Origin of the sequence: Sporocytophaga sp. (assembly GCF_017745095.1) — a bacterium.
Taxonomy (GTDB): domain Bacteria; phylum Bacteroidota; class Bacteroidia; order Cytophagales; family Cytophagaceae; genus Sporocytophaga.
This window is the reverse complement of record NZ_JAGHZZ010000006.1, coordinates 1-57,260: the sequence shown is the minus strand read 5'-3', so window position 1 is coordinate 57,260 and position 57,260 is coordinate 1. Positions and strand designations below refer to the sequence as shown.

Here is a 57,260-nt window from a genome sequence, read left to right as displayed (position 1 = left end):
TTATCGTTGAATCTAGCGAAGACGCTTCTGGAGATAATAACTACAAACATCAGGCGGGAAAGGATAAAGCCAAAGGTCGATCTTTCTCCACTGTAATTCCTGGTAGTGACAGTAAAATAAAATCCAAAAAATAAAAAAAATGCAAAAAGCAATTTTTTGTTGGAGTGGAGGTAAAGACTCTGCTTTTGCTTTGTATAGAGCAATATCATCAGGGGAATTTGAGATATTGGCTTTGCTTACGACTATCAATTCTGCCTTCTCAAGAGTTTCTATGCATGGGGTGAGAGAAGATCTGATGGACGTTCAGGCAAAGCATATCGGGATTCCATTGTATAAGGTTTATATACCTGAAGTGTGTTCCAATGAAGAATATGAAAAGCAAATGGAAGAAGCAATGTTATTCTGGAAAGAAAGGGGGGGGTCTCATATCATTTTTGGAGATATATTTTTAGAAGATCTAAAAAGGTACAGGGAAGAAAAGCTGGAAAAAGTGGGAATGAAAGCCGTATTTCCTTTATGGAAAGAGGACACCACTGAACTACTCTCTGGCTTTTTGAAATTAGGTTTCAAAACAATGATATGTGCAGGAAGCTGCAAAAATATAAGTGAAGAAATAGTGGGTGAAACTTTATCTGAGGAAATATTACGATACATGGCACCAGGCACTGATCCTTGCGGTGAAAATGGGGAGTTTCATACATTTGTCTATGCTGGACCAATATTCAGGAATGAGCTAAATATAGCCTGTACAGAAAAAGTAGTAAAATATTACAAAGTAAAAAAAGAAACAGAAGGCAAGATAGAGGAAGAAGAACTAGGATACTGGTTCGCCGACATAAATTTGAAGGAATAAAAAGTGATAAACCTTTTTATTCCTTCAGTATATCTTAATGCTGGAAATTATAGTAATATCCTGATTTTTTCTTCTTAGATTTTTTTGCGCTTTTATGTTTTCCCGGTTTTTTAGGAGTAAAAGCAAATGACTCAGCCATGTTAGCTGTAACAAGAACTAAGGCCAGGATAAATATAACGTGAAGTTTTTTCATGATTAATAGATTTATTATTTCCCAAATAATTGACAATTTAATGAAAAAAATAGACTTATTGCAATTTTTAATAGAAAAAAACTTAGAGAATCATGCCACTAAAGACTTAATAGTCAAATAATATCGGTAAAATACAATTAGTAATATAATTTAAAATGGGCTTGAATTGTTTTTGGAAAAAATACACTCTTGATTTTAAGTTTGAGGCAGGGACTTCTCGGGGAGTGCTTACCACACATAAAGTACGGTATCTGATAATATCTTCGGAAAAGGATTTTTCTACATTTGGGATAGGAGAATGCGCGCCATTAAAAGGACTTAGTATCGATGATAGGCTTGACCTGGATGAAAAACTGGATGAAATTTGCAGACTTATTTCAAAGAAAAATTCTGTAGATAATTGTGAGGAAATTTACCAATACCTGCAAGAGTGGCCTTCCATTCGTTTTGCATTAGAAACTGCTTTACTGGATTTGCAGCATGGAGGAAAGAGAAAACTGTTCGAAAGTGACTTTACTTCCGGATCTAAGGGCATTCCTATCAATGGTCTGATCTGGATGGGCGACTTTAACTTTATGGAAAAACAGTTGTGGGAAAAGCTGGAACAAGGATTTAACTGTATCAAGATTAAGGTTGGTGCAATAGATTTTAATAAGGAATGCAGCCTGCTTGAAAAAATAAGAACCAAATTTTCCCCCGAACAGATTGAGATCCGCCTTGATGCAAATGGAGCCTTTACGGATAAGGATGCTGAAAACAAGTTAAAAGAACTCTCAGCATTTACAATTCATTCTATTGAACAACCTATAAAGGCTGGTCAGATCGAATTGATGAAGCATCTTTGCACTTTAAATATCATACCTGTCGCACTAGATGAAGAGTTGATTGGTGTACACGCAGAAGATACAAAAAATGAATTACTGCAAAAGATTAAACCTCAATACATAATACTTAAGCCTACACTTCTTGGAGGATTTCAGCAGTGCAGAGAATGGATTAAAGCAGCAGATGAAGCCAAGACTGGCTGGTGGCTTACCTCTGCTCTGGAGTCTAATGTCGGCCTTAACGCTGTAGCTCAGTTTGCATTTACCCTGAACTCACCAATGCCGCAAGGATTGGGAACTGGAAAGCTTTATCATAACAATATTGATTCTCCTCTTGTTATTCAATCAGGATCTCTATACTACGATCCTTCACAAAATTGGAATTTTAATCCCTTGTTTTAATGGCAATAGTAGGATGATATGAGGTATACATTAATTACCGGAGCAAGCAGAGGTATTGGCCTGGCAATGGCAGAATACTGTGCGGCTAAAAACTTAAATATGGTTCTTGTTTCAAGATCTGAAAATAAACTTTGGGAAATAGCTGCAAGACTAAAAGCTACAAAAAAAATTGATGTAAAAGTTTATCCTGCAGACCTTACAGAAAGTGGTGTTTGTGAGAAACTTTATGACTGGTGTGTAAAGGAAGGAATCAACGTGAATATGCTTATCAATAATGCTGGAGCAGGTTTGTATGGAAAGTTTTCTTCATTATCACTGGAAGATCAGTTAAATCTGATAAGGCTAAATCAATGTGCTTCAGTGTCGCTGATTTATAACTTTATTCCGATGTTAAAAAAAGCAGAGGGTGGCTATATTATGAATGTAGCAAGCACTGCATGTTATCAGCCAATACCATTTATGAGTGTGTATGCAGCTACTCAATCTTTTCTGCATTCATACACTCTGGCTTTACGTGAAGAATTAAAGCCTTTTAACATATCTGTCAGTTGTCTTTGTCCTGGCCCTACTGCAACTGATTTTTTTGAAGAGGCAGGATTAAAAAATCTTCCTGTAGATTCCAGTGAAGTAAAAATGTCTCCTGAAGAAGTAGCTGAGATAGCGGTGGAGGGCATGCTGGAACATGATTCTGAAATTATTCCGGGAACAAGCAATATGTTTGGAGCCTATTTTAGTAAGATTTTTCCAAACAAGTTTATAGTAAGAACTTTAAACAGGCTTTTTGCTCCCAAAAATTAAATATTAGTGGTTGGTTTGTTTTAAAAATTCATTTTCAATTTATGGAAATGAATTTTTTTTTATATTGAAATTATGGAAGACAAGCTACACTCAGGCGGGAACATTTTATTTTTTAACAAAGATTATATTTCCGAATTTGTTTACGGAGGTATTGATGGTGCAATTACCACATTTGCTGTAGTTGCGGGGGCTACAGGTGCAAACTTACCGATATCGGTAGTGATTATACTTGGTTTTGCCAATCTCATCGCTGACGGCTTCTCAATGTCTGTGGGAAACTTCTTTTCAACTAAAGCGGAGCAGGACACTTATGAAAAAAATAAAGCTGTTGAATACTGGGAAATTGAAAATATGAGGGAGAAAGAAATTGAGGAGGTAAGGGAAATTTATGAGAAGAAGGGATTCAAGGGAGAGCTATTAGAACAGGTTGTTGAAGTCATTATTTCTAATAAGGATGTATGGGTAGATACGATGATGAAGGAAGAGCTAGAAATGTCAAAAGACGAAAGAACTCCTTTTAAAACCGCCGGTATGACATTTTTATCATTTGTCACCATTGGACTGATTCCTTTACTAGCTTATGTTTTTGCTATTCTGAATATACTGGAGCCGAATAATCTATTTCTGGTAAGCTGTATTCTCACTGGTATAGCTCTTGCAATTGTCGGTAGTTTAAAGAGTGTAGTTACTGAAAAGAATAAAATAGTAGGGATATTAGAAACACTTTTCCTTGGAGGTATTGCGGCTTTCCTTTCATATTATGTTGGTGCTGTCCTTGAAACTATCTTTAAATAAAAGATCATAAAGTATAAATTCACCTGCATGTTTGGCAAGCGCTTAAATACTATTTTTTTAGGTTTAAAGATGTTTCCTTCAGAATATTTAATCCTTAATTAAAATAAGATTTATTTCAGCCTTTAAAGTTGATTTCAATAGAGACGCTATGCATCGCGTCTCTAACAGGTTACTTTTCATGATGCAAACTATAAATAAAACTAACGCCTTTCTGCACTCCAGATTTTACTGATCTTTCCGTCTGAATGGGAAACTTCTTCATATAACCCATTGATTTTGCCTCCTGAAATTGCCCCGTTCCATCGAATGGTGCTTCCGTCAGAGGGATTGAAGGAGGAAAAGGTAATACCTCTACTGTTGGTAGATCCTTTTATTTTGCCTCTGAAAGGTTTTTTCCCTTTGCTCAAAATTCTTCCTTCAACTTTACCAGAGTGGTCGATATTTATAAATAATTCAAATCTCCCATTTAAATTATTGGAGGCGAAAGATCCATAATAATGGCCAGCAGGGTTTAGGGATTCTTTATTCTGAAAAAATTCCCTGAGTGCCCAAAAAGTGACAAAAATACTTATAATTGCTGCTGCTGCTTCAACCTTCCTTAAAAATCCGTCATTACTGCTCATAGCATCTTCTTAATAAAATAAAAAGCCAACTGCTTTAAATTTTGTTTAGACATCAACTAAAAAATATGAGTCTTTACTGTGGAATAATGGCAGTAATTTCTATTTCTACCAGAAGATCAGGAGATATGAGGCGGCTTACTTCTACCATTGTAGCTACTGGATTTATACCAATAAAAAATTGACCATGTGCTTTGCCTATTTCTTCCCATTGCCTAATATCGGTAACATACATGCGTGTTCTCACCACATCTTTCATGCTACATCCAAAATGTTCAAGGCATTTTTCAATTTTTGAAAAAATAAAATGAGCTTGCTCGTAAGCATTTCCTAAGCCGATGACTTTATCTCCATCCATTGCAGTGGTACCTGCTACTTCTATTAGATTACCTATTTTTACAGCCCTGGAGTATCCTACAATGTCTTCCCATGGTGTCCCTGATTTTAGAATTTCTCTCTTCATTAATTAAATCTTTATGAAAAAATACATTAATTATCAAAAATAGCTACAACTCTTGCTGGTGCAGCTGAAGCGCCCTTTATCTTTAAGGGAAAGACAGCAACTTTAAATCCTGATGGAGGAAGTGCCTCAAGATTTATTAACTGTTCCATATGCAGATACTCATATTTTTGTCCTACAAGGTGGGCTTGCCAGAAGAGCTCTGGATCAGAGGTTTCTTTAGCTTTAGCAGCCATATATCTTAAAGGAAGATCAAAGCCCCATTGATCTATACCCATCACTTTTATTCCTCTTTCAATAAGCCATTCGGTTGCTTCTTTACTCATACCTGTTCCTTTATTTACATAGTCATCCCCCTGTATTTTTGAACGACCGGTTTTGATTAGGACAATTTTACCAGGAGATATTTCTGCTCCAGACTTTTTAAGGTCTGCTTGAATGTCATCTACTGTTATGATATCAAAGTCTGCTTTGTGGCTCATATCTATAACAATTCCTTCGCCATAAAGCCATTCCAGAGGAACCTCATCTATGGTCTTTGCTTTTTTTCCATTAACAGTTTCCGAATAGTGCCATGGAGCATCAATATGAGTGGTAGAATGTACGCCCATTCCAATGATTTTATCATCTGCCCATCCTGTAAACTTTGAAGGAAATAAACGGGCTGGAAGTCCCACAAAATAACGGATAAGAAAGGCACTATTTTTATGAGCTTTGTTTTTAATTTTTATCCTCATAAACCAAGGGTCCTTTTTATTGTATTCAATGGTTTTAGAGAGGTCGATAATACGTGACATTCTTTGTTTAAAATTTGGATGTATGCTTATTTTGGTAAAACATTCCATGCAAACCTATGGGCAGATGCACTGGAGCGTATGCTCTTGCAATTTCAGTAAAATCACTTGCGTTTAATAGCAAAAGGAAAGAAGATTGCTTTTGAATATCAAGTACCACCGATAAAATAATACCATCATCTTCAGAAGCACTTCCGGGCGTTCCTACAAAAAGGGGCTCGGAAGGATACATGCCTTTGTGATACCAAACCTTAATATCTTCTGAGCGGACATCTATTTTTACCAGCTGGTTGTTCACTTCAATATCTTCCGTTTCCTTTAAGCCAAGTCCATAGACATAATTATAAGATTTACATGCTCTTGTCATATTAAAAGAAGGCAGATCCAGAGGAATATCAGAAAGTTGAATAAGATCAACAGTTCCAATTTCTAAATTTATTTTAGCCCTATATAGCAGACTCATGCTTTCCTTCTTTAATCCGTTTTGTTTGAGCTTATCTAAATAAAGATCTTTGATTACAGAAGGATCATTGTACAAACACAAATCAATTATTACTTCATTAGCTTCTTCAAAAGCATTTACAGTATGGAAGAAAAAGAAGGGAGTAGATTTGAAGGTTTTAACTTCTCCATTCAAACGATTGACAAGATGGAATTTAGTGCCGTTTTCTGGCTTCCAGTGAAGGCAAGCTTCATAGGGCCTGTTAAGGAATCTGCTGAACATCAATTGCCAGATGTTGAGTTCAAGCGGTTGCTCAATGAATATAAAATAATTCTTAGTTAAGGCATAGCTATGAAAATATGTATGTTTAGGCGCAGATAAGGATCCGAAAGGTTTTCTTTCAAATGTAGATTCTGAAATTTTGACAAATGAGAAATTCCCTTTGGGACCAGGCTTTCCTAAGCAGTTAAAAATTTCTTTAGTATCAGGATCGTAGCAACTATGTGCCGCACTAAACATATAATCGTTTCCGAACTGGTCCGAAAATTTAACATCTCCTTTAGTTTCAAGTGTATTAATATCAAATTCCACCATTGAGGAGAAGTCTGATACAGCTGCAATTCTATTGCCATTTTTTAAAATGCTTACACTTGCATTAGATGCTTCGGGTTTCGTGAACGCACTGAAAAATTTATTGAATATGGATGCACAAGGATCTGCCACAGTGCCCCAGCTTCTGTTTTTTATATAATTTGCTGAAGTACTTTTTATATAATCGTTGGATTGAAGAAACTTACTTTTATAGTATACTTTTCCATCCTGAATTGAAAATTTATGAATCATAGAATAACCGTCAAACCAATGGTTCAGCTTATAGTCTCCAACTTCAAATTTAGCGGGTCCATTTCTGATAAGGTCACCTGAAAGCCATTCAGGTATTTGTCCTTCTACTGTCAATTTGCTATTAGGAGTTTCCTTTTCAATACTTTTATAAATGAGAGAATCCATAGTTGCTCGTGTTTAAAAATATGATTTACAGTCAACTTTTATTAATTAAAATCGGGTATTCTATATGCCTGTTTTTTATAAACATTTTTTTACAATTAAGCTTTATTGGTTTGAAGGAATATTCTTTATTCTTAAAAATAAACCAACATGAGTTTCAGGCTAAATATAGGGAAAGTTGCGCCAGAAGCAATACAGGCGCTTAACGTTCTGGATGAATATCTTAAATGTTCCGATTTAGCTAATAACCATAAAAATCTTATCAAAGTAAGAGTTTCACAGATCAATGGATGTGCCTATAGCATTCATAAGTATTCTGGAGAAGCTCGCCGCTCAGGGGAAGCTGAAGAAAGGATTTATGGACTTACTGCTTGGAAAACTTCAAACTTATATACTGAAGATGAAAGATCCGTATTGTTTTTAGTTGAAGAAGTAACGCTAATCAAGGAAAACCATGTCTCGGATGAGGTATATGCCAAAGCAATGAATTTTTTTGATGAGCATTATTTCTCTCAAATCATAATGGCCATCATCACGATTAATGCCTGGAACAGGCTTACTATTGTTGCTAAAATGCTTCCGGAAAAGCATGGCGAGATGAGATCTTAAGTCATCAGTATTTCTAGAACCTTTTCTACACCTGTACTTGCCTTTTCTTCTATCAGATGAAGATTAGGACGTTTTCTTACTGCAGGCATATTGGGATCTATTACATACACGGGAATATCTTCTCTTACATAATCTAGCAAACCTGCGGCAGGGTATACTTGAAGGGAGGTTCCAACTACAATAAAAATATCAGCTTTCATTGCCAGCTTCATGGCCTTGTCCATCATGGGTACCATTTCTCCAAACCATACTATATGCGGTCTTAATTGAGAGCCATGTGGGCATTTTTCACCTAATTTCAATTCCCAGCCTTTCATATCATAGACCAGGTTCTCATATAATGAACTACGGCATTTAAAGAGCTCTCCGTGCAGGTGTATTATCTTTGATGAACCTGCTTTTTCGTGCAGATTATCTACATTCTGTGTTACAATAGTGACATCGTATTTTTCTTCCAATGCCACGAGACCAAAGTGACCAGCATTAGGCTGAGCTTCCAGGGCAGCTTTTCGTCTGAGGTTATAGAACTCCAGTACAAGAGCCGGATTCTTTCGCCATCCTTCAGGAGAAGCTACTTCCATAATATCATGGCCTTCCCATAACCCTCCAGCATCTCTGAAAGTAGATATACCACTTTCTGCTGAAACTCCTGCTCCTGTTAGCACTACAATTTTTTTCATTTGTAATACAAGTCTTCGTGTAAATAATAAAAATAGCTTAGTAACCGAAAATAAAAAAGGTCCATGTTTTAGCATGGACCTTTTTGTTATTTTTTCTTTGCTGCTTTTTTGGCTGCAGTCTTCTTAGCTGCAGTCTTTTTTGCCGCTGTTTTCTTTGCAGCAGCCTTCTTCGCTGTGGCTTTTTTCGCGGCTGTCTTCTTCGCTGCAGGTTCAGCTGCAGTTTTTCTTGCAAATCTACTTTTCTTTTCCGGAACGCTTTCTGCCCATTCAAGTGCTTCAGCGAGGGTTATGCTCTGAGGTTCGCGGTCTTTCGGTATCTTTACATTTTTCTTACCGACAGCGATGTATGGCCCCCAACGACCATTTAGTACTTTCACCTCTTCGTTTTCTGGAAACTCTTTGATTAGCTTTTCAGCATCTGCTTTACGTTTATTAAGGATTAATTCAATACAACGTTCTTCAGATATTTCCAAAGGATCATCCTCTTTTCCCAGAGAATAAAACTTATTATCGTGCTTAATATATGGTCCAAACCTTCCTATCGCTACAGTCATTGTCTTATCCTCAAAGGAACCAGTATCTCTAGGAAGCTTGAACAATTCAAGTGCATCTTCAAGATTTAAAGTTTCAATAAGCTGACCTTTTCTTAAGCTTGCATATTGAGGTTTTTTTCCCGTCGTCTCATCGGCTTCTCCGATCTGAACAATAGGTCCGAAACGGCCAAGTCTTGCTATTACTTTTTCACCTGTTACGGGATGCACTCCAAGCTCTTTGGATGTCTGAACTACAGATCTGTCAATAGCTTCAGTAGATTCTACTTTTTGATGGAATGAACCATAAAAAGTCTCCAGCATTTTTTCCCACTTCTTTAAACCTGATGCTATTTCATCAAACTCTTTTTCAACTGTAGCTGTGAAAGAGTAGTCTGTAATATTCGGGAAATACTGTACAAGGAAATCAGTTACAATCATTCCCATATCTGTTGGGAATAGTTTTGCTTTCTCTTGTCCGGTGATCTCGGTTCTTTCCTTTTTATTTATAGTATTATTTTTCAGAGACAGTTCTTTGTATTTTCTTTCCTTTCCGTCTCTGTTTTCCTTAATTACATATCCTCTCTTCTGAATAGTAGAGATTGTTGGAGCATACGTCGAAGGACGGCCGATGCCCATTTCTTCAAGTTTTTTAACCAGGCTAGCCTCAGTGTATCTTGAAGGAGGTCTTGAGAATCTTTCCACAGCTTTCATCTCATCAAGATTAAGCTTTTGCCCAACAGTGAGGGGAGGAAGCATGCTGCTGTTTTCTTCTTCAGATTCTTCATCGTCAGAAGACTCAATATAAACTTTAAGGAAACCTTCAAATTTAATTACCTCACCTGTTGCTGTCAATGTTTGAGGAACTGTTGAAATGGCTATTGTAGCAACAGTTTTCTCAATCTGAGCCTCAGCCATTTGAGAAGCTATAGCTCTTTTCCAGATCAGTTCGTACAATCGTTGCTCATTTCTTTCTTCTCCTGCCTGACTTTTGGAAAAATCAGTCGGTCTTATTGCTTCGTGAGCTTCCTGTGCGCTTTCTGATTTGGTCTGGTATTGTCTTATATTAACAAATTCGGGTCCGTAACTTTTGGTAATTTCTTTTTCTGCAGCATTCAAAGCATCCTGTGAAAGACTTACAGAGTCAGTTCTCATATAAGAGATCTTTCCTGATTCATAAAGTCTTTGAGCCAAAGTCATTGTCTGAGCGACAGAAAACCCTAGTTTTCTACTGGCTTCCTGTTGAAGAGTGGATGTTGTAAAAGGAGGAGCAGGGGATTTTTTAGCAGGTTTTTTCTCAAGGTTTTTAATACTGAATTCAGCACCAATCACTTTGGTTAAAAAAGCCATTGCTTCGTCTTCGGAATTGAAGCGCTCTCCAAGTTCAGCTTTAAGGACTTTACCTTTATCTACAATAAACTCAGCAGAAACCTTAAAGGCAGCTTTAGTATTGAATTTTTCAACTTCACGTTCCCTTTCTACTACTAATCTTACAGCGACAGACTGCACTCTACCTGCTGAAAGACCGGTTTTTATTTTTTTCCATAGAATAGGAGAAATTTCAAAACCAACCAGTCTATCGAGAATACGACGCGCCTGTTGAGCATTTACCAAATCAAGATCTATACCCCTTGGGGTTTGAATTGCGTTCAGAATCGCATTTTTAGTGATTTCCCTGAATACAATTCTTCGGGTATTTTTTTCATTTAAATTTAAGGCCTCCTTTAAGTGCCAGGAAATAGCTTCACCCTCGCGGTCATCGTCGGTCGCTAACCAAACCGTTTCGGCCTCCTTCGCAAGTTTTTTTAGTTGTGAAACAACATCCCTTTTGTCATCAGAGATTTCATATGTCGGCTTAAAGCCATTTTTTATATCGATCGCCTTATCTCCTTTGGGAAGGTCCCTCACATGGCCGTAACTTGACGTTACAAGAAAATCCTTTCCTAGGTACCCCTCTATGGTTTTAGCCTTCGCAGGCGACTCAACAATAACTAAATTTTTTGACATTGAACTAATTATGACTTTAAATCAAAAGCAAATTTGGGCCAAAGATGATTAAAAATTTTTAAAAAAACACTTTGCAAAAATTTTTAGTGCCATATTCAGATAAATTTGTACTTTCGGTGTTATATATTTTTAAAGGGTTATATTTTAATTTATCCATTGATTATGAGTAAGATACTATACCTCGCCAGGCATGCGAAGTCGGATTGGTCGATACCGGGACAAAAAGATTTTGAGAGAGAGCTCAATACTAGAGGTTTGACTGATGCGCCTAAAATGGGAAGGAAACTGCATGAAATGCAGGTACTTCCAGACCTAATTCTTTCCAGTCCGGCTGTAAGAGCTAAAAATACTGCCGAATTAATGGCGGAACAACTTCAATATGAATTGGATAAAATTGTTTTTGATGAAGAACTTTATGAGGCCTCTGTCAGAAATTTAATGGCTGTAATTAGCAGGGTTAGTTCTGAAAATAGTAAAATTATGATTTTTGGTCATAACCCTTCATTAACCTATTTTGCTGAATATCTGACTAAAGAAGTAATTGGTAATATCCCTACTTCAGGGGTTTTGGAAATTTCCTTAAATATTGATAGTTGGGAAGAGGTAAGTGGAGAATTGGGTAAATTAAACTGGTTTATTTATCCGAAACTGGTTTTTGGAACAGAAGAGGAAGATTAATATTAGCTTAAAGTAAAAATGGCCGTCTTTATTAGTCGGCCATCTTTATTTAATGAGTTTTAACATATCTTTTCTTTTTATTAGAAGTTCTTCCCTTTGCTTTATTCAATCGTTTTCTGGCTATTTTGTCAGCTCTTTTTCTGGTCTTTTCCTGCTCTTTTTTCTTCTTGTTCTGCGCTTTTTTCTGTTCTTTCAGATAGGACTTTTGCTCCTTGGTCATCCTGTCTTTTTCCACATCTGAATTAGCAGCATCAAGATCTTTCTGAGTATTCCCTTTTTTCCTCTTGGAGCCATTATTGTCGTCCTGCCCCTGTGCCGTGCTGTTTAAAAACAGAATCCCTGCAAAAATAAAAGTAGTTATAATGAAAATCTTTTTTAGGCTCATATTAAGAAGTAAAAACGAAAATGGCAGAATTTAGATTTCTGCCATTTATTATTCACCCAAATTTAAACTTTTTTTACAATAACCAACACTTTAATTAATACCAACCTGATCTTCGCCTCTTATTATCCCCAGAAGATGCGGACGAGTTCCTTTTGACTTTGGATCTGCTGAATTTGGTTTTCTTGGTACTAAAGTATTTTTTACTACCTCCGTTGCCAAAATTCTTTTTGTTGTGTTTGATTTTCAGCATTCGTTTGTTGTATTGTGTTCTGATCCTTTCGTCTCTATTCCTGGCAGATATTTTATCAGCTCGACTTATTTTATCTTCGGAATCAGCTCTTGTGGATTTACTTACAGCTTTAGAATGCTTAATCTGTGTTTTATTTTGGGCATTTGCCGGTTGACTGAGCCAAGCCAGCATTATTACTAATAGAAAAAACAAATTTTTCATACGCCTTCTTGATTTCTTCCCACTAAAAAAACAACTTCTTTTTCTAAGATTTTGTTAAAAAGTCTCTTTAAAGATTGAAAAAAAGAAATCGGGTATGTGAGTAAATTCTTTTTTGCAATTAGTACATTTGTCAACTTATCAGGTAATATGTCCAATAAAATCAGAGCCACATTATTTCTTTTATTGATCTGTCTTTCAGGTATTCTGAAAGCTCAGTCATCATTATTGTGGGAAGTGAAAAGTCCTGATAATAAAAATGTTTCCTATATCTATGGCACCATGCATGTGGAGGACGAAAGGGTATTTGATTTCGGAGACTCTTTAATGATTTGCTTCAACAATTGTAAAGCCTTTGCGGGCGAAATTGTATTGGATAAAGTGAATAAAAGTGAGCTAGCTTCACAGATTTTTATGCCGGGCGATACTACTCTTAAAATGCTCATCGGCAAAAAAAAGTATAAACTGGTAAAACGAAAAGCGAGAAAAAGTTTAGGCGTTTTTGCTGGTCTTATCAATAGGGTAAAACCTGTATTTACTGCTTCTCTGATTTCTGAAAGTTCATTTAAAAAAGGTAAGGGAAAAATTCTGGATGAATATTTTCAGGACCTTGCCAAGGAAAAGCAAATGGTTTTGTTAGGCATTGAAAGTCCTTCAGAACAGATTGCAGCTCTTGATGAAATTCCACTGGCAGAACAAGCCGAGATGCTTATTGAATCTCTTGAAGCTCCGACGGAGCAGGAAGGAGCAGATGAACTGGTTAATATATATAATACAGGAGATCTAGATAGTCTGTATAATTATTTTCTGAAATTTGACTTGAGTGACAATTTTACCAGGTCTTTATTAACCAAGAGAAACTACGTAATGAGTGAAAGGATTCAGGATATTATAAATGAATATCCTGTCTTTGTGGGCATAGGAGCTGCACACCTACCTGGAAAGGAAGGAGTTTTGAATCTCATGATAAAGCAGGGGTATATTGTTAGACCTGTACAGATAAAAACAAATAAAAATAAAAAGTAAGTATTAAAATAGTTTGATTGAATGCAAGTAACACATGTTTTAAAAATTGCTGGGGAGTTGAACATTGCTCCCAAATCCGTTGAAGCTACGCTGGAGTTATTGGCAGAAGGAGGTACCGTTCCATTTATATCCAGGTACCGAAAAGAAGCTACAGGCAGTCTTGACGAGGTGGCCATTACTAAAATCAGGGACAGAAGCATCCAACTGGACGAGCTTGATAAGAGAAGGGAAAGCATCATCAAGTCTATCAAAGAACAGGGTAAACTTACAGCTGAACTTGAAGCTAAGATCAGTGATGCAGAGACAATGACTGTGCTGGAAGATCTATATCTTCCTTATAAGCCCAAGAGAAGAACAAAAGCTACGATTGCAAAAGAAAAAGGATTGGAGCCGCTTGCCGAGCTTATATTCAAACAAGAGCTAGCTGATCCTGATAAAGAAGCAGAGTTGTTCGTAAATCTGGAGAAAGACGTAAAAGACTTCAATGAAGCACTTGCTGGTGCAAGAGATATTATAGCGGAGTGGGTAAGTGAAAATCAGGAAGCGAGAGGAAAATTAAGAGAAGTATTTTATAAGCAAGGAACTATCAGAAGCCGTGTAGTTCCAGGGAAAGAGGAGGAAGGACAGAAATATAAAGATTATTTTGAGTTTGAAGAAGCAATTTCTAAAGTACCCTCTCACAGACTGCTTGCTATGAGAAGAGGAGAGAAAGAAATGTTTTTAATGTTGGATATCGAACCGGCTGAAGAATCATCTCTTGAAGTACTTGAAGGAATATTTGTAAAAGGAAGAAGCTCTGCTTCCGGCCATGTAAAAACAGCAGTTAAAGATTCATATAAAAGACTTTTAAGACCAAGCATTGAAACAGAGGTTAGACTTGGTTCCAAGAAGAAAGCAGATGATGATGCTATTCAGATTTTTGCAGAAAATCTTCGTCAGCTTCTACTTGCTGCACCGTTAGGTCAAAAGGCAGTTCTTTCAATAGATCCGGGTTTCAGAACAGGCTGCAAGGTTGTTTGCCTTGATAGGCAAGGAAAGTTGCTAGCTAATGAAAATATCTATCCTCACGAACCTCAAAGAAAAGTAACAGAAGCAATTTCAATTATAAAAAGACTTTGTGAAACTCACCAGGTCGAAGCAATAGCAGTCGGTAATGGTACTGCGGGAAGAGAAACTGAAACATTTGTACGCACAATAGATTTCGGAAGATCTATACCCGTCATCATGGTTAACGAAAGTGGAGCTTCAATATATTCTGCCTCTGATGTGGCAAGAGAAGAGTTCCCTGATTATGATGTAACAGTAAGAGGTTCGGTTTCCATTGGAAGAAGATTGATGGATCCTCTTGCAGAACTAGTAAAGCTTGATCCTAAATCAATCGGTGTAGGGCAGTATCAGCATGATGTAGATCAAAATGCATTGAAGTCAAGTCTGGACGATGTAGTTATAAGCTGCGTAAACAATGTGGGGGTAGAGGTAAATACAGCAAGCAAACAGATATTAACTTATGTGTCTGGCTTGGGACCTCAGCTGGCTCAGAATATAATTGATTATAGAAATCAGAATGGAGCTTTCAAGTCTAGAAATGAGCTTAAGAAAGTGCCAAGGATGGGAGAGAAGGCTTTTGAGCAAGCTGCTGGATTTTTGAGGATCAACAATGGAGACAATCCATTGGATGCTTCAGCTGTTCACCCTGAAAGCTATCATATCATAGATAAAATGGCCAAAGATCTTAAAGCTTCAGTAGCTGATCTGATGAAGAAATCGGATTTAAGAAAGCTTATTGATCTTAAATCATATGTGACAGCTACGATTGGTCTGCCAACACTTCAGGATATATTAAAAGAGATTGAGAAACCGGGCCGTGACCCAAGGGAGAAGTTTGAAGTATTTGAGTTTGCTTCCGGAATTGAAAAGCCTGAAGATCTGAGAATCGGTATGAAGCTTCCGGGTATTGTAACTAACATTACCAAATTCGGAGTTTTTGTAGATGTAGGTGTGCATCAGGATGGACTTATACATATTAGTCATCTCGCAGATAAATATGTATCAGACCCTTCTGAAGTAGTGAAGGTTCATCAGAAAGTTGAAGTAACAGTTATTGAAGTAGACCTTGCGAGAAAAAGGATTGCGCTTTCAATGAAAGGCAATATCTCTCCTGAAGGCCCTAAAAAAGCAAAAGATAAAAAAGAACCAGAAAAAGAAGTTTCATTTGAAGATAAACTGGCAATGCTGAAAGGCAAGTTTAAAAATTAAGAAGCGCATAAAAATAAAAAGGGCTACTTCATTTGAGGTAGCCTTTCTTATTACACTTTAACTTTTTCAGTTTTGATTTCCTTTTGATCTTTTTTCAGATACGTAGGGCAAGTTCTGTGTCCATAACAGGATGCCATTGAAAAAACTACAGTGAAAACAATTAGTAAGTTTCTGATTATCATATGCAATTAATTTTTGGAAACACTTACTTTTACGACACCAGCTTTTTGCGGGTTATTGGATAGTTTTGTGAAAAAATAGGAAAATTGTTTAACAGCTTAATTAAGCCGTTGTAATTTAGATGGTTTAATACCATATTATTTTTTTCTTAACTTTAATTTTTTGCTTAAGTTCTTCATTTATAGCACAATCATTTATTTGTCGGCTTTGAATTCTATGAGAACTTTCATATATGTATTCCTTTTATTTATAATTTCTTATGTAGCGAATGCGGGTGTTTATAATACAGTCAGGGATGGTATGCTAAATTCCAGAATCTGGGAAGGTGGATTTATTCCGAATTTAAAACCTGAAGATACTGTATTTATAAGCCATTCAATCAGTTATGATGCGCCTGTTAGAATGGTGTCAGTTGTTGTGATCAATGAAAATGGAAATCTTAATCTTGGGGCTAACCCTTTAATAATTTTGGAAACAGGCAAAATTATTGTCAATGGCAGACTAAGAGTAAGCTCAGTGATCAATAAAGGTACTCTGGTCAATAATGGTAAAGTGGAAGTTCCAGGAGTTCTGGCAGATTTAACATCAATGTGTTTAAAAGGAGGATTTAGTTTTGAGTTGGTACGCGAACTAAAACATGTTCATGAAAATGTGCATTGTGCAGGCTGTTTTATAGAAGGAAAGAGAAGCCAGACGGAACCTGAGAGATTTGATCTCTGCTATTTAGGTCTTCAAGGGAGATTGAATTTTAAAGCTAACTATGAAAATGAAGTTGTAAAGCTATATTGGGAGGCAATTCAGACTGACCAGTTATGTCATTTTGAAATAGAAAAAAGTTATAATGCTAAAGATTTTAAGAAAGAAGGCATTATAACTCCAGAACAGACTGAAGGTGGAAAGTTTTTATGGGAAGATCATATAAAAGAATCACTGGTTACTTATTATAGATTAAAGCTGGTTGACAATAATGGCCAATACTTATATTCTCAACCTGTAAGTGTTGTGTTGAAAAAAGATTGAAGGGAAAAGGGGGGCATATATTAAAAAAAATGGAGTTTAATATTGGTAGATTCGAATTGTGTATCAAAAAGTTAAAAAAAAGCGTTTCATTAAAAATAAAAAGAGCATCTTTGCATTATTTAATGAACAGATATTTTCTTTTTGATCTATATTTTCACCTTTTAAAATGAAAGAGTTAGGGTTTATTGGTTTTGGAAGTTTTGGGAAATTCATCATTCCATATCTGAAGCCATATTTTGATATTACAGTCTTCGATGTTAAAGATTTTTCAATTGAAGCAAAAAAGCTAGGTGTAAAATGGGGAGCACTTGAGGAGGTTTCAGGAAAGGAATTTTTAGCTCTGGCAGTTCCCGTACAGTACCTTGAAGATTTGCTGATTCAGATAAAGGATTTTGTAAAACCTAAGTCTCTCGTTTTTGACTTGTCATCTGTTAAGGTAAAGCCTGTAGAGTTGATGATAAAGTATTTGCCGGAGAATGTTGATATAATAGGAACTCATCCTTTATTTGGCCCACAAAGCGGTAAAAATGGTATTGCTAATCTTAATATTGTGGTATGTCCGGTGAGAACCAAGAAGAATGGTAATCTCATTCGCTTTTTTAGTCAGGAGCTTAAGCTAAACGTTTTGGAAAGAACTCCTTTGGTACATGACCAGCAAATGGCTTATGTACAGGCATTGACACATTTTATAGGTCGTGCAGTAAATCAGATGGATATACCTGATGTGGAGCAAAAGACACCTGCATATCAATTCTTACTTAACATTAAAGGAAATCTTGGTCAGGATTCTATGGATTTATTTTATACTATTGAAAGAGAAAATCCATTTGCCAAAGCAGTGAGAGATCAGTTTATTGAAGAGCTGTATAAGCTGAAGGATAAGATAGAGTGTTAATAATTGTGGGGCCGAAGAGCAGCTGACAATAATCATATAAAAAAATCCCGGCCTTATGACCGGGATTTTTTATTTATTTTCTTTTTTCGATTGGAACAAAGTCTCTTGTATTAGAACCTATGTAAACCTGTCTAGGTCTTCCGATTGGCTCATTGTCCTCTCTCATTTCTTTCCATTGAGCAATCCATCCTGGAAGACGACCCAAGGCGAACATTACAGTGAAGAGGTCAGTTCTAAGTCCTAATGCTCTGTAAATGATACCTGAGTAGAAATCGACGTTAGGGTATAATTTTCTTTCCTTGAAGTAATCATCATTTAATGCAGCCTCTTCAAGACCTTTAGCGATTTCAAGAATAGGATCATTTACACCAAGTTTAGCTAGCACAGAATCGCAGGCTTTCTTAATGATTTTAGCTCTCGGGTCAAAGTTTTTGTAAACTCTGTGACCAAAGCCCATTAGTCTGAAAGTATCGTTTTTATCTTTTGCTTTAGCAATGTATTTTTTCGCATCACCGCCATCATTTTTGATAGCCTCAAGCATTTCAATTACAGCCTGGTTAGCACCACCGTGAAGTGGTCCCCAAAGGGCATTGATACCTCCAGCAACCGAAGAATATAAACTTGCATGAGCAGAACCTACAATTCTAACAGTTGATGTAGAACAGTTTTGTTCGTGGTCAGCGTGAAGTATCAGAAGAACGTTTAAAGCTTCAACAACAACCGGATCAATTACATAATCCTGGTTTGGCATTCCAAACATCATGTAAAGGAAGTTAGAAACATAATCCAGATTGTTCTTTGGATACATTAATGGCTGTCCTTTAGAGTTTTTGTATGACCAAGCTGCGATAGTTGGTAGCTTTGCCATAAGTCTTACGATTGTAAGGTCAAGAGCTTCTGCATTAGCATCCGGATCAATAGCACCAGGATAGAATGCTGTTAATGAGCTTACCAGAGATGATAGCACGCCCATTGGGTGTGCATTGGAAGGAAAGCCGTCAAATATTTTTTTGAAATCTTCATGCAGATTGGTATGCTTGGTAATTCTGCTTGAGAAGTTAGATAACTGATCTGCAGTTGGTAATTCTCCGTAAATCAGAAGGTAAGCTACTTCAAGGAAAGATGCTTTCTCAGCAAGTTGTTCAATTGGATAACCTCTGTAACTTAATACTCCAAGTTCTCCATCCAAAAAAGTTATAGAGCTTTTTGTGGCTCCGGTGTTTTTATAACCTGTATCAAGAGTGATGAACCCTGTTGCGCTTCTGAGGTTGGAAATGTCAATAGCCTTCTCATTTTCTGTTCCGACTACTATCGGAAACTTGTAGCTTTTACCATCAAGAATTAGTTCTGCAAATTCAGACATCTGTATGAAAATTTTATTTTTTTTGAAGAATTACTTTGAGCGAAAATAAATAAAAAAAGATTTTAAAAAAATATACACAAAACATTTATTGGATTTCGACAAGATTTTTTTTCATATAGACCTTCTTTCCGTTGTGTCCCTAGTGGAAGAAGGCTTCTTAAAAGCTAAAGAAATGACATTTGATGACCTAACGCTAAGGTTCATCAAAGTATGAAGAATATGGACCTTGTTTTTATAAAATGTTATAGATGTATGTTGCAAATACCTCTTGGGGATTTAACTTGATAATGCTTATTGTGTTTAAGATAAAAGAAGAAAAGTCAGTTTTAAAAATGGTACATTACATAGAAGGGTTAAAAGCAAAACGAACAATTCAAAAGTTTATGAATTGTTCGTTTTGCTTTATTTTGCTCTTTGAAATACCGATTCAGTCAGGAAATAATCGTTATTTTCTTTCTTTACACTAACATAAATTGTCTTATCCGGAAGCTTTACCTGAAAACCTTTAATCTCTTCTGCTGATAAAGGGGCACCTTCGGAAATCTTTTCATATTTGGTCTGATATAAGGATAGAGTTTCCTTGTAAATATTCAGAGCCTTATATTTTGAGTTTTCCTCGTTTAAATAAGCTCTTTTGCTAATTACTCCGATCAGCTTCAGTTCATGGAAAACATAAGTGTATGTAAAGTAAAATGATGAATCCGAAAATTCAACGAAAGAAAGATTCTTGTGTCTGTTCTTTTCGAGATTTTCAGTTAAAAGCGCACCTTTTTCATTCGCTTTAACCTTTTCAGGAGAATCCCCCCATTTTGCATTTCTAAAGTCCTGAGAATATGAAGCCAGCGATAAAAAAAGAAAAGTAAAAAATGTTAAATACCTCATAATATCCACTATTAATTCGATTAAAGTAAAGATACATAATAGTAACGAAAATCAAAACAAAAATTGGATTTTAGTTAGAGTACGGGAATTATTATCTCTAAGTTACTGTAGTTTATATAGAAGCACATTCGATCATTACGAACGAAGCAAAAGTTTGTAATCAGTTTTTGAAAAAAATAATTTCAGGAAATAAATAATTAATAGCTATGCGACCCGAAGATAAAATCAAAACTAAAAATAAATCAAGCATTTCTTCTTTAGAAAAGCCATTTATACCTCATGCACCGGGGTCGTTTGTAAAGGACGATTTGGATCCTGAGTCTCCGAATCCGGAATCGAATCCTAATTATTCTTATATGCCTGCTATAGCATATCCTGATGGAATCCCGAATTTTAACCTGGAAGGAGAATAGAAAAATGGGATGGAAAAAGAAAGAGGCTTCCGTGTCTTTCCTTTTCCTACCTTTTACTTCAGGACCTCTTCTCGTACCCTCTGGCTTTGTCGAAATCCGTAAATTTGCTCATCAGCTCTCCGGGAGCATCTGTCTCATTTGATTTTTCAGCAATGAATTCACTTCCTTCACTTTCGTAATAGAAATTTTTATGAAATGAACGTGTATTTCCACCCTTGTCTAAATTTTCTGTACTCTTGTTCGCTTTCATGACTTAATTTTTAATAAATCAATTACCCTTTGGAATATAGCCTGTATCCACCAATACCTCTCTATCCCTAGTAATTATAAAACCGACCTAATTTGCCTACTGTTTGTAGTCCTTTGCAAATGCTTTTGTATCAGATAGAAAGGAAAAGGTGTTTACTGAAATTTGGGATTATTGTTAATATCTCAATAACTAATGAACAAATCAGGCCTTTGTATGTAATTTTTCTTTCTTAAACTCTCTGCAAATGGAAAACTTTGGGCAAAGAAATATCAGTTCGTACTGGAATTCATTTTTACTATCTACCGGTGCCTTTTTACAAAATCTTGGAACAGCATTCAGTGAGAGCGCTGAACATAGCAGAAGAACAATGATTGAAAACTTTGGAGAGTATCCCAAGGGACTAGAAGAAACTATTAAATTCCCTCTTATTGAAGCCTTATATGGAAGGCGTGCCAGAAGGTTCTCTCTTGGTGCAGAAATACCTGATGGCCCACTAAAATTTAAATCATCAAAAGCACCTGTTCCTCTTGATGCACTGGAGCAAATATTGCTTTTAAATTCTTGTGCCGGGAATACGGGTTGGCATTCGATGATCCACAGAGCTGAAAAATATGTCCCACATCTTTCCAACTATTCTGCAGCAGCTGGAGGCAGGACATTCCCCTCAGCAGCTGGTTTTCACACTTCAGAGTTTTTTTATACGGATGATTTCGGAGTTTATTTCCTACCAACCAGGGATGCTCCATCGCTCATTGCTTATGATGAGGGTAGATTTAATCTTAAACATTGGCTGGAAGTTCACGCGGCAAGGAGGATCAGGCTTTCAGACAAGAGACTTAATATTCCACATTCTGAGCCTTATATGGAACCGCATAATACCTGGTGTGTAAATAAGCCAGGGAGTACTTTGATTATTCCAGTGGCAGACATTGCTCAGCATATGCTGGCTATCTTGTGTTTTGCCGTTCAGAACGGATATTGCATATTTGATGATATTAAAGGCAAATCTGTTCCAGGTCTTGATAGGTTTAAAAATCTGGTTGATCTTAAGAATCCATATCCTTTGACTTTTATAGAGCAGTATGCACTTACAGAAGCAACTGCTGAACTTTCTGCATCATGTTATGCGGGAATGCTTATGCTTCAGGCGATGGGACTTGGAGGGTGGATGTTTGATGGAATCGACAGGTTTTCAGTATTAGGAGCAAGCGGAAATCCTGAGGTACCTGGATTAGGTTTTTCATTTAACCAAAATCCTAAATATTCATTGCCCGATATTACAGGTCTTCGAGGCATATTTGAGGGGTTTTGTCCGCCGCACTTCAAAACTATGGAAGATGCTACAAGAGCTTTAGTTAAAAGGAAGTTTGGGTTAGGTGGTCCCTACCATAAAGAAACTGCAGGACCTTGGAAGGAATCGTCCAGAATAAGATCAAGCGCACAAATGCACAGTGAGGAGTTTATTGAATGTGTAAGCCATATGGCGCAATATATTTATGATACCTATGAACGTTTTCCAGGAACGGTTCCGGCTATCTTTTGCCTCACCTATCTTCAGGCCCATCATCTGGATCTTGACTTTTATGATCATTACTACAAGGAGGGAGCTTATCTTAAAACGCATAAGCACCATATGGAATGGTGGAGGCATTAAATCGAAAGAATTGTAAAGGACAGCTCGTACTATAAAAGATATGTTTGTATCTTTATATAGTGAAGGTCGAAAAGATATTTGTATACGGTACTTTAAGAAATGGAGGAAATGCCCATCATCTCATGAGGGGATGCGAATTGCTGAATGAGGGTATATCTGTTTCCGGTTTTAAACTTTATGATGCAGGAGAATATCCCTTTGCAGTTTATACAGCAGATCCGGAAGATGCCATAACAGGTGATATGTTTGCTATAAAACAAGAAGATGTATTATTAACGCTTGACGAGTATGAAGGCCAGGAGTATCAAAGGAAAATATTACCAGGTTTTGATTTTTACATTTATATCTTAAATGATAATAAGACGCCTTTCCTGCCTGAAGTATCAGGGGGAGATTGGTTGATTTATAAGAAATAATTTATTCATTTTTTACAATTAAATATTGACTTTTATGTCTAAGAAAAATATATATCAGGTAGATGCATTTACAGATGTCGCTTTTAAAGGAAACCCTGCCGGAGTGATGGTTCTGGAAGCTCCAATGGAAGAACAATTAATGCAGAAAATTGCTAATGAAATGAATCTTGCAGAAACTGCATTTGTTTACCCTCTCAAAGATGGATATAACCTTAGATGGTTTACTCCCGAAAAAGAAGTAAAGTTATGCGGACATGCAACTCTTGCCACAGCGCATATCATGTGGCAGGAAGGAGTTGTTCAATCAGATAAAATTAATTTTCATACATTATCAGGAGTATTGTCTGCAAAAAGAGAGGGAGATTGTATTCAATTGGATTTCCCTGCAATTAGAGGGAAGGATACTAATTCAAAAGAATTGGTGAAAATTCAGCTTGGAGTTGAGCCAGTTGGTTTTGAAGAATCTGATAAAGGTTATATGGTGATTGAGCTTAAGGATAGGGTTGAAGTAAATAGCTTTTTACCTGATTCAGAAAAATTACTGAAGCTAGGCGAGTTTGTAATAATCATTACAGCAAAAGATAAGGAGTATGATTTTGTTTCAAGGGTTTTTGGTCCTGCCTTTGGAATTGATGAAGACCCAGTAACTGGTTCTGCACATTGCATGCTGGCTACCTATTGGAATAAGGTCCTGGGCAAGAATTCATTTCAGGCTTATCAGGCTTCCAAACGGGGTGGGGAAATTAAAGTATTATTAGATAATGATCGTGTTTATCTTACGGGTAAAGCCGTAACAGTTATAAAGGGAGAAATCTTATTATGATTTCTCCTTCTTAAGAGTGGTTTTTAAGCCAATATAGATATTTCTTGCAGGAGAAGGTTCAAAGTATCTTTGACCTGCTGCATTTGGTATTACAGAGCTGGAATAATTCCTGTTAAACAGATTATTTATTCCTCCGAAGATATTAAAGGCTAGTGAACCTGCTTCAAATGTATAACCTACCTTTGTATCAAAGGTCCAGTAGCTTTTATTTACAAATACACCTGTGCTGGCTAATCCGGGTTCAGAATCATTAAGGTCGTTTGTATAAACTTTTCCGTTCCATTGTCCACTCATTTCAATGATAAAATTTTTAACCGGGATAAAAGCTAGATTGGAATAGATTCTATGATTGGCGGTACCTGGTACCTTATTACCTTTCAATTGAAGTATTTGCCCGTTAGAGTTGTATTGATAATCAATAAAAGTATAATCCATAAGGGTATAATTCATATTTATTTTTAAACCTCTAATAGGTGTTACAAATCCGCTTACCTCTAATCCTTTGTTCTGTGTGGCAGCAGCATTGCGGTAAAAAAACTGATCTCCTCCTGAATTTGTCTGATAAGGAATAAGCTGGTTTGTTGTTCTTACATAAAAAGCTGCTATGTCAATGTAATAGAGTGTTTTGAAAATTCTTATTCCAGCCTCTCCGCTGCGAGTTCTTTCGGGTTGAAGCTGTTTGTTAAAGCCGCTGCCATTTATATTATTACTGAATTCATTTGCAGTAGGTGTCTGAAAAGAGGTTGAAAAATTTGAATAAATATTTGAATAATCGCTGAGCTTATATGTGAGACCTGCTCCCGGATTCAATTTATAAAATGTGTTGCTACCCGACTGATTAATTGAGTCAGGTAATTTATCTGCTACTGAAAAATTAATTAGATCGTACCTTAAGGCCATAGTCAGTTTGAACCTCTGTCTCTCAATATCGGAAAGTATATAAAATCCTCCGTTATGGATATGTTCGTTTTGTTTTAACAAAAGCTTTCCCTTGGCCACCGCTGAAATTAGATCCTGTATTGGAAGCTCTGCAAGGTCTTTGTCTGTTACACCTTTGTTTTCATATTCGGAACGTTTGTCAAATTGAAATTCGTAGTCAATCCCCGTTCTGATGTTTACGAAGGTTTTATCGAGATCAATTTTTTTGATATATGCCAATCTAGCCCCTCCCGAATGTCTTGTAAGGTCAATATACCTACCAATTATGGGATTATTGAGCTTTCTGCCAAGATAAAAGATTGAAAGATCTAACTCTTGATTACCTGATATTTTTTTTATGAGGTTGATACCACTGATTCCCTGAAGCAAAGTTTTACCACTGGCATTTTTCTTTATAGCCATTCTGGTCTTTTGAGGATCGCTTGTCTCTGCATATGTTAAGCCGGAAGGATTATAAAGAAACGGAGCAAAATAGAAGTTTTGAACGAAGGAAAGTGTATAGTTTTTTTTCAACTTCTTTTTAAATGCCATATTTAATGTGTAAAAACGAGCATTTGAAAATTCTCTGTAACCCTTAATATCTGTCACATTTCCACTTATTAAAAGGGAAGCTTTATTATTGGATTTGCTGAATTTGGCACCTGCTTTAAACAAGCCATAGGAACCTGAGATAAGAAAATTTTCAAAGGAATATCCTCTTTGACTCGGAAGGTCCGATTTAAGATAAATCACTCCTCCAGATGAATTTCCGTATATTTGGGAAGAAGGACCTCTTAAAACCTCTATAGAGGAAAGGGAATACAGATCAGCACCTGTTAACTGAGTAGTACCATCTGCGGAGGTGAGTGGAATGCCATCAAGAAACACTTTTATATTACGTAACCCAAAGGCAGAACGGCTACCCTGACCCCTGATAATAATTCTTTCTCCCTGAGCAAAATTATTTCTGTTTTGAACAAAAATACCAGGTACATTCTTTAAAGCATCTTCTATAAATATCCCTGTTCTATTAGTCTGAAACTGCTCTTTACCAACAAGTGTAGTTGCGGAAGGTATAGATTTAAGATCAGAATTGTTTCTGCTTGCTTTGATTTCAATAGCAGCTAAAGAATCCGTGGTCATTTGCGCATTCAAAGAGAACGCTGAGTGAGCAAGGATAACAATGATAATGTTTCGGAAAAATATCTTCATAGTCAAGTATGCTAAAGATATAAAAAGTATGTTAAAATTTCATTTTGTCTCAGCGGTTAGTGGTATGAAACCGAAAACAGGTTTTAACATACTGTTAAGAGTATTAGGGAAATAAAATCTGGATACTCCTTTCAAGTTGTCTTCGTAGTGGTATTCTGACCGATTGTGAAAATATGCAATGAATAAAAGCTATATCTTTACAATCCATTAAGCCACCAAGTGGAAAACAACCATCAATTCATTTAATAATCGTCAGATAGTTTTTTACATGTGAAAAGTAAAAAACGTCAGGAAGGTTTAAACAAAGAGTCGTTTTTTTTATTTATAAAATCTACTTAACCGATAGGATATATATGATTAAAGAGTCGAGATCTAAAATAGCGCTAAGCGATGCTTTATTGCTTATCAAAAAAATAGGGGTAACAGTGTTGATTTACCTTGCTCCAATAATCATTATAGTTGGAGGTCTTCTGCTTACTGCCCGCATTTTTCAGATAGAGCAGGAAGAACCTGTAAACAAAACTGAATCAAGTATCAATCTAAACCAATAAGCTATGTCTGCACCGGATCCATCTATAAGAAATAGAATTATCAGAAATGCATTGCTGAGTATTGTATTATACTCATTGCCTGTAGTGGCTTTGTTTATATACCTGAAGGTCACAGGAGAGAAGCCATGGAAGAATAAAGACCAGAAAGCATATTATGGTCAATTTGACAGATATAAAAAGAAATAAAAAGCTATGAAAGAAATCGTTACATCAGTATTCGAAAACCTTGGCTCCTGGGGGCTATCTGTGATTGTATTGGTATTAGGTATTACAGAGTTTTTAGTAGGTCTTTATGATAAACATGACTGGGATGAAAATGAAAAGGCTACAGACTTAATTTGTTATGCAGCACCGAAAATTCTATTAGCTCCTGTTTTTGCTTTCTTCACTCTGAAAGCACTGCCTGTATTGTTCCCTGGCATGATGGGAATATTTTCATGGGTACCGTTCTGGTTTGGATTTGCAATAATAGCTGTAGCAGATGACCTTACTCAGTATTGGTATCATCGTCTGCATCATGAAATTCCATGGTTATGGAGGTTTCACAGAACGCACCATTCTGCGTCCTATATGGGAATGGCTATGGCCAGCAGACAAAATATTATCTATACAGTTTTCTTTTCCCAGACATATCTCACTGCAACCCTTGTCTTTCTGGGATTAGGCTTTCCTGCCTTATTTGTAAAGGGAATAAAGTCTTTGATCACTTTATCAGCACATTCCAGTATCACATGGGATAAACCATTTTATAAATATAAAATTTTGCATCCTGTCGCATGGGTCCTTGAAAGACTTATTTCTACACCAGCTACTCATCACGCACATCATGCTGATGCAAATGATGGCGTTGGCCACTACAAAGGAAACTTCGGCAATATGTTCTTTATCTGGGACATTATCTTTGGTACAGGCCTTATCACAAGACAATATCCTGCAGGCTATGGAGTGAAACACTACTTCAAAGAGGAATGGTATGTTCAGTTCTTATGGCCTTTCTTCAAATCGAAGAAAGTCGGAAGTGAACTGGCTCTTGGAGGTCCAGAATTCTATGATGAAGTAGGAGAAACTGGAGGGTATACAGTTAAAGATTTAAAGAGCAATCTTCCTGAACCAGCATTACATAAAGAACTTCTGGAGGAACCTCAATATAATCAAGTAGCTGTTTAGTATATATATAATATTGGGTGATTGCACCGAATCCCTTGTTTTGCTCATTATTCAGGAGCAGAACAAGGTTATTTTATTTGAATTTTAAAAATTTTAATTCACCACCAATTAAGTTTAAGCAATGAGAAGATTTAAAATCTACTTCATCTTAGCAACGATATTAAGTGCTCTGATATTTATAAAAGCAAAGTTTTTTACATCAGACAAAGGCAAATCAAACACCGCGAAGAAATCTCCTGATAAGCTCTCTACTCCGGTGTCTGTATTTGTCGTAGGTAATGAAAGCATAGAACCTAAAGTTTATGCAACCGGGACTATACTTGCCAACGAAGCAACTGAACTGAAGGCTGAGGCAAGTGGCAGGGTGATTTATCTGAATCTCCCAGAAGGTCAATTTGTAAAAAACGGAACACTTTTATTGAAGGTAAATGATGCCGAATATCAAGCGCAGTTAACAAAGCTGAAGGCTCAAATTAAACTCGCCTCATCCAATGAAGAAAGACAACGTCAGCTATTGGAAATAAATGGTATCAGCAGACAGGAATATGACAATGCTTTGGCAAATCTTTTAACACTCAGAGCTGATAGCGCTTTCGTACAAACACAAATTGCCAAAACAGAAATCAGAGCACCTTTTAATGGCTTGATCGGTATTCATTCTCTTGGGCCTGGTGCATATATAACCCCTGCGATTACTGCTGCATCTATTTACCAGGTGGATCCCGTTAAAATTGAGTTTTATCTTCCTGAAAAATATTCTGCTATCATTCAGACTGGTGATCACATTCAGTTCAGAGCTGAAGGCTTGAAAGATGTCTTTTCTGCAAAAATAATAATTAAAGATCCTGCCATTGATACAGATAGCAGAAGCGTCCGTTATCATGCAATTTGTGCAAATACGAATGGAAAGCTTTTACCCGGAACATTCGTAAATGTTGAGCTTAAACAAAATGAAAATTCTAAAACATTGTTTGTTCCTACAGAAGCAATCGTTCCAGTAACTAATAATAAAATTGTCTTTGTAGTGAAGGATGGAATTGCTCAAGAAAAGATAGTCAAAACCGGAATTCGTACGGAAGATTTTCTTCAGATTATATCCGGCATTTCGGTAGGAGATTCAGTTGTGATCAATGGTAACTTCAGGCTTAAGAATGAAGCTAAAGTTAAAGTTGTGAAGTCAAAGGAAAGAGTCGCAGTTAACAGAGAAGGATAATTGACTTATGAGTTTATCGACATTAAGTATCAAGAGACCGGTATTAGCCATTGTGATGAATCTCATCATTCTCTTTTTTGGCTTTATGGGATTCCGGGCACTTGGTATACGGGAGTTTCCTGTTGTAGAAGCTCCGATGGTTTCTGTAAGGACTTCCTATGCAGGTGCTAGTGCTGAGATCGTTGAAGCTCAGATTACTTACCCACTGGAAAAAGCCTTGAATGGCATTGAGGGTGTTAAATCTATTTCTTCTACAAGTAGCCTTGGTTCAAGTTCTATTTCAGTAGAGTTTAATCTTGATGCAGACCTTGAAACAGCTGCGAATGATGTCAGAGATAAAGTCTCTCAGACTCTTCGTTCTTTACCCCAGGACTTGGATGCTCCTCCTGTTGTGAGCAAAGACGTAGGTGGGGAGTATATTATTGTAATGACGGTTACCAATGATAAAATGACTGATCTGGAGCTCAATGATTATGTAGATAATATGATTCTGCCCAGACTTCAGACAATCAAAGGAGTGGGATATGTTTACCTTTTCGGAGAAAAGAAGTTTGCAATGCGGTTATGGCTGGATCCGATAAAGCTTGCGGCTTTCAAAGTAACTCTTCAGGATGTAAGACAGGCATTGGATAAAGAGAATGTGGAGCTTCCAACAGGAAGACTGGAAGGCAACAGGACAGAATTGACGGTAAAAGCCAATGCCAAGTTTAAGGATGAAATCGGATTTAATAATATGATTATTAAGGCAGCTTCGGGAAAGGTTGTGCGTCTTCAGGATATCGGCTACGCGAGGTTAGGAGCAGAGAATGAGGAATCCATTTTCAGAATTAATGATATTCCAAGCTTGGGATGTTCCATTGTTCCCCAGCCCGGAGCCAATCATACAGAGATTGCGGAAGAATTTTATAAAAGATATGAGCAACTCCAAAAAGAATTGCCTCCTGATTTTAAACTCGCCGTTTCAACTGATAATACAAAGTTTATTACAAAATCAATAACAGAGGTTACAGAAACCCTTATAATTGCAATCTTACTGGTTGTAGTAATTATCTATTTGTTCTTCAGAGACTGGTCAATAGCACTGCGTCCTTTGATAGATATTCCGGTATCACTGGTCGGAACGTTTTTTGTTATGTTCATTTTCGGCTTTTCTATCAATGTACTTACACTTCTGGCTATTGTACTTGCTACAGGACTGGTTGTAGATGACGGTATTGTTGTGACAGAAAATATTTTCAAGAAGCTTGAGCAAGGCATGTCTCCGTTTCAGGCTGCTATAGATGGTTCAAAAGAAATAACTTTTGCCGTTATATCTACCTCAATTACACTTGCTGCTATATTTCTTCCCATCATATTCATGGAAGGCTTTGTAGGAAAGTTGTTTAAGGAATTTGGAATAGTTGTTTCTTCTGCCGTTCTGATTTCAATTTTCGTATCACTCAGTCTCACACCTATGTTGAATGCATGGTTAGTGCATGATCATACAAAAAAGAGCAGATTTTATACCTATTCAGAGCCATTTTTTATCTGGTTAAATGAATCCTATGCAAGATCATTGGACACCTTTTTTAAACGTCGTTGGTTGGCATTTGTCATAGTTGGTATAGCTGTGATAAGTACTGTATTTATTTGGAAGATCATTCCTGCTGAAGTTGCTCCGACTGAGGATAGAAGCATGTTGCGTATCACTATGACATTACCGGAAGGAGCATCTTATGAATATACAGATGAGTTCATGCAGAAATATGTAAAACTTATCCGTGATTCGATTCCTGAAAACAGGCTTGTGATGGCTATTACAGCCTCGAGTCCGGGCGGTTCTAGTTCTGGTGGTGTTAATTCCGGCTTTTCGAGAATACCTCTTGTTGATCCGGATAAAAGAGAAAGAAGTCAGCAGGAGATCGTAGATAAGATCAATCAACTGGTGAAGAAGTTTCCAGAAGCTAAAGTGCAGGTGGGACAGGATCAGACAATCAATACAGGCGTAAGAGGGCTTCCTATACAATATGTTATTCAGGCTCCGGATTTTGAGAAGCTTGAAGAATTTCTTCCGAAGTTTATGGATGAAGCACAAAAAGATCCTACGTTTTCTATTGTCGATGTGAATCTTAAATTTAACAGGCCGGACATTCAGGTTCGCATAAACCGTGAAAAGGCAAGGGAAGTAGGGGTGAATGTTTCTGATATCGCTCAGACTTTACAGCTTGCTTTGAGCGGACAACGTTTTGGTTTCTTCTCAATGAATGGAAGACAATACCAGGTGATTGGACAGTTTGACAGAGTGAATAGAAATGAGTCTGTTGATTTGAAGAATATTTACGTTAGAAATACTTCGGGAAATTTAATTCAATTGGATAACCTTGTGGAGTTTGAAGAGTCAAGCAGTCCGCCTCAGCTGTTCAGGTTTAACCGGTATCAGGCTGCAACGATTTCTGCAGGATTAGCTCCTGGTAAAACTATTGGTGATGGTGTGGAGGCAATGAATGCCATTAAAGATAAGGTGCTGGACGATTCTTTTTCTACAGCATTGATAGGGCAGGCAAGGGACTTTGCAGAGAGTTCAACTAATACATCTTACATCTTTATATTGGCTTTGATTCTTGTCTATCTTATTCTTGCTGCTCAGTTTGAAAGCTTTGTAGATCCATTCATTATCATGCTTACTGTGCCACTTGCTGTTGCTGGAGGAGTGATATCCTTGTGGTATTTTAATCAAACCAATAACATATTCAGTCAGATCGGGATGATTATGCTAATCGGACTAGTAACGAAAAACGGTATTCTTATAGTCGAGTTTGCAAATCACCTTAAAGAATCCGGAAGGGATGTACGCACAGCTGCGTTGGAAGCTGCAAACGGAAGGTTGAGGCCTATATTAATGACAAGTTTGGCTACTGCGTTGGGTGCATTGCCAATTGCAATTGCTTTTGGTGCTGCTGCAAAGAGCAGAATGGGGATGGGGATTGTGATCGTTGGAGGTTTGATGATATCCTTGTTGTTTACGCTTTATGTAATTCCAGCAATGTATACTTATCTGTCAAAGGATACATCAGCTAAAAAAGCTAAAATACTGGTTGATGAACCAGCTAAAGAAGAAAGTTTTGTAAGTGAAATTTTTTAAGTTCGAGTGAAGGTCAAGGGCGTGGGGCGGAGCCTCACGTCCTGTTTTTATTTTGAGGTTTAAAAAAACGGGTCTACATTAGAGGAAATTTGCACTGGTTAATCTTTGTAAAAAATGACTCTTTACCTGTTTTAAAATATGAAGGATCAACTGATTGAGCTTCTTAAAGTATATTTTGATAATAGTTTGCCTGACTTTCAGCATCTCGAAGGAAAGGTACTTTTTGAAAAGAAGGTGAAAAAGGAATATATAGTAAAAGCGGATACCCATTCGAGAGACTTTTATATTATTCTTAATGGCTATGTCAGAACTTACTATCTGGCAGCTAAAGGAGAAGAAATCACCACAGATATTGTCGGCAGAGGTGAAATGATAGCTTCTATATACAGTCTTCTGAAGGGAGAACCAGCATACGAGAATATTCAATGTGTAACAGATTGTGTGATATGCCGAATATCAGAAAAGAAGTTTGAAGAATTGGCATTGCAAGATGCAAGATGGTATATGTTGAGCATGAAGTTCTTAAAAGCTGCTCTGTTAAAAAAGGAAGAACGCATTATAGATTTTGCAAGACTTAAAGCCAATGAACGTTATGTAAATCTTTTAACTCAACGTCCTGATATCCTTCAAAATGTTCCTGTTCAATATATTGCATCTTATTTGGGAATACAACCGGAATCTCTCAGCAGAATAAGAAACCAGAGCACTTTTTCCTAACAATTGTTATTTTTTAAGAGTCGTCGTCACTGCTTTTTTGCTTAAAAAAAGTATATGGGAAAAACCTCATTGATTACCGGTGTGAATGGACACCTGGGAAATAATCTTCTTAGATATCTCTTAGACAAAGGAGAGACTGTTATCGGGACTGTCAGAAATCTGAATGATAAAACTCCCTTTAAAGGATTGGATTTTGCCCCAGTTTATGTTGATCTAAACAACAAAGCATCTTTACTGAAAGTCCTGCAAGGAGTTGATACCTTATATCAGGTTGCTGCAGTATTCAAGCAATGGACAACGAATTCGGAAAAGGATATTTATGATTCTAATATGAATAGCACAAGAAATATTCTTGAAGCTGCTGCCGAATCAGGAGTTAGGAAGATTGTGTATGTGAGTTCTATTGCGGCTATGGGAAGAAATACGTTACCTGTATCTCCTGATTATTTTAATGATGAAAAGGAAAATGTCTATTACAAATCAAAAATTGATAGTGAAAAACTGGCATGGGAGCTTGCAGAGAAGTATAAACTCAATATGGTAGTGGTTTGTCCATCTGCCATGATTGGACCTTACTGTACGCATCTTACTCCATCTCATAATATTCTAAGGATGGTTTTGAATAAAGAAGTATTTACGGATACGCAATTTTATGTTAACTGGGTAAATGTAAAAGATGTGGCTGAAGGCTGTTACCTGGCTGCTCAGAAAGGAGTTCCGGGAGAACGCTATGGATTGGGTACTAAAACGGCAATAGGCATTACTGAGGTTGTTAATCTGGCTCAGAAGATGTATCCTAAGCTTAATATTAAAACCCCTCCCAAAATGCCTCGTTGGTTGCTTCACGTCAGTGCTGCTTCAATGGAATTTGTTTCTAAGTTAAATAAGAAAGAACCAATGCTCTTGAAAAGCCAGGTGCGCATGTATTTTCAGGTTCGGTTGGATATGGATATAAGCAAATCTGAGCGACACCTGGGATATAAGCCGACAGAGCCAGAGGTCGCCATACAAAATGCCCTGGAGTATTTGTATGATAATAAGCATATAAAGTGATTTTAAGAATGTATTGAGCAAGGAGAGGTTAAAAGAAAAAGCTCCCATAATCAATTTATGGGAGCTTTTAATAATTATTGATTTTTGGAATACCGCTATCGATAAAAAATATTTTACGACAATCTGATATTCAGAATTTCCTCCGTCGGCACCTCAATACGGTGAAAATATTTCCGGAGTACAAGGGCAGTAATGTTTCCTTCCTGGTCTTTTTTGCTTCCGGTGAGCATACCATCGGTCTTTCCACTTATGGTGCTTATAAACACATGCTTTCCATCGTTCTGCAATGTGTACTCCTTAAAATCGATCATAGCAGTATATTTATTTATTAGACGAATAAAACCTAATTATATTTTAAGAAATAAGGATTCGATTTTAATCAAATTCTATTTCCTTAATTATAGTTTCTAAAGCGAACTACGTGCCAACATCTAAAACTGTTCTTTTAGATAACAATATTTAGGACGTTTAGTCCGTGGTTAGAGTTTAAATAACTGATTTTTATGTGGTTGATTTGGCCTTTCTGTCGTGACAAATTTGCAGAATAAGTTTCGATGTAGCTCTTTTGAAAAAGTTCCCTTAACAGCAAATAAAGCTTTAAAACTATTTTTAGTATCACCGGTTGCATCATTTACTTTGATGAAGCCGAAATCTGACACCTCCAGCATACGGAATTCTACTCCCGATATCCTTATAAGATTAGGAAAAGTATTGATTGTTATTGCATCTGTAATTCCTGCACTGAACATCATTGGAAGATCCATTAGTTTTCAATTATTGACCAAAGTAACACCAGGGCACATCATAACGATGAATCCCTTGTCCTCAGTTTGCTTTGTGGTATTGGGAGTTGCACTGTGGATGTTAAGAAAAGAGGACGGGAATCAATTTAAATATCATCGATTGATTGCCCGTTGTTTAGCATTAGCAGTGGCAATAGTTACTTTTGCTAAAGTACTTTCATTGGTGTTGAGTATTGAATTTAAACTAGATATCATTCTTTTCAGAGAGCAGCTTTATCTGAAAGAAACCCAATCCTGGAACGGTATGGCACCCAATACAGCATTTTCACTTTTTCTACTAAGCACAACCATCATTTTCATTGATAAAAAATTTAAAGACGGTAAGAATCCTTTTCAATATCTCAATTTCATAGTAATACTCATTGCTCTGCTTTCAATGTATGGATACATCTATGGAGTAAGATATTTGTATGGTATACTGTCTATGATTCCGATGTCTTTTTATAGTGCTCTGTGTTTGTATCTTTTTTCAACAAGTGTACTGTTTTTAAGGCCATATAAAGGACAAATGCGAAAACTTATAGGAGAAAACCCTATAGAGGTTGTCTGGATGCGTCTGGCTGCCCTTATTTTGCCTCTTATCATAGGATATCTGAAGATGCAGGGAGAGAACATGGACCTTTATGATAAAGAATTCGGGACTGCTATTTTTACATTAGTCACCTATACTATTTCTATGATTTTACTAGGGCGGAAATCTTCTATACAATTTAAGCTTAGGAGTACAAGGAAGGAAATTGAAGATCTCCGGAAAGCCGAAAATGAGCGATTGAACTATCTGTTTGATCATAGCTCTACGGCAATCTATATAAGAGATATAAAAGGAAGGTTTATATTTATTAATAAGAGGTTTGAAGAGATCTTCGGAAAAAGAAAGGATGAAATAGTTGGTAAAACTCCTGAAGATGTATGGTCTGATGGTCTTATGCATTGGTTTAAGTATGATGAAGAATCTCTGAATGCTGGAATTGTAAAAGAAAATATTGAAAGTATAACTACTGAAATTGGCAAATTCGACCTTGATACGAAGAAGTTTCCGATTAAACATTTAGATGAGGAAATATATGCTATTTGTGGCATGTCAACTGATTTAACTGCACTTAAAAATTCGGAAAGAAAGATTGTAGAAAACAATAAATTGATTCACTCAATAATTGAGCTGATCGGAGAGATGGTGTTTGTCGTTGATAAGAATGGGAATTTTATTTTATATAATGAAAAGGCTAAAAGGATAACAGAGCAAGTACTTTTTAAATATGAGCAAGTTTATGAAAGCAAATTTTTCTATCCGGACAGGAAAACTTCTTTTCCTACAGGGGAGCTTCCTGGAGCCAGGGCTCTTCGTGGACTTGCCACACGTGATCGTGAATTATTTGTAATAAATGATGCCTTTCCGGAAGGAAAAATTTTCAGAGCAATAGGAGAACCGCTTTTATTATCAGAAGATAAATTAGTTGCTATAGCGATATATAGGGATATCACCAAAAGAAGAATGTTTCAGCAAAGAATGAAGGAGAGTGAGAGCAGGATAAAGGATATACTATCTACAATTGGTGAAGGAATTATAATATCAGATAAAAATGGCAAGTTTCTTCAGTTTAACTCAGTAGCTATTAATATTCTCGGAAAAGGCCCTGTTGAAATAGATCCATCTGAATGGCCTGCTTTTTACGGTCTTTATCAACCTGATGGAAAAACATTGTATTCCGCGGATCATTTGCCCTTACAAAGGGCTTTACGTGGTGAAACTGTCTCAGATGAAGAACTTGTAATTATAACTGAAAGTAAAGAAGTCAAAAGAGTACTTATCTCAGCAAAACCAATACGGGATGATGATGGAATAGTCATCGCCGGATTGATTAACTTCAGGAATATAACAGAATTCCGCCATGTAGAGCAGGCTATGAAAGAAGTCGAAGAAAAATACCAAGAACTTCACGATTTTTTGGATAAACTCCGAGACTAATACTTTTCATCTTGAGTTGTACTCTCTGATTTTATAGCACCAGTTCAGTCATGAGCCTTGTCAATGTCTCTTTTGCGTCTCCGCATAGTCCTGGATGTACTGCTGAAGTCTGCACAATAGTACTTCTGTTTGCTGTCAGCCATCTGAATCTTCCTGAAAGAGGGAGACTTCCTATCGGGCCTGCTTGTTTGCCTCCTGCACAGATTTTTTCAAACGCACGAAGACGTTCTTCCAGTTCTGCTATATCTATATCTTTGCAGAAAGCCTTTAGCCGCTCATGATTCAGCTCAAACTTAGTATGTAAGAATCCCTGTGCGGAGCAAAAAAGTATAACTCCGACATTTAAAAACTCTTCGCGTTCAACCCTTGGTACTACACGAATGACGGCATACTCAAATAATTGCTTTCCTTGCATTTTTAGCTTCGTTTACAAAGATTTCAGAATTAGCGATTCGTGTTTCCAGAAACTTTACATAGGCTTGTCTATGTGCCTCAACTGTTTCAAAAGGAGACTCAGCCTTTAATAGCCATTCATCGGGAATCAGGGCCACAATTGATTGTATGTTTTCAGGTGTGAGTTTTATTTTGAATGCTTCATTGACTTTGTCCAGTTCTGATGCTTTAGAAAGCAGGACATGATCTTTTATCTGCGGAAATGGTTTCTTTCCTTGTTCTTCCGGGTTAGGCCAGGAGTGGTGAAAATAAAAGGATGCCCCATGATCAATAAGCCAAAGTTCCTTATTCCAGGAAAGCATGTTTGTATTACGGGCAGTACGGTCTACATTCATGATCAGGCAATCCAGCCAGACAATCTTAGAGGAAAGTTCAGGTTCAACACTGGTAACAAGAGAGTCGAATGTAATGGCTCTGGAAAGGTAATGTAGTCCTAAATTCTTTCCTTCACTTGTTCTTAAAAGGTCCTGAATTTCTTCATCGGGCTCTGTACGGCCAAAGGCTTCGTCAAGATTGATAAAGACGATCTCTGGAATTAAAAAGCCCAGCAGTCTGGCGATTTCTCCAGCTACAAGCTCTGCTATGAGGGTTTTTATTCCCTGACCTGCACCTCTGAATTTTACCACATACAAAAAGTCGTCATCAGCCTCCACAATGGCAGGCAGGGAACCTCCCTCGCGAAGGGGGGTCACATAACGAACAACGTTTACTTCTCTTATCTTAGGATTAGAATTACTCACAGAATTTTTAAGTTCATGCCCGTCTGCCTAAAGCTTCCGGAATATTTGTTCCGAAAGTTATATCATTTTTTTCAGAATCTGATAATGATTAATGATTAAATAAGACTATAAGGCAACCCCGCTATGAATAGGACTATAGAGTTGGATTCCATTCTTATGGTTTGCTAAAATATTCATCTTAAGGTTATTCTCCTGTGAAAAGGTATTTTATTTTTCTATCTGTTTACGGTATTCCAGGATCCTTTTTTCATCTGCACTTTTGTAACGTCAATCAGATAGTCGGGTAATTCCGGGTTGCTCTTTATCTGAATAAAATTTAAAGTTAAAACCTAACATAAACGATTATAAAGAACATTACTAAAATGAAAACCAGATCTAAATTCTTTAACAGACTTTTAACAGCGTATGCTGCCTCTGTTCTCCTTCCGGGAACGCTTTTCGCTCAGGCTTGGATAGCCAAGCATGGCATGAGCCCTGCAGAATACCAGACTGCATTTAACACTAACACAGCTAATGGATACAGATTGACTTCTGTAAACGGTTATACCTCTAACGGAGCAGAAAAATACATTGCCCTTTGGGAGAAAGTTTCAGGAGGAGCTTATGTAACGAGCCATTCTATGACAGCAGCTGAATATCAGACTGCCTTTAACACTTACACTTCTCAAGGATACAGACCAACATTGATATCAGGATATGCAGTTGGGGGGGTAGCTCAGTTTGCTGCTATCTGGGAAAAGAAATCAGGTGGTGCATGGATTGCCAGACATAACCTGACTGCTGCTCAGTATCAGGCTGTATATGATACTTATACCGCTCAAGGTTATCGCCCCACTTACATAAGCGGATATGTTGTAAACGGTGTAGAATACTTCGCAGGTATCTGGGAAGTGGTTTCCGGAGGAGGTGCCTGGGTTGCAAGACATAATTTAACTGCAGCTCAATATCAGAGCGCGTTCAATACTTATAACTCTCAGGGATATATCTTAAAAAGAATCTCTGGATACAACAAAGGTGGAACAGATCTTTATGCAGCTGTATGGGAGAAAACCAGCTCTCCAATGTGGTCTGCAAGACATGGAATAACGTCAGCAAATTATCAATATGTTTTTGATAACCATTATTACTCAGGCTACAGACCTGTATTATTGAACGCTTTCGCATCTGGCACAAGCTCTAAATTCAACGGCTTCTGGACTAATACCAATATCTCCAGCGCTAACATGGCAAAAATTGATAATGCAGTGAACGGTTTCCTTTCAAGCCAAAGTGTGCCAGGTCTTTCACTTGCAATTGTTAAAGACGGAAGACTGGTATTTGCCAAAGGTTACGGATATGCAAACTCTTCTACAGGTGAAGAAATGTCACCTGATCAACCAGGGCGTATCATGAGTATCTCTAAGCCTGTGACTTCTGTAGGTATTATGACTTTGATTCAGAAAGGCCTTTTATCTAAAGAATCTTTTGTCTTCGGTGCAAACGGAGTACTTTCACAATATACTGTGCCTGCAAATAAACCCTCACTAAAGAGAATCAGAGTACGTCACTTATTAAACCATACTTCTGGTCTTAGATCTTGCAATGGTGAGTCAGTATTCTGGGATGATACTAAAACTGCAGATGACGCTATGGCTGTATTATTGGCTGCGAACGACCTTGTACTCACAGACACAAGCGTGGCTTTTGAATACTCTAATACCAACTATTTCATTCTTGGAAGAATCATCGAAAAGGTAAGTGGTTTGAAATATGAAGACTATATCAGACAAAATGTATTGAACAAATGTGGTATCGGATCTACTATGTATGTAGGACAAGCATCAGGTAATGCAAAAGCAGGAGAGATGAACTATACTCCATTCACAGATATGAATCTTCAGTTATGGGGAGCTTTCGGTGGCTGGGTTGCTCGTCCGATAGATTTATTGAAGTTCCTTAACAGGGTTGATGGTGCCGCCACACCTTCAGATATTTTAACTTCTGCGTCACATACAACAATGACTACCGGCTCTTCTCTAAGACCAAGCTATGCATTTGGATGGGGTGTTTCTGGTAGCTCACAAGGTCACAATGGTTGCCATGGTTCTTCAAGATCTAATTTGACAGAATTAGGAGGAGGAGTAAGCTATGCGGTAATCATTAACGGTCAGCCAAGTACTGACGATTGTGGGGAAGTTTTGATACCTGCTATCGAAGCTGGTCTGAAACAGGTAACTGCTTATCCTTCTTACAACTTGTTTGACAATATTGGTACAGGAGCCCGTGCAGATGAGTTTGCAATCACTGCGGAAGAGCAGGGTTTCAATATAAATATGGATGCTTCTTCTCTGAATAAGGTTCTTGCTTATCCGACTGTTAGTACCGATGGAGTGATCAATTTCAGCAATGCATCGGATATCACATCTGTAACTGTATCGGATATGCTTGGAAATAGAGAAACATACAAAGCTGTAGAGCGCATCCAGACTCAGTTAAAAGGTATGCTGATCCTTCAAATTGAAACCGAGAATGGTAAAGTAACTCAGAAAGTAATTGTAGAATAATGACTAAGATTTATGGGATTAAGGGATAGACAGGATGATCTTCGGTTAATATTATGACTCTGTCTTCTTTTAACCCATAAAGCTTTAAAGTACATCCAGACTCAGTTAAAACTCAGGAAGTAATTTTTAAATAATTGTTTGGTTATATTTTTTGAATGAGGGAATTCCAGGTATCCCTTTCTTTTATAGTAAGATATAAGTGAAGTGTCTAAAATAGATTTGAACATTAATACGCCCACCCTAAATTGTTTGTTTTGGTATTTTTTGAGGGAGCCTTGAGCTCCCTCTTGTTTTAGACAGGGATTTATTAGATTAATAGATAGACAGGATTTTCTTCAACTTTTACTTTTAACTTTCTGCCTTCTTCTTTACCCTTCCAGCTATGTAAATGAATCGGATATCGAAAAGCGACCTTCCAATCCTGTTTTGAATTTTTACCAAAAGGATGAATTTCTTAAATTTAATTTCTATTAATAAAAATTCCATTAATCCCTATTACTAAATCCAAAATGTTCTTATGCTTAAATCAACAAAAAAGGCAGTAACATTAAGTGTTTTGCTTGGCCTGGGAGTCATGGGAGTGAAGGCTCAGAATAGTACTGTGACTGCTGGCGGAGAAGGTTCCGGTAGCGGAGGAACTGTAAGCTATTCCATTGGGCTGACAAGCTTCGAAACTTCATCAGGTACATCTGGCTCTGTTGCAGCAGGCGTGCAACATGCTAATGTTTCTGTTTTATCTGGTGTTGATCACCCGGAAATCAATCTAATAGCAGAAGTTTATCCTAATCCTACTGCAAACAATGTTACACTAAAAGTAGATGGAATAAGTACTGATAACCTCAGCTTTGTCCTGCTGGACATAAACGGAAATGTGCTTCAGCAAAGTTCGGTAAACAGCAACTCCACTACTATTAATCTGACAAACCTTTCCAATACCACATTTCTGCTGAAAGTTTTCAGAAAGAAACAAGACCTTAAAACCTTCAAAATCATTAAAAATTCCTAAGTCATGAAAAAATACTTTTACTTAATTATTATTGCTTTAATCAGTCTGAATGCAGCTTATGCACAGACACCCAATTTACTGAGCTATCAGGCTGTGGTGAGAAACAGTACGAATGGTTTGGTAGCCAATACAACAGTAAGTGTAAAAATCAGTATTCTTCAAACTTCAGCAACGGGAACAGAAGTATATTCTGAAAGTCATCAGGTCGAAAGCAATAGCAATGGCCTGATAAGTTTAGCGATAGGTGGAGGAACTGTTTTGTCTGGAAGCTTTGCAGCGATTGACTGGTCTAAAGGTCCATATTTTATTCAAACAGAAATAGATCCTACTGGAGGTTCTAATTATACAATTACAAGCGTTTCACAATTGCTAAGTGTACCTTATGCACTATATGCAGAAAAGTCTGGTAGCAGCATACCTGGCCCAGTAGGTCCACAAGGGCCTGCAGGTCCTCAAGGTGCAACAGGTCTTCAAGGACCAATAGGTCCACAAGGAATTACAGGTCCGCAGGGAGTGGCAGGACCAACAGGTGCAACTGGTCCTCAAGGTCCCGCAGGACCAACAGGCGCAACAGGCCCTCAGGGTCCAGCAGGTCCGACAGGAGCAACAGGCCCTCAAGGTCCACAAGGTGTGGCTGGAGTCAGTGTTAGAACTATAGCCGGATATATAAATACAACCGATATTTATGGAAAAGGATTTACTGTAGAGCGATTTGCTAATCAGCAATATAAAGTTTCCTGGCCCGCAGGGTCATTTCCAAGCCTAAGTGTTCCAGCAGTTTTTACTTATGGAGGCGCTGTCAGTTTGAGCACTTGGGGTGCTTCCGGTGATGGTTCTGGTAGTTTTACCACGAACGTCAATGCTGGAAATACGATCTGGTTTACAATAACAGAGATTAAATAATCTCTAAAAAAAAGAGGTGACAAGCTTTAACTGACACCTCTTTTTAATTTTTAGTTCATTAATATATTTAAGTTTTGCTTTTAAAGAATAACTTTCTGCCAGACATATCCATTACTTTTAAGCATCTCAATCACCTTTTTTACATCCGGTTCATATCCTATCGCAATTGTTTTACTCCTTTTTTTTGAGTTAAAAACTTTCAACGTAATGTTGGGATGTATATAGGCCACACTACCTCTGTAGTTTTGACGTGATGTGGTATGCTTTTTATAAGCATATACATCAAAGTCTGATATTTTAAGAGTTTCTGTGGATACGTTTAAGAATAGGTATTTTATTCTGAAGATAAATATGCCTTCATTAAAATTCGATTCGCAGGTATAGCTCAGAGTGAACGGTGATATTATGGCTATCGTTACCAAAGTTCCTGCGATATAGCTTCCCATAGCAAACAACCCAATAGTAAAAAATATTAAGACACCACAAGTAATTCCCAATACAGTGAATAATCTGGTAGATAAGATGCTGAATTTGTAAATCATGTTCTAAGTTAAAATAAATTGGAAGCTCTTCAAAACTTTACCTTTCCGCTTTTTCTGATATTAACTCGTCTTTTTGCGTTAAACTGATATAATCAGAACAACTATCCTGTAAAAAGGTATTTTATTTTTCTATCTGTTTACGGTATTTCAGAATCTTTTTTCCATTTGCACATTTGTTACATCAATTATGAATTTCAGTTTACCAACTGTATTGTATTTTATGCAAGTGAAAACATACAGGAGTTAAGTGTATTCATATGTTATAGCATAATTGCTGATTATATTTTTTGAAAGTCAGGCCTCAGAGTTACCATTTTTATTGACTGGCTTCTTTGAATATAAGCTTCAATTAGCGCTGACAAAAAGTACTTTTATGATATGTATTCCCAATATTAAACTTCAATCAGAGAACTTCAATCGATCTGTAGCACGCAGATCTTAGAGCAACCACAAATTAAAAATTAAACACTTATGAGAAACAATTTAAAAGTAAAATTTCATTTTGATCGTCTTCATTGTCATGATGAAGCAGATGGATGGGGAAATGCAGAACCCTACATGTGGACAGTATTTTTTAAAATTGATGGAACAACTTGTCGTTTAAATGATTCATTAATGTTAGAAGGTACGGCTACCATTTTTACAACTCATGGTAGTCATGGGAATTTAGGTGATTCGGATGTAGATGCCGGTGATACAGTTCCGATTCCTTCTGCTATCGGATTTAAAGAGATGACATTAACTCCGATACCTGTTCCTGACATAGTGAAGAAGCTTGGTACGGATGATGTTCCTGCTGTTGCCGGTTGTATTGTAGTCTTAATGGAAGAGGATAATGTATCTGATGATGGAGCTGAAGCTGGCCATCATGCTTTAAATGCCGGTGTTCAGCAGGCATTAAACAGCCTTATACCAACACTTGGATTTACGAAGCAAGATATTTCTGATGATGATATAAAGGATCTTACAGGTAAAATTCAAAGTAAAATCGAAAATGCAATTAAGAATCAACAAAACTTCTTTGAAAATTTCTGGAGTTGGATCAATGCTGATGATACAATCGGAACAGCAGTGTTTAAATTTTCCGGTGATCAACTGTTAGAGCAGAATCCAGCTTCATTGCATAAAAGATGGACAAATGATAATGGAGACTGGGAGTTATTTGGTTCTGTAGATACTCTGGAACAACCTAGCTGTCCTGCCAATGTAGTGAAAGGAATTATTGACGCAGTTTTCGGCGAGTCTTCTTCTAAGAAAAGCATGAGCGCCATGCATGATTTCAGAAACAATGAATTTAAAAGATTTGATGGCTTAGAGTATTGGTGGGCGATAGCTCAAAGAAACAGTCACTATCTTAAATTGGCATTGAATAACAGAGAGGTCTCAGAAGCTGCGGTTTCATTATTTCAGGATATCCCTGAATTATTGAGCAACAGAGAAAAACCACTCAGCGATTTTCATTTTAATTGTGCTGCTAAAGTTTTGAAACATATAGCAACATTAAATGAAAAAGATCGTCAATCAAGAAAGGATATCAATAGATCTATTGATGCACTTAATATGCTTCAGGGAAAGAGTTTGAATGATCTTTTTGAATCATTGTCAAAAGTAAGGCCTGCAAGGTATCCTACAGTTAAAGCTCTTGGAAGCGATCTAAAATTGAAAATTCAAAAGAGAGAATCAGGAAGGTAAAAATTATTTTAATTGAACCACCAGTCCCAGTTCTGCATATAGCAGGACTGGGTCTTTTAAGAGCGTAACCCATAAAGGAAATCTATTCTTCTCCTATCTTATAATATTCATATCCTAACAATCCTTTTATAAGACAAAGATCAATCCGCTCTCCTTCTTTGTGATGATCATAAAAGGATTTGCCATAACTCAGCTCTTCTAATCCTCTTTTTAACATTCAGATAGAAAAAATAGATTAAGTTAGTTCTTATGCTAATTTAATGAGAAAACTTAGAAGGTGAAATCTTGTTCTGTCTCCCCATCATTTTGGATAGTTACTTAGACTATAAATAAATATAAGTTTATCTCATGTCTTGTTAGTCGGATTTACAAATCTTTTTTTAAAACTTATATTATACCTTATTTTTTATTATCTTTTACAAATAGTACTGATGGTTAATATGACATTGGCAGAATTCAAAGCCTTCATGGGATCTTATAGAAAAGGTTATGTTCTCTATATTTTTTTAATAATTTGTTTGACATCGCTTTCTACTATTGGGGTTTGTCAGGATACGATTAGAAAAGATAATGGTGAATACCAGGTAGGGAGATTTAATAAAAATAAAAAGAGGGTTAGACTTTGGATTACTTATGATTCATTAGGTTTTATTCAAGCCAAAAGTTTCTATACTACTAAATATAGGAGGCCTAAATGGATCATTGAATATCATTATTCGGATGATCATATTTTATTGGAAACCGGAAAAACGGAACTTTCGGGTAGATATGGTAAGTGGAGAATATATGATGACAATGGCAAATTAATCAAAATTGAAAAATATAGATTCGGTGATTTACACGGCACTTCAAAGGATCTTAAAGAAAAAAAACGTACTAAATACTATTTCGGACGGACTAAAAAAGAACTTTTCAATGCTAATGGTAAAAGATGTGTATTCTATTTTACAGCGGGAATGACAATGTTTAATGAATATTCTTGTGTGAGAGAAAAATATGCTTGTATAGTTCATCCTATTGCTGGCTGTATTGTATCAAGAGAAATAATAAGAAGGCAAATGGTACATAATTTCTTTGTTAATATCAGGCAAGTTCCGAGATTCGGCTTTGGTTGGCAAGATAAATTTTGGGGTGAGCCGTGCAAGTAGCAAAGGTTAAAACCTACCAGCTTTTTAAACTATGGATTAAGGTAAAGTCTTCGGTCAGAGAGGGAGACAACATTCATGGCGTCTCTGTAAAATATTTTACTTTTTCATCCGTCTGATATATTTCAATCCCATTAAATTTTCCTGAAAATTGAATCGGGATTGAAAATTTGTGGTTATGATATGAATATCAGCCCTCACTTACTGACAGGAATAAACCTTATAAGAATGGCCTATACAATCCGCGAACCCGAAGCTGCACTTGCTGATTTTGTAGAACGTTTTTGGACGCTTCAGAACGATTCCGGTAATGACAAAGAACAGGTTACCATTCCAGATGGAAGGATAGATATTATTTTTAGTTGTTCGCCTAATGAACCATATCTTATCGGATTGATCGGGATTGAAACCGCTCCTTCCAGCCACATCTTTCCGGCGGGTTCTTTAATGTGTGGAGTGAGCTTTAAACTGTCGGCTGTTGAATATCTGCCTGATATAAATATCTCAGGACTTGTTAATCAAATACAAATACTTCCTGAGGATTTCTGGGGAATTACCGAAACAGACCTTTCCGATTTTGAGATCTTTTGTCAGAAATTGTCTGAAAGAATAAAAAGTATGATGGTACCGGATATTGATAAGAGGAAAAAACAGCTTTTTGAACTCGTTTATTCAACGAAAGGTTCTATGTCGATAAAAGACCTTTCCGAAAAGATTTCGTGGAGCAGCCGGCAGATAAACCGCTATTTTAATCAGCAGTTTGGTATATCGTTAAAACTATTTTGTAGCATCTTACGCTTCAGAGCTTCTTTTCCTCATATCAAAGAAGGACGTTTGTATCCCGAGTTAAATTTTGCGGATCAGGCGCATTTTATCAGAGAGGTTAAAAAACTTTCCGGTGTTACGCCAAAAGAATTATTCAAAAATCAAAACGACCGATTTGTTCAATTTTCTACGCTGACGGACGAGTAATTTTGTGTTAAATAAATTTGATTATTATGAACACAAAATCAGATGCACCATCCAGCAGTAAAGAATTTGATAAAGTATATAGTTCCGCTTTTCTCCATTGGTTATGGGGAGACACCCGCATCCCTAAAGAATTACAAGATCTTGTAGCAAACAATCATCCGAAAACTTCTCTGGAACTGGGATGTGGGCTCGGACGTTTTTCTTCCTTCATGGCAGAGCAGGGCATAAAAGCTACAGGCATTGATTTCTCAGGCGTAGCAATTGAAAAAGCCCGGAAAAGAATTGAGGATTCTCTGCAAAAGCCTTCTTTATTAGTGGGAGATGTCACCAATCTTGCAATGTTGAAAGAGCCTTTTGATGTTGCTTTTGATATTGGTTGTTTTCATTGTCTGAACGAGGTAGATCAGCAAAAGTATGAACAAGAAGTCTACAGACTTTTAAAGCCTGGAGCTACATTGCTTATCTGGGCACTGAATCATGCACCCATCGGCATCAAGCTAAATCCTGACTACATGGCAAGGGTATTTAGTGCATCTTTCCATTTGAAAAAATCAGCATTCAGCAGACGAAGGATCATAGGTTCCCACTGGTATTGGCTGGTAAGGAAGGATTAATTAAAGACTAATAAAAAGAAAGCTCTGCTCTCCATATGTTATAAAAGTAGGAGAGCAGAGCTTTCTTCTTGAAAATTATGTGTTAATTTAAAAAATTATAATCCGGATTTTATCATTCAACCATGAATTTGGAGACCCCGCCTTCTTTGGTTTTTAATAGATACATGCCTTTGTGCAGATGACTAATATCAATAATATTCACATCATATGCATTAAGAAGTATTTGGCCGCTTAATGATTCAATAATGAAGTCTGACCTTTGACTCAAATTTAATATCTTATGAGCAGGATTGGGATATATAAGAATCTGATCAGTTTTTGTTTTAGACCTTGTTCCGGTAACCACCAGGTCATCGGCAATAAGCATTTTAGTCGTATTGGTGATTACTGGTTCATTAAAGTCAAAGTAAATATATGCTTTATTAGTCACCTCTGCGGGAATAGAAATTTCAGGATTGGGCTTAATTGTAAACTTGACAAAGCCCTGACTTTTAGGTTCGTTTGTGGTACTGTCTGGTAAAAGAATATTCTTAAATGTCCAGATCAGTATGTTGTCATTAACAGTGAAATCATAATTATGGCTGGCAGCAAGAATCTTTAAAGTTTTGACGTCATGGTTACTGGAAAGTGTATCTATGACTTTTACAATAAAAGCTGTATCTGTTCCTGTATTTTGAAAACGGATTACATATTCAAGTCCGGAAGAAGGAGGGATAAAGGCAGCTTCTTTTCCATTTTCGCTAGATACTTGTTTGTCATTAGGGTCGAATGAACCTGTAATAGTAGTCACTTCGATATCTTTATTATTAGCAAGGTAAGTGTCTGCAGGATTAGTGATTTCGACCGAGGTTGAAACTTGATTTCCTAATAAAGAAAGGTTTATAGGAATCGTAGCATTTACTATAAAACGTTGTTTTGCCTGTCCGTCGATATAATTAATTTTCCACCTGACTTTATTGTTATTAATGGATAAAGGAGCAGTTCCGAAGGTAATGCCTTTAAGCGTGGTATCAAGTGTGAGATCTATGTAAGTGTCATACAGGTAATTATTCCCATTGTTTCTTATATCAATGAAATAAGTCGTAGGAAATCCCGGTCTCATTCTGCCTGCCGTAATTTCTACCTGTAGGTCATTTTGTACAAGTGGAATGCCTGGTATATTCACTGAACTATAGTAATGAAAGGTATCGCTTCTACTCATATCAATATCTATCTTACCTGATCCCCAGTTTTCGTCTGAAATTGATAAGGAATGCTTTTGTCCGATAGGAAGCATCAAACCTTTGAAATTACCATCCACCGTATATATTACTTTATTATCCGGTTCTATTTTTATCAGTTTATTTGTGAGGAGTTTTTCATCGTATTCCATGATACCATTTATATTTTTATCATAGAATACACTTCCTGAAACATATCCATATTTACACTCGGAGCTGTTTACGTATTTTACGGTATCTGCCTTTGACCAACATTTACCGATTCCCTGCTCAAATACAACACCCGTGATAGTTACAGGTTTGTAAAATTGTCGGTTCTGTTGGGTCTGATCATCAGACAGGAAAAAATTGTTATCAATTGTTTTATATGTAAGCCTTGAAAACATTGACTTGTCTTTAACAGGGAATACAGTATCTCCGGGGCAAATATTTATTATTTTTTCCGGGAAACTATAAGTTCCTATGTTACCTTTTCTGATAATATATTTTTTTGATCTGACTGGTCCTTTTATATCCAAACAAGGATATGAGAATTCATAATAGGGTTTTATATCATTTATTTCTATTTGTAAAGTATCACCATCTTTCAGTTGTCCAATGGTAGGGGTGCTTGGCAATTCGATATTATTAATAATGAATTTACTTGAATAATTAAAGGAACTCCAATTTGACTCACCTCCGAATGGACTTATAAGATCTCGAATAGGAAAGTAGTTATTTGCAGGGGATGAGCAAAACAAAATTGTATCACCAAAAACTTCAATATTATTATTTGGTGAACGTCTTTCAAGTCCTATTGAATTAATGACTTGTGAAGAGGTCTCACGTATTTTTGTTATGTATGCTAATGTATCTCTGCCATTTGCAATAATAACGTATGGAGGATTATAATAGAATGGTGGTTTGTATAGTAATGCTGAAAATTCGCTGACACTTTGTCCATAAGAAGAATAGACCAATCTAGAATATGGATAGGGAATTGTTGATTCAATACTATAAACTTCTACCGGCCAGGCTTGTTTTTTAAAATAAAAACGAGGGTTGTAAAGAGGACAGTAATCTGTGTATTCAAATTTTTTGTTGTCCCAAGAATATAATGATCCATTAGTTACAGACATTTCATATGGAGTGCCATAGGCGATATTATTTTGACCCTGGCTAGGTATTGTTGAATATAGAAAAGCGAGTAAAAATACAAGTAGATTTATTTTCATATATAATATAAAAAGAATGAATTTATATAAAATTATTAATACTTAAATGGAGAAATGGTAACCTCTCAAAGTTGGTATTACCTGATTCATTCAAACTTTCCATTTTCTACTTTTTTTGACAACTGTTTGACTTTTAAATATTTGTTTTATATCTATGCACCACAATCAGCTATTGCAAATAGAGTTCACCAGCTAATGAATATCTTCCTGCAACATGCTCATCAATTTTAGGCTTTAATTTTTCAAGCATATTAATTCATTTATTAATTAAACTTTTAAACCTATGGAAGATCAAAAACCATTACCAAAATTTGATGCCGAAAAAGCGGCAGCATTGCTTGTCAGACTGAAAAGACTCAAAGAAGAAATGGATTCATTAATCCTTTCTGATAAAGAGTTGAAGAAAGAATGGCTTAAGCAGCGCCTTAGTAATTTAAATTAGGGAGATTCACCAGCTAATGAAGATCCGACTTCAACAACCTAATCTTTTTTAAAGCTTAATTTTTTAAGCACAGATTTTATTTATCAATCAATTTAAACATTTCAATTACTATGGGATATCAGAAATTATCCGCAAAGCTCGATGCCGAGAGAGTGGCACGTATCATCAGCAAAATTCAGGAACTGAAAGCTGAACTTGATTTTGTAATCAACCTGTCTAATGAAGAACGAAAGACTCTTAGAAAGGTCGCTGAAAAGAGACAAGGTTACGTTAATGATGTTTTGATTGCTGTGAAAGCAAATCCGAAAACAATACCTGGAGTAATCGACACTGAAGATTATTATTACAGAGCAAAACTGTACCTTGATCTTGCGGAAATCAATATGCACATTCAGCCCGTTATAGAAGGTATAAGCGACACCATGATGGCTGCTGGCAATGAAGCGATCACATTGACTGATCAGTGTTACGGCTTTCTTAAACAGGCCTCCAGAGGAAACAGCAATCTTACGGATACTGTTTCAAAATTGTCTAAACATTTTGCAAGCAGAAGCAGACCGGCAGAACCAGAAGATAAACCAACTACCGATTTGTAAATCACAAGCCCATTCGAAAGAATGGGCTTTTTTATTACAGTATATCATAGATCAAAGCTAAAATAATTGATTGTTATGATGACTATAGCACATTATTAATGTGGACATCTTACTTCCGAAGTTCCCAATCGGACCTCTGAGGTCCGCCGTCGTACTTCCGAAGTCCGATGTCGTAGTTCCGAGGTTCGAAGTCGGACCTCCGAAGTCCGTCGTCGTAGTTCTGAGGTCCGAAATCGTAGCTCCGAGGTTCGTCGTCGTACTTGCGAAGTCCGCCGTCGTAGTTCCGAGGTTCTAAGTCATACCTCTGAAGTCCGTCGTCGTAGTTCCGAAGTCTGAAATCGTACTTACGAAGTGCGTCAAATGTCTGAACCGCATTTCAAATCTCATTGACCTTTGCTCACTTACTTTAAGCTTTAAGCTTTCAACTATTGAAAATTAAAAGACCCCATAAATCAAGGGGTCTTTATTATTTATTGCTATGCTTGAATAGGACAGATTATTATTGCAGCTCATCATCACCAGGATTTATATTTCTATCCTTAGCCTTTAGATCTCTGTTTTTATTTTTAAGCCATCTTTCCAATTTAACGCTATCTCTGTTTTTGGTTTTTGTTTTTACAGTTCTGTCTCGGACTTTTTCCTCATCAGGAATATCCTTTTCATCAGCTTCTTCTGTTCCGGCGGCTACACGATCGGCATGATATCCTCCTCGTTGTCCCAATGGCTCTGATTCACCAACAGTGGTATCTTTAGCTGTCTGGTGTTCCATTTCAGAATTTATTTCTGCACCGAGAAGAACACAAAGGCTTGTAATCTGAAACCATAGCATCAGGATAATGACAGCAGCTATAGCACCATAGGTGGCATCATAATTACCGAAGTTATTGATGTATAAGCTAAACAGAAGAGAAGCTCCGATCCATAAGGCAGCAGCTATACATGCACCCCAACTGACCCACTTGAACTTAGGATTATTTCTGTCAGGTGCAATTTTATATATTACAGATAATGAAACAACGATGAATGCAAAAAGCAAAGGCCAACGCGCCATTGAAATGATATCTGATATAGTAGAAGGCAATCCAAGTTTATCAATTATAGCCGGAAAACCGATTACCAATGCTACTGCTATTATTCCTACCAATATTCCCCCCAGTGTAACTGCAAGGGTTATCCCATTTAACTTAAAGAAATTTCTTTCTTCATTTTGGTTGTAAGCTATATTAATACCATCAAAAAGCGCCTTGGTTCCGGCATTGGCAGACCACAAACTAAGCAGAATACTGAAAATCAATGCCAAACCAAGACCCTGTTGAGGGGCACTGACTATCTTATGTAATTGTGGTGCAATGATATCCTGAGCTTGTGGCGGCATTACTGCACCTAACTGACTCAATTGTTGTTCTACCTGAGCAGCGTCAAATACAAGTCCATAAATGGCAACCATAGCACTAATCAAAGGGAAAAGTGCTAGAAAGAAATAAAACGCAACTCCTGCTGATACTATGCTGATATGATCGTTAGTAAATTCCTCCTTTACCCTTAGAAATATATCTTTCCATCCTCTTGCGGGGATCTCCTTTGGTCGATCCGCCATCGTTCCTCTATTCCTTGTATCCATTTTGCCATTTTCCCTGTTTCTAAATTGGTAACCGAAAGCTTAAAAATATAGTTTAATAAAGCTCCTGAAGTGCTCATAAGGACGATGCGGTAAGTGCTGGTTAATTAAAGATTTTTACGGATATAGTACGGTAATAAGGAGTTGAAACAACGAAATGTGGTTTTAAAAATATTCACAATCAGAGTCTAATTAACAAAAGAAGAATGCAACCAATCCTGCGAACTTATAAAGTCGTCTCAGATGTCTGAAACACGGTTTCAATTCTCATTGACATTTTCTCATTTACTTTCAACTTTTTACTTTAAGCTTTCAACTTTCCGCTTTAGGCTTCCCGCTTATTTCATCCACTTCCTTCTTCCCAATGAAAACAGCACAAACGGTGTTAGCGGCAATTTTTTCCTTTTAAACTCAATGGTTACAACAACGAGATCATAGATAAAGAGGAAAGGGAATACAACATATTGCAAGATCTTCATAGCGGTTAGTGGGAGTTAGGTCTGTTAATCAATGTTAATTTAGCATCTATCAATGCAAAGTGCAGTTCCTGAAAGTTAACCGGCTTTGGGAAATACCGAAATAGAGTACCCTGCTCCAAAGCCATATCCAGCACCTGTGTATCTGTGTGTACAGTAAGCACAATAATAAGTGGGGGAGAATCCTTAAAACGTGCAGCACTCACAAACTCAAACCCTGTGACCTCCGGCCTGATCTGGTCTGCGATGATGATATCAATCTTTTCGGTATGCAGGGCAAAGACCGCATCGATGCCTGTCTTGAAGAGGTGAATATTATATTCCTTGAATTCCCGGAAATAAGCACGGAAGGCATTTAGGTTGTGTTGCTCACTATCGACATAGAGCACGCCGGTTGTGTGTTTCATATTTAGCTGGTTTTTAGATGTATTAAAAATGATTTTTCAAACGATCAGGTCATTTATGGAAGACAGTCTGATATTTCCATATATGACTGATTTTATTAGCTTTGTATATAAGATCAAAAGTAAGTGGTATTTTATTCATCACAAGAATAAGATATTCATAACAAAAGAATATCTTATAATGTAAGTATCAGATTAATTTTTAAAGAGTTATGCTAACGTTAGGAAATAAAATAAAGAAAGTAAGAGAACTGAAAGGTCTGAAACAGGAATACATGGCAGAGGTATTAGGCATCAGCCAGCCCAGCTACAGCAAGATTGAGACAGATGAGGTGTCGGTGAGTCCGGAGAGGTTGGAGCAGATTGCGAAGGTACTTCAGGTGACTGTGCAGGATATATTGGCGTTCGATGAGAAGACCATTTTTAATCTTATCAATAGCATGAACAACAGTATGAACCCCGCTGGTGTGAATACTAATAATAATCCGGTCTACAATTTCTCCATGCCTGAACAAATGCAAAAGCTTTATGAGGATAAGATTAAGTTGTTGGAAGATTTGGTTGAGATGCAGAAGAAGGAGATTGAGAGGTTGAAGGGGGAGAAATAGAAAATTTAATATTTTATAGAAAGGTCGGATAAACTAAAGATTAGTAGTTTTTTCGACCTTTTTTATTTGGTAGAGAAAATTTTTTAAGAAAAAGTTAAAGTTATTTTTTATTGCGCAGTTTGGGTGCGTTGTAGTTTTTTTATTTTAATTTTTAATAAAGAAAACATATAGTACCAATCAAACAAATATTATGACTACATCAAAAGGCATAAGCATAGGAGAAAATAAATGGATTAAATGGGTTGGATTTGATTCAAAGAACGATAATGAGATAATCGAAATAGATAATATTCTTAAACCAACTATTGACTTTTGGGATGGCCTAGAAACTCAATGTGTAGCAGAATGTTGTGGAATTGACGGTTTTTCATTTTGGAAGGAGGATATAAAGAAATCGATTAGTAATCTGGATAAACCTGAATTAATTATTAATCTTAGAAATGTAAAGTCCGAATTGATAAATACATCAAAGACAATTGTGTCGTCAAGTAGGTTGAATAATTTATTAAATAAACGAGTCTTTATTGAGCTCATTGATCATATTTTGGTAACTATTGAAACAAAAATAAAAGAGTGAAAGAAACTAATTCCCTTTGGTACCTATAAATGGAGAATGTACAATTCCGATGTGTATATAAAATAAGTTGTGCATAATATATCATAGTTTAAGCTCATGAGACTACCTAAAGATTCATTTGAAATAAATAAAAGAAAGTTACTTAATGCTTTTCCGAAAGATATAAAATCTGATGTTAAAGTTGTAATTGATTATTTGTCGGATAAAAACTTTGACATTCATCCAACTGCTCAACAAGAAGTAATTCTTAACGGAGAACATTTGATAATTCCAAGTCGAGTTTATTTTGACAAACCAACAGACTTTAAATCTGATGATTTAACTAAACAACAAAAAAAAATATTGAATTGTATTTACCTTAGACACCACAATGGATTTGTAAGGCAGAGGCAATTAAAGGAACTTAAAGACAATACTGAATATTTTGTTATTCCTTTTATATTTCAACTTCTGGGAGAATATGTAATAGAAATTTTATATGATATAGATGAACACATAAATGAACGTACAATCAACAACTATGTGAAGTTCATTAGGGAAAATGAAAGATATTGGCAACAAACAGAAAGTCGAATGATAAGCTACTGGAATGAGTATTATCGATATCCTAATTTTAAACGGTTGAATGATTATATTGGAAAACGAATATTTGACATGATTTCCCAGTGGGTTGAAGTCAGATAGACTTCAACCAGAGGGGAATTGCAAATTCATCTATTGTTTTGGACATCTCGCCTTTCTAAAATATGATGGAGAATATTGGGTAGTCTTTACTTTTAAAGTAAAAAAATATCTGAAGGAAAAACCTAAAAAATTACCTTGATAAAAATAGAGCTGAGTTATATTGTCCTTTGTTAAAGTGTTTTTAGCAAACTGGTTAAAACCTAATCTATAAATTAAACCTACTTCTATTCCATTAGCAATGTTTTTACCTTTTAGCTTACATCCTATCTCCGGGGACAAAAACAACCCCATTTTATTATTTGAATAAGTAGTATTCGCTTTAAATTCATCCTTGTAATCTTCACTTTTAAATTTTTTAGTGGGAAGTTGTAAACCAAATGAAAGTTGAGAGTAAAATATATATTTATTACTTTTATTAAATAAATATTTAGTAGAAATGAAGAGATTAGGGTAATTGTGAAAGCGTGTTTTATATTCTTTTTCTTTTAGTGCAAAACTAAAATTTATTAAATTAGTTCCTATTCCGGCTTGATAGGAGAAGCTGCAGTCTCTCTTTTGCATATGTATTGCAGCGCTTAAACCAAATACGAATCCTCCAGATTTCCAATGCCGATTATCAGAATGCGTCTTAAATAGTGCTATTCCTACTGGTGTTGTTTGAATGTTTAAAGAAACTATATCTTTTTTTTGCGCAAAAAGCTGCGAGGTTTCAAAAAAAAATAGTTTTACAAGGATAAAAATAAAAACCCAGTAGCTTATCATATAAGCTGCAAAACGATCAACCAATTGCGAAATTGCATCATGAATAAAACTTTACTAGTTGATCTGTGACTTTTCATTTGGCTATGGTTATTGGGTGTGGGTTGAAGTCAGAAAGACTTCAACCAGAGGGGAGACAAGTAATAAGAAGTTTATATCAACAACGAATAGATATTGGAAAATTAATAATATCGATTTTTGTTACTTATTAAGATTATGAATAAGAAAATATATGACTGTTTGATTAATAAAATACCCAATGTGGAAAGATTTTTTTATGAAGATTACGAGAATAAAATGTTTAATCCCATTGAGCCGGAAGTTGTTTTTTTAACTTATTATTTTGATAAAAAGATAAAGTCAATTCAAGGTGAACTTCTCCAGTTCTTAAATGAATTAAGTTTGTCTACAAGTATTAGTGTTGAGGATCTATCAAATTATTTGTTTAATGTTTTTGATGAATTAAATTATGAGAACCTGTATAATCAGTTAATTAAAGAGAATAAAGTATATTTTACCTCTATTATACAAGAAAAAATGATTGAATTTGAAAATGTCATCACACCATCAAAGGTGGAGATTCTTTTTAAGGCAAATCTTAAAGACTTTAATTCCTTGCATACAGACCCAATTAACAGTTTAAATTATCTATTATCTATATTTCAGGTGTCTTTATATAAAGCGTATGCTACTAATGACTTTGATACAATAAACAACTCAATCGAAGTGACCAAAGAAATTTTTTTAAATTGTACCGAGGAAGTTAAAGAAGCATTTAAAGAAGGTTTAGGTTATGGGGAAGGAGGTTTCGGTGATATTTTTTTGCAAGAAGTTTTAGGTCCTTCCTCAAATCTCAACTAGCCCGTGGCTGAAGTCTTTTGGCTTCTGCCCACAAATGAGAGCAAGTCTATTGACTTGCGGTTATAAAGGAAGATAAATTAAATTCAAGATAATTTTCAAAATAGCTCCGATAATATCGAAGCTATTTTTATATTTGAAGAATAATAAAATAACCAGCTATGTCATCCAAATACACCATCAATGATCCGGAAGGACTATATTTTATCACGACCGCAATAGTAAAATGGGTCGATGTCTTTACCCGCGAACATTATAAAGATATTATTGTCGATAGTTTAAAGTATTGTCAGAAAGAAAAAGGCCTTATTATTTATGCCTGGGTTCTAATGACAAATCACTACCACATGATAGTAAGAGCAGATAAAGGAAAGAACTTATCTGATATACTAAGAGATTTTAAAAAGCATACATCCAAAGAGCTGATAAAGGCTATTAATGATTCGAAGGAGAGCAGGAGGAAATGGATGCTGTGGCTCTTTAAGTCAGCGGGCTTAAAGAACAGCAATAATAAAAATTATCAATTCTGGCAACAAGACAACAGGACAATAGAGTTGAGCTCTAATGACATGATGGATCAGCGGTTGGCATATATCCATGAAAATCCTGTTAAGGCCGGTATTGTTAGATGTCCGGAGGATTATATTTATTCGAGTGCAATCAATTATTCGGGAAAGAAAGGACTTATAGAAGTCGAATTTATCGAATAATAACCCGCAAGTTATAAACTTGCTTACATTTGTGTGTCTCGTCCTGAAATAGGTTTACAGGT

59 protein-coding genes (1 of these 59 running past the window's edge) are annotated in these 57,260 nt (G+C 36.4%); 37 read left to right on the top strand and 22 right to left on the bottom strand.

Features of this window, described 5'->3' with window-relative positions:
- Nucleotides 1–134 carry the end of a hypothetical protein gene (locus J7604_RS10615; RefSeq protein WP_293895331.1) on the top strand. It extends 178 nt beyond the left edge of the window, so only the last 134 of its 312 coding nucleotides appear in the window; the start codon falls outside the window, past its left edge; its stop codon occupies nucleotides 132–134.
- Between the two features lie 5 nt (nucleotides 135–139).
- The gene (locus tag J7604_RS10610; RefSeq protein WP_293895329.1) at nucleotides 140–853 is read left to right on the top strand and encodes a diphthine--ammonia ligase; all 714 of its coding nucleotides are present in this window, start codon (nucleotides 140–142) and stop codon (nucleotides 851–853) included.
- Nucleotides 854–887: 34 nt separating this feature from the next.
- Here the strand turns inward: J7604_RS10610 and J7604_RS10605 are convergent, their stop codons facing one another.
- Nucleotides 888–1,046, bottom strand: a complete 159-nt coding sequence (locus tag J7604_RS10605) for a hypothetical protein (protein WP_293895326.1) — start codon at nucleotides 1,044–1,046, stop codon at nucleotides 888–890.
- A 155-nt stretch (nucleotides 1,047–1,201) separates the two neighbouring features.
- Here J7604_RS10605 and J7604_RS10600 point away from each other — a divergent pair, with 155 nt between their 5' ends.
- The 3 genes from J7604_RS10600 (at nucleotide 1,202) to J7604_RS10590 (ending at nucleotide 3,865) form a co-directional block, all read left to right on the top strand.
- Nucleotides 1,202–2,272, top strand: a complete 1,071-nt coding sequence (locus J7604_RS10600) for an o-succinylbenzoate synthase (RefSeq protein ID WP_293895323.1) — start codon at nucleotides 1,202–1,204, stop codon at nucleotides 2,270–2,272.
- 18 nt (nucleotides 2,273–2,290) lie between these two features.
- Nucleotides 2,291–3,070, top strand: coding sequence for an SDR family oxidoreductase (locus J7604_RS10595; protein ID WP_293895321.1), 780 nt, complete (start codon nucleotides 2,291–2,293; stop codon nucleotides 3,068–3,070).
- Between the two features lie 72 nt (nucleotides 3,071–3,142).
- Complete coding sequence (locus tag J7604_RS10590; protein ID WP_293895318.1) at nucleotides 3,143–3,865, top strand: VIT1/CCC1 transporter family protein; 723 nt, start codon at nucleotides 3,143–3,145, stop codon at nucleotides 3,863–3,865.
- Between the two features lie 200 nt (nucleotides 3,866–4,065).
- Here the strand turns inward: J7604_RS10590 and J7604_RS10585 are convergent, their stop codons facing one another.
- The 4 genes from J7604_RS10585 to J7604_RS10570 form a co-directional block, all read right to left on the bottom strand.
- Nucleotides 4,066–4,488 carry a hypothetical protein gene (locus J7604_RS10585; RefSeq protein ID WP_293895315.1) on the bottom strand — a complete coding sequence of 141 codons (423 nt, stop codon included), beginning with the start codon at nucleotides 4,486–4,488 and terminating at the stop codon, nucleotides 4,066–4,068.
- A 73-nt stretch (nucleotides 4,489–4,561) separates the two neighbouring features.
- Nucleotides 4,562–4,948 (bottom strand): RidA family protein, encoded by a 387-nt coding sequence (locus J7604_RS10580; RefSeq protein ID WP_293895312.1) that lies wholly within the window; start codon nucleotides 4,946–4,948, stop codon nucleotides 4,562–4,564.
- 26 nt (nucleotides 4,949–4,974) lie between these two features.
- On the bottom strand, nucleotides 4,975–5,742 hold the full coding sequence (locus J7604_RS10575) for a cyclase family protein (RefSeq protein ID WP_293895309.1): 768 nt from the start codon (nucleotides 5,740–5,742) through the stop codon (nucleotides 4,975–4,977).
- Between the two features lie 7 nt (nucleotides 5,743–5,749).
- On the bottom strand, nucleotides 5,750–7,189 hold the full coding sequence (locus J7604_RS10570) for a carotenoid oxygenase family protein (protein WP_293895306.1): 1,440 nt from the start codon (nucleotides 7,187–7,189) through the stop codon (nucleotides 5,750–5,752).
- Nucleotides 7,190–7,336: 147 nt separating this feature from the next.
- On the opposite strand from J7604_RS10570, the gene J7604_RS10565 reads away from it, so the two are divergent.
- Nucleotides 7,337–7,795: a carboxymuconolactone decarboxylase family protein gene (locus J7604_RS10565; protein WP_293895303.1), complete on the top strand. Its 459-nt coding sequence runs from the start codon at nucleotides 7,337–7,339 to the stop codon at nucleotides 7,793–7,795.
- Here J7604_RS10565 and J7604_RS10560 read toward each other — a convergent pair.
- Together J7604_RS10560 and topA are read right to left on the bottom strand one after the other, a co-directional pair.
- Nucleotides 7,792–8,475, bottom strand: coding sequence for an NAD-dependent deacylase (locus tag J7604_RS10560; protein WP_293895300.1), 684 nt, complete (start codon nucleotides 8,473–8,475; stop codon nucleotides 7,792–7,794). The genes J7604_RS10565 and J7604_RS10560 overlap by 4 nt on opposite strands.
- 86 nt (nucleotides 8,476–8,561) lie before the next feature.
- Nucleotides 8,562–11,012, bottom strand: a complete 2,451-nt coding sequence (gene topA, locus J7604_RS10555) for a type I DNA topoisomerase (protein ID WP_293895297.1) — start codon at nucleotides 11,010–11,012, stop codon at nucleotides 8,562–8,564.
- 162 nt (nucleotides 11,013–11,174) lie between these two features.
- On the opposite strand from topA, the gene J7604_RS10550 reads away from it, so the two are divergent.
- Complete coding sequence (locus J7604_RS10550; RefSeq protein WP_293895294.1) at nucleotides 11,175–11,690, top strand: histidine phosphatase family protein; 516 nt, start codon at nucleotides 11,175–11,177, stop codon at nucleotides 11,688–11,690.
- Between the two features lie 49 nt (nucleotides 11,691–11,739).
- On the opposite strand, the gene J7604_RS10545 is transcribed toward J7604_RS10550, so the two are convergent.
- Both J7604_RS10545 and J7604_RS10540 read right to left on the bottom strand, forming a co-directional pair.
- Complete coding sequence (locus tag J7604_RS10545; protein WP_293895291.1) at nucleotides 11,740–12,075, bottom strand: hypothetical protein; 336 nt, start codon at nucleotides 12,073–12,075, stop codon at nucleotides 11,740–11,742.
- A 94-nt stretch (nucleotides 12,076–12,169) separates the two neighbouring features.
- Complete coding sequence (locus J7604_RS10540; protein ID WP_293895288.1) at nucleotides 12,170–12,526, bottom strand: hypothetical protein; 357 nt, start codon at nucleotides 12,524–12,526, stop codon at nucleotides 12,170–12,172.
- 96 nt (nucleotides 12,527–12,622) lie between these two features.
- On the opposite strand from J7604_RS10540, the gene J7604_RS10535 reads away from it, so the two are divergent.
- From J7604_RS10535 to J7604_RS10520, 4 genes are all read left to right on the top strand, one after another.
- Nucleotides 12,623–13,549: a TraB/GumN family protein gene (locus J7604_RS10535; RefSeq protein ID WP_293895285.1), complete on the top strand. Its 927-nt coding sequence runs from the start codon at nucleotides 12,623–12,625 to the stop codon at nucleotides 13,547–13,549.
- A gap of 21 nt (nucleotides 13,550–13,570) precedes the next feature.
- A complete protein-coding gene (locus tag J7604_RS10530) occupies nucleotides 13,571–15,805 on the top strand; it encodes a Tex family protein (protein ID WP_293895282.1) in 2,235 nt (744 codons plus the stop codon).
- A 396-nt stretch (nucleotides 15,806–16,201) separates the two neighbouring features.
- A complete protein-coding gene (locus tag J7604_RS10525) occupies nucleotides 16,202–17,005 on the top strand; it encodes a hypothetical protein (RefSeq protein ID WP_293895279.1) in 804 nt (267 codons plus the stop codon).
- Between the two features lie 166 nt (nucleotides 17,006–17,171).
- Nucleotides 17,172–17,900, top strand: a complete 729-nt coding sequence (locus tag J7604_RS10520) for a prephenate dehydrogenase/arogenate dehydrogenase family protein (protein ID WP_293895276.1) — start codon at nucleotides 17,172–17,174, stop codon at nucleotides 17,898–17,900.
- Between the two features lie 73 nt (nucleotides 17,901–17,973).
- On the opposite strand, the gene J7604_RS10515 is transcribed toward J7604_RS10520, so the two are convergent.
- Complete coding sequence (locus J7604_RS10515) at nucleotides 17,974–19,263, bottom strand: citrate synthase (protein WP_293895273.1); 1,290 nt, start codon at nucleotides 19,261–19,263, stop codon at nucleotides 17,974–17,976.
- Nucleotides 19,264–19,665: 402 nt separating this feature from the next.
- The gene (locus J7604_RS10510) at nucleotides 19,666–20,145 is read right to left on the bottom strand and encodes a hypothetical protein (protein WP_293895270.1); all 480 of its coding nucleotides are present in this window, start codon (nucleotides 20,143–20,145) and stop codon (nucleotides 19,666–19,668) included.
- Nucleotides 20,146–20,351: 206 nt separating this feature from the next.
- Here J7604_RS10510 and J7604_RS10505 point away from each other — a divergent pair, with 206 nt between their 5' ends.
- Nucleotides 20,352–20,558: a hypothetical protein gene (locus tag J7604_RS10505; protein WP_293895267.1), complete on the top strand. Its 207-nt coding sequence runs from the start codon at nucleotides 20,352–20,354 to the stop codon at nucleotides 20,556–20,558.
- 58 nt (nucleotides 20,559–20,616) lie between these two features.
- On the opposite strand, the gene J7604_RS10500 is transcribed toward J7604_RS10505, so the two are convergent.
- A complete protein-coding gene (locus J7604_RS10500; RefSeq protein ID WP_293895264.1) occupies nucleotides 20,617–20,808 on the bottom strand; it encodes a hypothetical protein in 192 nt (63 codons plus the stop codon).
- A gap of 244 nt (nucleotides 20,809–21,052) precedes the next feature.
- Between J7604_RS10500 and J7604_RS10495 the strand changes: the two genes are divergently transcribed.
- The 3 genes from J7604_RS10495 to J7604_RS10485 are packed head-to-tail and all read left to right on the top strand — an operon-like array spanning nucleotide 21,053 to nucleotide 23,701.
- The gene (locus J7604_RS10495) at nucleotides 21,053–22,462 is read left to right on the top strand and encodes a hypothetical protein (RefSeq protein WP_293895261.1); all 1,410 of its coding nucleotides are present in this window, start codon (nucleotides 21,053–21,055) and stop codon (nucleotides 22,460–22,462) included.
- Between the two features lie 59 nt (nucleotides 22,463–22,521).
- Nucleotides 22,522–22,878 (top strand): gamma-glutamylcyclotransferase, encoded by a 357-nt coding sequence (locus tag J7604_RS10490; protein ID WP_293895259.1) that lies wholly within the window; start codon nucleotides 22,522–22,524, stop codon nucleotides 22,876–22,878.
- A gap of 34 nt (nucleotides 22,879–22,912) precedes the next feature.
- Entirely contained in the window at nucleotides 22,913–23,701 is a 789-nt protein-coding gene (locus J7604_RS10485; protein ID WP_293895256.1) for a PhzF family phenazine biosynthesis protein, read from the top strand.
- On the opposite strand, the gene J7604_RS10480 is transcribed toward J7604_RS10485, so the two are convergent.
- A complete protein-coding gene (locus tag J7604_RS10480; protein ID WP_293895253.1) occupies nucleotides 23,696–25,831 on the bottom strand; it encodes a TonB-dependent receptor in 2,136 nt (711 codons plus the stop codon). The two genes, J7604_RS10485 and J7604_RS10480, sit on opposite strands and share 6 nt — an antisense overlap.
- A gap of 353 nt (nucleotides 25,832–26,184) precedes the next feature.
- On the opposite strand from J7604_RS10480, the gene J7604_RS10475 reads away from it, so the two are divergent.
- The 7 genes from J7604_RS10475 to J7604_RS10445 all read left to right on the top strand — a co-directional run bounded on the left by J7604_RS10475 (nucleotide 26,185) and on the right by J7604_RS10445 (nucleotide 33,653).
- Nucleotides 26,185–26,382 (top strand): hypothetical protein, encoded by a 198-nt coding sequence (locus tag J7604_RS10475; RefSeq protein ID WP_293895250.1) that lies wholly within the window; start codon nucleotides 26,185–26,187, stop codon nucleotides 26,380–26,382.
- Nucleotides 26,383–26,385: 3 nt separating this feature from the next.
- Complete coding sequence (locus J7604_RS10470) at nucleotides 26,386–26,568, top strand: hypothetical protein (RefSeq protein WP_037577225.1); 183 nt, start codon at nucleotides 26,386–26,388, stop codon at nucleotides 26,566–26,568.
- Nucleotides 26,569–26,574: 6 nt separating this feature from the next.
- Nucleotides 26,575–27,549 carry a sterol desaturase family protein gene (locus J7604_RS10465; protein ID WP_293895241.1) on the top strand — a complete coding sequence of 325 codons (975 nt, stop codon included), beginning with the start codon at nucleotides 26,575–26,577 and terminating at the stop codon, nucleotides 27,547–27,549.
- A gap of 121 nt (nucleotides 27,550–27,670) precedes the next feature.
- Entirely contained in the window at nucleotides 27,671–28,762 is a 1,092-nt protein-coding gene (locus J7604_RS10460; RefSeq protein ID WP_293895238.1) for an efflux RND transporter periplasmic adaptor subunit, read from the top strand.
- A 7-nt stretch (nucleotides 28,763–28,769) separates the two neighbouring features.
- The gene (locus tag J7604_RS10455; protein ID WP_293895235.1) at nucleotides 28,770–31,883 is read left to right on the top strand and encodes an efflux RND transporter permease subunit; all 3,114 of its coding nucleotides are present in this window, start codon (nucleotides 28,770–28,772) and stop codon (nucleotides 31,881–31,883) included.
- Nucleotides 31,884–32,021: 138 nt separating this feature from the next.
- Entirely contained in the window at nucleotides 32,022–32,600 is a 579-nt protein-coding gene (locus J7604_RS10450) for a Crp/Fnr family transcriptional regulator (protein ID WP_293895232.1), read from the top strand.
- A gap of 54 nt (nucleotides 32,601–32,654) precedes the next feature.
- A complete protein-coding gene (locus tag J7604_RS10445; RefSeq protein WP_293895229.1) occupies nucleotides 32,655–33,653 on the top strand; it encodes an NAD-dependent epimerase/dehydratase family protein in 999 nt (332 codons plus the stop codon).
- 113 nt (nucleotides 33,654–33,766) lie between these two features.
- On the opposite strand, the gene J7604_RS10440 is transcribed toward J7604_RS10445, so the two are convergent.
- Nucleotides 33,767–33,964, bottom strand: coding sequence for a hypothetical protein (locus tag J7604_RS10440; RefSeq protein ID WP_293895226.1), 198 nt, complete (start codon nucleotides 33,962–33,964; stop codon nucleotides 33,767–33,769).
- Between the two features lie 328 nt (nucleotides 33,965–34,292).
- On the opposite strand from J7604_RS10440, the gene J7604_RS10435 reads away from it, so the two are divergent.
- Nucleotides 34,293–36,422, top strand: coding sequence for a PAS domain-containing protein (locus tag J7604_RS10435; protein WP_293895223.1), 2,130 nt, complete (start codon nucleotides 34,293–34,295; stop codon nucleotides 36,420–36,422).
- A gap of 31 nt (nucleotides 36,423–36,453) precedes the next feature.
- Here J7604_RS10435 and J7604_RS10430 read toward each other — a convergent pair whose 3' ends face one another.
- Nucleotides 36,454–36,837 carry a DUF3037 domain-containing protein gene (locus J7604_RS10430; protein ID WP_293895220.1) on the bottom strand — a complete coding sequence of 128 codons (384 nt, stop codon included), beginning with the start codon at nucleotides 36,835–36,837 and terminating at the stop codon, nucleotides 36,454–36,456.
- Entirely contained in the window at nucleotides 36,815–37,615 is an 801-nt protein-coding gene (locus tag J7604_RS10425; protein ID WP_293895217.1) for a HipA family kinase, read from the bottom strand. Before J7604_RS10425 ends, J7604_RS10430 begins: the two co-directional genes overlap by 23 nt.
- Nucleotides 37,616–37,977: 362 nt before the next feature.
- Between J7604_RS10425 and J7604_RS10420 the strand changes: the two genes are divergently transcribed.
- From J7604_RS10420 to J7604_RS10410, 3 genes are all read left to right on the top strand, one after another.
- A complete protein-coding gene (locus J7604_RS10420; protein WP_293895213.1) occupies nucleotides 37,978–40,158 on the top strand; it encodes a serine hydrolase in 2,181 nt (726 codons plus the stop codon).
- 517 nt (nucleotides 40,159–40,675) lie between these two features.
- A complete protein-coding gene (locus tag J7604_RS10415; RefSeq protein WP_293895210.1) occupies nucleotides 40,676–41,164 on the top strand; it encodes a T9SS type A sorting domain-containing protein in 489 nt (162 codons plus the stop codon).
- 3 nt (nucleotides 41,165–41,167) lie between these two features.
- The gene (locus J7604_RS10410) at nucleotides 41,168–42,067 is read left to right on the top strand and encodes a hypothetical protein (RefSeq protein ID WP_293895207.1); all 900 of its coding nucleotides are present in this window, start codon (nucleotides 41,168–41,170) and stop codon (nucleotides 42,065–42,067) included.
- 80 nt (nucleotides 42,068–42,147) lie between these two features.
- Here the strand turns inward: J7604_RS10410 and J7604_RS10405 are convergent, their stop codons facing one another.
- Nucleotides 42,148–42,609 carry a hypothetical protein gene (locus J7604_RS10405; protein ID WP_293895204.1) on the bottom strand — a complete coding sequence of 154 codons (462 nt, stop codon included), beginning with the start codon at nucleotides 42,607–42,609 and terminating at the stop codon, nucleotides 42,148–42,150.
- Between the two features lie 471 nt (nucleotides 42,610–43,080).
- Here J7604_RS10405 and J7604_RS10400 point away from each other — a divergent pair, with 471 nt between their 5' ends.
- Nucleotides 43,081–44,301, top strand: coding sequence for a hypothetical protein (locus J7604_RS10400; protein ID WP_293895201.1), 1,221 nt, complete (start codon nucleotides 43,081–43,083; stop codon nucleotides 44,299–44,301).
- 82 nt (nucleotides 44,302–44,383) lie between these two features.
- Here J7604_RS10400 and J7604_RS10395 read toward each other — a convergent pair whose 3' ends face one another.
- Nucleotides 44,384–44,518 (bottom strand): hypothetical protein, encoded by a 135-nt coding sequence (locus tag J7604_RS10395; RefSeq protein ID WP_293895198.1) that lies wholly within the window; start codon nucleotides 44,516–44,518, stop codon nucleotides 44,384–44,386.
- Between the two features lie 223 nt (nucleotides 44,519–44,741).
- On the opposite strand from J7604_RS10395, the gene J7604_RS10390 reads away from it, so the two are divergent.
- The 3 genes from J7604_RS10390 (at nucleotide 44,742) to J7604_RS10380 (ending at nucleotide 47,032) form a co-directional block, all read left to right on the top strand.
- Entirely contained in the window at nucleotides 44,742–45,449 is a 708-nt protein-coding gene (locus J7604_RS10390; RefSeq protein ID WP_293895195.1) for a hypothetical protein, read from the top strand.
- A gap of 180 nt (nucleotides 45,450–45,629) precedes the next feature.
- A complete protein-coding gene (locus J7604_RS10385) occupies nucleotides 45,630–46,418 on the top strand; it encodes an AraC family transcriptional regulator (RefSeq protein WP_293895192.1) in 789 nt (262 codons plus the stop codon).
- 26 nt (nucleotides 46,419–46,444) lie between these two features.
- A complete protein-coding gene (locus J7604_RS10380; protein WP_293895189.1) occupies nucleotides 46,445–47,032 on the top strand; it encodes a class I SAM-dependent methyltransferase in 588 nt (195 codons plus the stop codon).
- A gap of 112 nt (nucleotides 47,033–47,144) precedes the next feature.
- Here the strand turns inward: J7604_RS10380 and J7604_RS10375 are convergent, their stop codons facing one another.
- Entirely contained in the window at nucleotides 47,145–49,466 is a 2,322-nt protein-coding gene (locus tag J7604_RS10375) for a T9SS type A sorting domain-containing protein (protein WP_293895186.1), read from the bottom strand.
- A gap of 283 nt (nucleotides 49,467–49,749) precedes the next feature.
- On the opposite strand from J7604_RS10375, the gene J7604_RS10370 reads away from it, so the two are divergent.
- Entirely contained in the window at nucleotides 49,750–49,908 is a 159-nt protein-coding gene (locus J7604_RS10370) for a hypothetical protein (RefSeq protein WP_293895183.1), read from the top strand.
- A 110-nt stretch (nucleotides 49,909–50,018) separates the two neighbouring features.
- Nucleotides 50,019–50,504 carry a hypothetical protein gene (locus J7604_RS10365; protein ID WP_293895180.1) on the top strand — a complete coding sequence of 162 codons (486 nt, stop codon included), beginning with the start codon at nucleotides 50,019–50,021 and terminating at the stop codon, nucleotides 50,502–50,504.
- Nucleotides 50,505–51,003: 499 nt separating this feature from the next.
- Here the strand turns inward: J7604_RS10365 and J7604_RS10360 are convergent, their stop codons facing one another.
- Nucleotides 51,004–52,125: a YihY/virulence factor BrkB family protein gene (locus J7604_RS10360; protein WP_293895177.1), complete on the bottom strand. Its 1,122-nt coding sequence runs from the start codon at nucleotides 52,123–52,125 to the stop codon at nucleotides 51,004–51,006.
- A gap of 481 nt (nucleotides 52,126–52,606) precedes the next feature.
- Nucleotides 52,607–53,005, bottom strand: coding sequence for a response regulator (locus J7604_RS10355; RefSeq protein ID WP_293895174.1), 399 nt, complete (start codon nucleotides 53,003–53,005; stop codon nucleotides 52,607–52,609).
- A 209-nt stretch (nucleotides 53,006–53,214) separates the two neighbouring features.
- Here J7604_RS10355 and J7604_RS10350 point away from each other — a divergent pair, with 209 nt between their 5' ends.
- The 3 genes from J7604_RS10350 (at nucleotide 53,215) to J7604_RS10340 (ending at nucleotide 54,871) form a co-directional block, all read left to right on the top strand.
- Complete coding sequence (locus J7604_RS10350; RefSeq protein WP_293895171.1) at nucleotides 53,215–53,610, top strand: helix-turn-helix transcriptional regulator; 396 nt, start codon at nucleotides 53,215–53,217, stop codon at nucleotides 53,608–53,610.
- Between the two features lie 190 nt (nucleotides 53,611–53,800).
- The gene (locus tag J7604_RS10345; RefSeq protein WP_293895168.1) at nucleotides 53,801–54,187 is read left to right on the top strand and encodes a DUF6331 family protein; all 387 of its coding nucleotides are present in this window, start codon (nucleotides 53,801–53,803) and stop codon (nucleotides 54,185–54,187) included.
- A gap of 96 nt (nucleotides 54,188–54,283) precedes the next feature.
- The gene (locus J7604_RS10340) at nucleotides 54,284–54,871 is read left to right on the top strand and encodes a hypothetical protein (protein WP_293895165.1); all 588 of its coding nucleotides are present in this window, start codon (nucleotides 54,284–54,286) and stop codon (nucleotides 54,869–54,871) included.
- 30 nt (nucleotides 54,872–54,901) lie between these two features.
- On the opposite strand, the gene J7604_RS10335 is transcribed toward J7604_RS10340, so the two are convergent.
- Nucleotides 54,902–55,657: a hypothetical protein gene (locus J7604_RS10335; RefSeq protein ID WP_293895162.1), complete on the bottom strand. Its 756-nt coding sequence runs from the start codon at nucleotides 55,655–55,657 to the stop codon at nucleotides 54,902–54,904.
- A 189-nt stretch (nucleotides 55,658–55,846) separates the two neighbouring features.
- On the opposite strand from J7604_RS10335, the gene J7604_RS10330 reads away from it, so the two are divergent.
- Nucleotides 55,847–56,491: a hypothetical protein gene (locus J7604_RS10330; RefSeq protein WP_293895159.1), complete on the top strand. Its 645-nt coding sequence runs from the start codon at nucleotides 55,847–55,849 to the stop codon at nucleotides 56,489–56,491.
- A 158-nt stretch (nucleotides 56,492–56,649) separates the two neighbouring features.
- Nucleotides 56,650–57,198, top strand: a complete 549-nt coding sequence (locus J7604_RS10325; RefSeq protein WP_293895156.1) for a transposase — start codon at nucleotides 56,650–56,652, stop codon at nucleotides 57,196–57,198.
- Nucleotides 57,199–57,260: the final 62 nt, after the last annotated feature.

Coding starts and splice junctions, on each gene's coding strand:
- J7604_RS10610 (WP_293895329.1), top strand. CDS start 140: ATGCAAAAAGCAATTTTTTGTTGGAGTGGAGGTAAAGACTCTGCTTTT.
- J7604_RS10605 (WP_293895326.1), bottom strand. CDS start 1,046: ATGAAAAAACTTCACGTTATATTTATCCTGGCCTTAGTTCTTGTTACA.
- J7604_RS10600 (WP_293895323.1), top strand. CDS start 1,202: ATGGGCTTGAATTGTTTTTGGAAAAAATACACTCTTGATTTTAAGTTT.
- J7604_RS10595 (WP_293895321.1), top strand. CDS start 2,291: ATGAGGTATACATTAATTACCGGAGCAAGCAGAGGTATTGGCCTGGCA.
- J7604_RS10590 (WP_293895318.1), top strand. CDS start 3,143: ATGGAAGACAAGCTACACTCAGGCGGGAACATTTTATTTTTTAACAAA.
- J7604_RS10585 (WP_293895315.1), bottom strand. CDS start 4,488: ATGAGCAGTAATGACGGATTTTTAAGGAAGGTTGAAGCAGCAGCAGCA.
- J7604_RS10580 (WP_293895312.1), bottom strand. CDS start 4,948: ATGAAGAGAGAAATTCTAAAATCAGGGACACCATGGGAAGACATTGTA.
- J7604_RS10575 (WP_293895309.1), bottom strand. CDS start 5,742: ATGTCACGTATTATCGACCTCTCTAAAACCATTGAATACAATAAAAAG.
- J7604_RS10570 (WP_293895306.1), bottom strand. CDS start 7,189: ATGGATTCTCTCATTTATAAAAGTATTGAAAAGGAAACTCCTAATAGC.
- J7604_RS10565 (WP_293895303.1), top strand. CDS start 7,337: ATGAGTTTCAGGCTAAATATAGGGAAAGTTGCGCCAGAAGCAATACAG.
- J7604_RS10560 (WP_293895300.1), bottom strand. CDS start 8,475: ATGAAAAAAATTGTAGTGCTAACAGGAGCAGGAGTTTCAGCAGAAAGT.
- topA (WP_293895297.1), bottom strand. CDS start 11,012: ATGTCAAAAAATTTAGTTATTGTTGAGTCGCCTGCGAAGGCTAAAACC.
- J7604_RS10550 (WP_293895294.1), top strand. CDS start 11,175: ATGAGTAAGATACTATACCTCGCCAGGCATGCGAAGTCGGATTGGTCG.
- J7604_RS10545 (WP_293895291.1), bottom strand. CDS start 12,075: ATGAGCCTAAAAAAGATTTTCATTATAACTACTTTTATTTTTGCAGGG.
- J7604_RS10540 (WP_293895288.1), bottom strand. CDS start 12,526: ATGAAAAATTTGTTTTTTCTATTAGTAATAATGCTGGCTTGGCTCAGT.
- J7604_RS10530 (WP_293895282.1), top strand. CDS start 13,571: ATGCAAGTAACACATGTTTTAAAAATTGCTGGGGAGTTGAACATTGCT.
- J7604_RS10525 (WP_293895279.1), top strand. CDS start 16,202: ATGAGAACTTTCATATATGTATTCCTTTTATTTATAATTTCTTATGTA.
- J7604_RS10520 (WP_293895276.1), top strand. CDS start 17,172: ATGAAAGAGTTAGGGTTTATTGGTTTTGGAAGTTTTGGGAAATTCATC.
- J7604_RS10515 (WP_293895273.1), bottom strand. CDS start 19,263: ATGTCTGAATTTGCAGAACTAATTCTTGATGGTAAAAGCTACAAGTTT.
- J7604_RS10510 (WP_293895270.1), bottom strand. CDS start 20,145: ATGAGGTATTTAACATTTTTTACTTTTCTTTTTTTATCGCTGGCTTCA.
- J7604_RS10505 (WP_293895267.1), top strand. CDS start 20,352: ATGCGACCCGAAGATAAAATCAAAACTAAAAATAAATCAAGCATTTCT.
- J7604_RS10500 (WP_293895264.1), bottom strand. CDS start 20,808: ATGAAAGCGAACAAGAGTACAGAAAATTTAGACAAGGGTGGAAATACA.
- J7604_RS10495 (WP_293895261.1), top strand. CDS start 21,053: ATGGAAAACTTTGGGCAAAGAAATATCAGTTCGTACTGGAATTCATTT.
- J7604_RS10485 (WP_293895256.1), top strand. CDS start 22,913: ATGTCTAAGAAAAATATATATCAGGTAGATGCATTTACAGATGTCGCT.
- J7604_RS10480 (WP_293895253.1), bottom strand. CDS start 25,831: ATGAAGATATTTTTCCGAAACATTATCATTGTTATCCTTGCTCACTCA.
- J7604_RS10475 (WP_293895250.1), top strand. CDS start 26,185: ATGATTAAAGAGTCGAGATCTAAAATAGCGCTAAGCGATGCTTTATTG.
- J7604_RS10470 (WP_037577225.1), top strand. CDS start 26,386: ATGTCTGCACCGGATCCATCTATAAGAAATAGAATTATCAGAAATGCA.
- J7604_RS10465 (WP_293895241.1), top strand. CDS start 26,575: ATGAAAGAAATCGTTACATCAGTATTCGAAAACCTTGGCTCCTGGGGG.
- J7604_RS10460 (WP_293895238.1), top strand. CDS start 27,671: ATGAGAAGATTTAAAATCTACTTCATCTTAGCAACGATATTAAGTGCT.
- J7604_RS10455 (WP_293895235.1), top strand. CDS start 28,770: ATGAGTTTATCGACATTAAGTATCAAGAGACCGGTATTAGCCATTGTG.
- J7604_RS10450 (WP_293895232.1), top strand. CDS start 32,022: ATGAAGGATCAACTGATTGAGCTTCTTAAAGTATATTTTGATAATAGT.
- J7604_RS10445 (WP_293895229.1), top strand. CDS start 32,655: ATGGGAAAAACCTCATTGATTACCGGTGTGAATGGACACCTGGGAAAT.
- J7604_RS10440 (WP_293895226.1), bottom strand. CDS start 33,964: ATGATCGATTTTAAGGAGTACACATTGCAGAACGATGGAAAGCATGTG.
- J7604_RS10435 (WP_293895223.1), top strand. CDS start 34,293: ATGAAGCCGAAATCTGACACCTCCAGCATACGGAATTCTACTCCCGAT.
- J7604_RS10430 (WP_293895220.1), bottom strand. CDS start 36,837: ATGCAAGGAAAGCAATTATTTGAGTATGCCGTCATTCGTGTAGTACCA.
- J7604_RS10420 (WP_293895213.1), top strand. CDS start 37,978: ATGAAAACCAGATCTAAATTCTTTAACAGACTTTTAACAGCGTATGCT.
- J7604_RS10415 (WP_293895210.1), top strand. CDS start 40,676: ATGCTTAAATCAACAAAAAAGGCAGTAACATTAAGTGTTTTGCTTGGC.
- J7604_RS10410 (WP_293895207.1), top strand. CDS start 41,168: ATGAAAAAATACTTTTACTTAATTATTATTGCTTTAATCAGTCTGAAT.
- J7604_RS10405 (WP_293895204.1), bottom strand. CDS start 42,609: ATGATTTACAAATTCAGCATCTTATCTACCAGATTATTCACTGTATTG.
- J7604_RS10400 (WP_293895201.1), top strand. CDS start 43,081: ATGAGAAACAATTTAAAAGTAAAATTTCATTTTGATCGTCTTCATTGT.
- J7604_RS10395 (WP_293895198.1), bottom strand. CDS start 44,518: ATGTTAAAAAGAGGATTAGAAGAGCTGAGTTATGGCAAATCCTTTTAT.
- J7604_RS10390 (WP_293895195.1), top strand. CDS start 44,742: ATGACATTGGCAGAATTCAAAGCCTTCATGGGATCTTATAGAAAAGGT.
- J7604_RS10385 (WP_293895192.1), top strand. CDS start 45,630: ATGAATATCAGCCCTCACTTACTGACAGGAATAAACCTTATAAGAATG.
- J7604_RS10380 (WP_293895189.1), top strand. CDS start 46,445: ATGAACACAAAATCAGATGCACCATCCAGCAGTAAAGAATTTGATAAA.
- J7604_RS10375 (WP_293895186.1), bottom strand. CDS start 49,466: ATGAAAATAAATCTACTTGTATTTTTACTCGCTTTTCTATATTCAACA.
- J7604_RS10370 (WP_293895183.1), top strand. CDS start 49,750: ATGGAAGATCAAAAACCATTACCAAAATTTGATGCCGAAAAAGCGGCA.
- J7604_RS10365 (WP_293895180.1), top strand. CDS start 50,019: ATGGGATATCAGAAATTATCCGCAAAGCTCGATGCCGAGAGAGTGGCA.
- J7604_RS10360 (WP_293895177.1), bottom strand. CDS start 52,125: ATGGATACAAGGAATAGAGGAACGATGGCGGATCGACCAAAGGAGATC.
- J7604_RS10355 (WP_293895174.1), bottom strand. CDS start 53,005: ATGAAACACACAACCGGCGTGCTCTATGTCGATAGTGAGCAACACAAC.
- J7604_RS10350 (WP_293895171.1), top strand. CDS start 53,215: ATGCTAACGTTAGGAAATAAAATAAAGAAAGTAAGAGAACTGAAAGGT.
- J7604_RS10345 (WP_293895168.1), top strand. CDS start 53,801: ATGACTACATCAAAAGGCATAAGCATAGGAGAAAATAAATGGATTAAA.
- J7604_RS10340 (WP_293895165.1), top strand. CDS start 54,284: ATGAGACTACCTAAAGATTCATTTGAAATAAATAAAAGAAAGTTACTT.
- J7604_RS10330 (WP_293895159.1), top strand. CDS start 55,847: ATGAATAAGAAAATATATGACTGTTTGATTAATAAAATACCCAATGTG.
- J7604_RS10325 (WP_293895156.1), top strand. CDS start 56,650: ATGTCATCCAAATACACCATCAATGATCCGGAAGGACTATATTTTATC.